The 57,671-nt window shown below is 73.7% G+C and carries 43 protein-coding genes, 1 tRNA gene and 3 pseudogenes (2 of these 47 only partly in view); 23 read left to right on the forward strand and 24 right to left on the reverse strand.

The window, feature by feature from the left end:
- Positions 1-220 carry the 5' portion of a hypothetical protein gene (locus ACZ6EJ_RS06205; RefSeq protein ID WP_469264954.1) on the reverse strand. Its footprint begins 122 nt before the window's first position, so only the first 220 of its 342 coding nucleotides appear in the window; it begins with the start codon at positions 218-220; the stop codon falls past the left edge of the window.
- A 534-nt stretch (positions 221-754) separates the two neighbouring features.
- Between ACZ6EJ_RS06205 and ACZ6EJ_RS06210 the strand changes: the two genes are divergently transcribed.
- Positions 755-1,315 (forward strand): GNAT family N-acetyltransferase, encoded by a 561-nt coding sequence (locus tag ACZ6EJ_RS06210; RefSeq protein WP_469264955.1) that lies wholly within the window; start codon positions 755-757, stop codon positions 1,313-1,315.
- A 72-nt stretch (positions 1,316-1,387) separates the two neighbouring features.
- On the opposite strand, the gene ACZ6EJ_RS06215 is transcribed toward ACZ6EJ_RS06210, so the two are convergent.
- Positions 1,388-2,149: an ankyrin repeat domain-containing protein gene (locus ACZ6EJ_RS06215; protein WP_469264956.1), complete on the reverse strand. Its 762-nt coding sequence runs from the start codon at positions 2,147-2,149 to the stop codon at positions 1,388-1,390.
- A gap of 30 nt (positions 2,150-2,179) precedes the next feature.
- The gene (locus ACZ6EJ_RS06220) at positions 2,180-3,082 is read right to left on the reverse strand and encodes a hypothetical protein (protein WP_469264957.1); all 903 of its coding nucleotides are present in this window, start codon (positions 3,080-3,082) and stop codon (positions 2,180-2,182) included.
- A 286-nt stretch (positions 3,083-3,368) separates the two neighbouring features.
- Here ACZ6EJ_RS06220 and ACZ6EJ_RS06225 point away from each other — a divergent pair, with 286 nt between their 5' ends.
- The 7 genes from ACZ6EJ_RS06225 to pyk all read left to right on the forward strand — a co-directional run bounded on the left by ACZ6EJ_RS06225 (position 3,369) and on the right by pyk (position 13,704).
- Positions 3,369-4,148 carry a serine protease gene (locus tag ACZ6EJ_RS06225; RefSeq protein ID WP_469264958.1) on the forward strand — a complete coding sequence of 260 codons (780 nt, stop codon included), beginning with the start codon at positions 3,369-3,371 and terminating at the stop codon, positions 4,146-4,148.
- A gap of 299 nt (positions 4,149-4,447) precedes the next feature.
- Positions 4,448-4,795 carry a chorismate mutase gene (locus ACZ6EJ_RS06230; RefSeq protein ID WP_469264959.1) on the forward strand — a complete coding sequence of 116 codons (348 nt, stop codon included), beginning with the start codon at positions 4,448-4,450 and terminating at the stop codon, positions 4,793-4,795.
- 154 nt (positions 4,796-4,949) lie between these two features.
- Positions 4,950-7,517: an aminopeptidase N gene (gene pepN / locus ACZ6EJ_RS06235; protein ID WP_469264960.1), complete on the forward strand. Its 2,568-nt coding sequence runs from the start codon at positions 4,950-4,952 to the stop codon at positions 7,515-7,517.
- 953 nt (positions 7,518-8,470) lie between these two features.
- A complete protein-coding gene (locus tag ACZ6EJ_RS06240) occupies positions 8,471-9,940 on the forward strand; it encodes a pyridoxal phosphate-dependent decarboxylase family protein (RefSeq protein ID WP_469264961.1) in 1,470 nt (489 codons plus the stop codon).
- Complete coding sequence (locus ACZ6EJ_RS06245; RefSeq protein ID WP_469264962.1) at positions 9,937-11,364, forward strand: lysine N(6)-hydroxylase/L-ornithine N(5)-oxygenase family protein; 1,428 nt, start codon at positions 9,937-9,939, stop codon at positions 11,362-11,364. Before ACZ6EJ_RS06240 ends, ACZ6EJ_RS06245 begins: the two co-directional genes overlap by 4 nt.
- Positions 11,365-11,440: 76 nt before the next feature.
- Positions 11,441-12,151: an SIMPL domain-containing protein gene (locus ACZ6EJ_RS06250; RefSeq protein ID WP_469264963.1), complete on the forward strand. Its 711-nt coding sequence runs from the start codon at positions 11,441-11,443 to the stop codon at positions 12,149-12,151.
- A gap of 119 nt (positions 12,152-12,270) precedes the next feature.
- A complete protein-coding gene (gene pyk / locus ACZ6EJ_RS06255) occupies positions 12,271-13,704 on the forward strand; it encodes a pyruvate kinase (RefSeq protein ID WP_469264964.1) in 1,434 nt (477 codons plus the stop codon).
- A gap of 276 nt (positions 13,705-13,980) precedes the next feature.
- Here pyk and ACZ6EJ_RS06260 read toward each other — a convergent pair.
- Positions 13,981-14,053 (reverse strand) — tRNA-Leu (locus tag ACZ6EJ_RS06260).
- Between the two features lie 98 nt (positions 14,054-14,151).
- Between ACZ6EJ_RS06260 and ACZ6EJ_RS06265 the strand changes: the two genes are divergently transcribed.
- Positions 14,152-14,808, forward strand: coding sequence for an ANTAR domain-containing response regulator (locus ACZ6EJ_RS06265; protein ID WP_469264965.1), 657 nt, complete (start codon positions 14,152-14,154; stop codon positions 14,806-14,808).
- Positions 14,809-14,888: 80 nt separating this feature from the next.
- Here the strand turns inward: ACZ6EJ_RS06265 and ACZ6EJ_RS06270 are convergent, their stop codons facing one another.
- The 9 genes and pseudogenes from ACZ6EJ_RS06270 to ACZ6EJ_RS06310 form a co-directional block, all read right to left on the reverse strand.
- A complete protein-coding gene (locus ACZ6EJ_RS06270; protein ID WP_469264966.1) occupies positions 14,889-15,605 on the reverse strand; it encodes an ABC transporter ATP-binding protein in 717 nt (238 codons plus the stop codon).
- Positions 15,602-16,471 (reverse strand): ABC transporter ATP-binding protein, encoded by an 870-nt coding sequence (locus ACZ6EJ_RS06275; RefSeq protein WP_469265006.1) that lies wholly within the window; start codon positions 16,469-16,471, stop codon positions 15,602-15,604. The genes ACZ6EJ_RS06270 and ACZ6EJ_RS06275 overlap by 4 nt, the downstream gene beginning before the upstream one ends.
- Before the next feature lie 5 nt (positions 16,472-16,476).
- Positions 16,477-18,264: a branched-chain amino acid ABC transporter permease gene (locus tag ACZ6EJ_RS06280; RefSeq protein WP_469264967.1), complete on the reverse strand. Its 1,788-nt coding sequence runs from the start codon at positions 18,262-18,264 to the stop codon at positions 16,477-16,479.
- A 5-nt stretch (positions 18,265-18,269) separates the two neighbouring features.
- Positions 18,270-19,202 (reverse strand): branched-chain amino acid ABC transporter permease, encoded by a 933-nt coding sequence (locus ACZ6EJ_RS06285; RefSeq protein WP_469264968.1) that lies wholly within the window; start codon positions 19,200-19,202, stop codon positions 18,270-18,272.
- Between the two features lie 105 nt (positions 19,203-19,307).
- Positions 19,308-20,543 carry a branched-chain amino acid ABC transporter substrate-binding protein gene (locus tag ACZ6EJ_RS06290; RefSeq protein ID WP_469264969.1) on the reverse strand — a complete coding sequence of 412 codons (1,236 nt, stop codon included), beginning with the start codon at positions 20,541-20,543 and terminating at the stop codon, positions 19,308-19,310.
- A gap of 596 nt (positions 20,544-21,139) precedes the next feature.
- The gene (locus ACZ6EJ_RS06295; protein ID WP_469264970.1) at positions 21,140-21,610 is read right to left on the reverse strand and encodes a hotdog fold thioesterase; all 471 of its coding nucleotides are present in this window, start codon (positions 21,608-21,610) and stop codon (positions 21,140-21,142) included.
- A 229-nt stretch (positions 21,611-21,839) separates the two neighbouring features.
- Positions 21,840-23,043 (reverse strand): annotated as a pseudogene (locus ACZ6EJ_RS06300) (IS3 family transposase).
- 120 nt (positions 23,044-23,163) lie between these two features.
- Positions 23,164-23,583, reverse strand: a complete 420-nt coding sequence (locus ACZ6EJ_RS06305; protein ID WP_469264971.1) for a hypothetical protein — start codon at positions 23,581-23,583, stop codon at positions 23,164-23,166.
- A 441-nt stretch (positions 23,584-24,024) separates the two neighbouring features.
- A pseudogene (locus ACZ6EJ_RS06310) lies at positions 24,025-24,622 on the reverse strand (transposase family protein); the annotation flags it as partial.
- A 332-nt stretch (positions 24,623-24,954) separates the two neighbouring features.
- Between ACZ6EJ_RS06310 and ACZ6EJ_RS06315 the strand changes: the two are divergent.
- Both ACZ6EJ_RS06315 and ACZ6EJ_RS06320 read left to right on the forward strand, forming a co-directional pair.
- Entirely contained in the window at positions 24,955-25,176 is a 222-nt protein-coding gene (locus ACZ6EJ_RS06315) for a helix-turn-helix domain-containing protein (RefSeq protein WP_469264972.1), read from the forward strand.
- 424 nt (positions 25,177-25,600) lie between these two features.
- Positions 25,601-27,022, forward strand: coding sequence for an NF041680 family putative transposase (locus ACZ6EJ_RS06320; protein ID WP_469265007.1), 1,422 nt, complete (start codon positions 25,601-25,603; stop codon positions 27,020-27,022).
- Between the two features lie 13 nt (positions 27,023-27,035).
- Here the strand turns inward: ACZ6EJ_RS06320 and ACZ6EJ_RS06325 are convergent, their stop codons facing one another.
- A complete protein-coding gene (locus tag ACZ6EJ_RS06325; RefSeq protein ID WP_469264973.1) occupies positions 27,036-29,309 on the reverse strand; it encodes an FdhF/YdeP family oxidoreductase in 2,274 nt (757 codons plus the stop codon).
- A 165-nt stretch (positions 29,310-29,474) separates the two neighbouring features.
- Here ACZ6EJ_RS06325 and polA point away from each other — a divergent pair, with 165 nt between their 5' ends.
- Positions 29,475-32,186, forward strand: coding sequence for a DNA polymerase I (gene polA, locus ACZ6EJ_RS06330; protein WP_469264974.1), 2,712 nt, complete (start codon positions 29,475-29,477; stop codon positions 32,184-32,186).
- Positions 32,187-32,651: 465 nt separating this feature from the next.
- On the opposite strand, the gene ACZ6EJ_RS06335 is transcribed toward polA, so the two are convergent.
- Positions 32,652-33,524: a DUF4184 family protein gene (locus tag ACZ6EJ_RS06335; RefSeq protein WP_469264975.1), complete on the reverse strand. Its 873-nt coding sequence runs from the start codon at positions 33,522-33,524 to the stop codon at positions 32,652-32,654.
- A 198-nt stretch (positions 33,525-33,722) separates the two neighbouring features.
- On the opposite strand from ACZ6EJ_RS06335, the gene ACZ6EJ_RS06340 reads away from it, so the two are divergent.
- Complete coding sequence (locus ACZ6EJ_RS06340; RefSeq protein ID WP_469264976.1) at positions 33,723-35,462, forward strand: lytic transglycosylase domain-containing protein; 1,740 nt, start codon at positions 33,723-33,725, stop codon at positions 35,460-35,462.
- 85 nt (positions 35,463-35,547) lie between these two features.
- On the opposite strand, the gene hrpB is transcribed toward ACZ6EJ_RS06340, so the two are convergent.
- Entirely contained in the window at positions 35,548-38,064 is a 2,517-nt protein-coding gene (hrpB, locus tag ACZ6EJ_RS06345; RefSeq protein WP_469264977.1) for an ATP-dependent helicase HrpB, read from the reverse strand.
- A gap of 49 nt (positions 38,065-38,113) precedes the next feature.
- Positions 38,114-38,965 (reverse strand): class I SAM-dependent methyltransferase, encoded by an 852-nt coding sequence (locus tag ACZ6EJ_RS06350; RefSeq protein WP_469264978.1) that lies wholly within the window; start codon positions 38,963-38,965, stop codon positions 38,114-38,116.
- A gap of 410 nt (positions 38,966-39,375) precedes the next feature.
- On the opposite strand from ACZ6EJ_RS06350, the gene rpsA reads away from it, so the two are divergent.
- Entirely contained in the window at positions 39,376-40,893 is a 1,518-nt protein-coding gene (gene rpsA, locus ACZ6EJ_RS06355) for a 30S ribosomal protein S1 (protein ID WP_003969826.1), read from the forward strand.
- Positions 40,894-40,989: 96 nt separating this feature from the next.
- Here the strand turns inward: rpsA and ACZ6EJ_RS06360 are convergent, their stop codons facing one another.
- A complete protein-coding gene (locus tag ACZ6EJ_RS06360; RefSeq protein WP_469264979.1) occupies positions 40,990-41,952 on the reverse strand; it encodes a right-handed parallel beta-helix repeat-containing protein in 963 nt (320 codons plus the stop codon).
- Between the two features lie 277 nt (positions 41,953-42,229).
- On the opposite strand from ACZ6EJ_RS06360, the gene ACZ6EJ_RS06365 reads away from it, so the two are divergent.
- Complete coding sequence (locus ACZ6EJ_RS06365) at positions 42,230-43,168, forward strand: PAC2 family protein (RefSeq protein ID WP_469264980.1); 939 nt, start codon at positions 42,230-42,232, stop codon at positions 43,166-43,168.
- A gap of 31 nt (positions 43,169-43,199) precedes the next feature.
- Entirely contained in the window at positions 43,200-43,802 is a 603-nt protein-coding gene (gene coaE / locus ACZ6EJ_RS06370; protein WP_469264981.1) for a dephospho-CoA kinase, read from the forward strand.
- Positions 43,803-43,838: 36 nt separating this feature from the next.
- On the opposite strand, the gene ACZ6EJ_RS06375 is transcribed toward coaE, so the two are convergent.
- Positions 43,839-44,171 carry a DUF6343 family protein gene (locus tag ACZ6EJ_RS06375; protein ID WP_469264982.1) on the reverse strand — a complete coding sequence of 111 codons (333 nt, stop codon included), beginning with the start codon at positions 44,169-44,171 and terminating at the stop codon, positions 43,839-43,841.
- Between the two features lie 137 nt (positions 44,172-44,308).
- Here ACZ6EJ_RS06375 and ACZ6EJ_RS06380 point away from each other — a divergent pair, with 137 nt between their 5' ends.
- Positions 44,309-45,010 (forward strand): class I SAM-dependent methyltransferase, encoded by a 702-nt coding sequence (locus tag ACZ6EJ_RS06380; RefSeq protein ID WP_469264983.1) that lies wholly within the window; start codon positions 44,309-44,311, stop codon positions 45,008-45,010.
- Positions 45,011-45,054: 44 nt separating this feature from the next.
- Here ACZ6EJ_RS06380 and ACZ6EJ_RS06385 read toward each other — a convergent pair whose 3' ends face one another.
- On the reverse strand, positions 45,055-45,411 hold the full coding sequence (locus tag ACZ6EJ_RS06385) for a hypothetical protein (RefSeq protein WP_469264984.1): 357 nt from the start codon (positions 45,409-45,411) through the stop codon (positions 45,055-45,057).
- A 236-nt stretch (positions 45,412-45,647) separates the two neighbouring features.
- Here ACZ6EJ_RS06385 and ACZ6EJ_RS06390 point away from each other — a divergent pair, with 236 nt between their 5' ends.
- From ACZ6EJ_RS06390 to ACZ6EJ_RS06400, 3 genes are all read left to right on the forward strand, one after another.
- Entirely contained in the window at positions 45,648-46,538 is an 891-nt protein-coding gene (locus tag ACZ6EJ_RS06390) for a slipin family protein (RefSeq protein WP_469264985.1), read from the forward strand.
- A gap of 167 nt (positions 46,539-46,705) precedes the next feature.
- Complete coding sequence (locus tag ACZ6EJ_RS06395) at positions 46,706-49,846, forward strand: SNF2-related protein (RefSeq protein ID WP_469264986.1); 3,141 nt, start codon at positions 46,706-46,708, stop codon at positions 49,844-49,846.
- A complete protein-coding gene (locus ACZ6EJ_RS06400) occupies positions 49,843-51,180 on the forward strand; it encodes an SWIM zinc finger family protein (RefSeq protein WP_469264987.1) in 1,338 nt (445 codons plus the stop codon). Before ACZ6EJ_RS06395 ends, ACZ6EJ_RS06400 begins: the two co-directional genes overlap by 4 nt.
- A gap of 28 nt (positions 51,181-51,208) precedes the next feature.
- On the opposite strand, the gene ACZ6EJ_RS06405 is transcribed toward ACZ6EJ_RS06400, so the two are convergent.
- Positions 51,209-52,420 carry a pyridoxal phosphate-dependent aminotransferase gene (locus ACZ6EJ_RS06405; protein ID WP_469264988.1) on the reverse strand — a complete coding sequence of 404 codons (1,212 nt, stop codon included), beginning with the start codon at positions 52,418-52,420 and terminating at the stop codon, positions 51,209-51,211.
- 85 nt (positions 52,421-52,505) lie between these two features.
- Between ACZ6EJ_RS06405 and ACZ6EJ_RS06410 the strand changes: the two genes are divergently transcribed.
- Both ACZ6EJ_RS06410 and ACZ6EJ_RS06415 read left to right on the forward strand, forming a co-directional pair.
- Entirely contained in the window at positions 52,506-53,210 is a 705-nt protein-coding gene (locus tag ACZ6EJ_RS06410; protein WP_469264989.1) for a winged helix-turn-helix transcriptional regulator, read from the forward strand.
- Positions 53,211-53,249: 39 nt separating this feature from the next.
- On the forward strand, positions 53,250-53,912 hold the full coding sequence (locus tag ACZ6EJ_RS06415) for a nucleoside/nucleotide kinase family protein (protein ID WP_469264990.1): 663 nt from the start codon (positions 53,250-53,252) through the stop codon (positions 53,910-53,912).
- 97 nt (positions 53,913-54,009) lie between these two features.
- Here ACZ6EJ_RS06415 and ACZ6EJ_RS06420 read toward each other — a convergent pair whose 3' ends face one another.
- The 3 genes and pseudogenes from ACZ6EJ_RS06420 to ACZ6EJ_RS06430 form a co-directional block, all read right to left on the reverse strand.
- Complete coding sequence (locus ACZ6EJ_RS06420) at positions 54,010-55,209, reverse strand: MFS transporter (RefSeq protein WP_469265008.1); 1,200 nt, start codon at positions 55,207-55,209, stop codon at positions 54,010-54,012.
- Positions 55,210-55,593: 384 nt separating this feature from the next.
- Positions 55,594-56,174: pseudogene (locus ACZ6EJ_RS06425) on the reverse strand (methylated-DNA--[protein]-cysteine S-methyltransferase).
- Positions 56,175-56,252: 78 nt separating this feature from the next.
- Positions 56,253-57,128: a glycerophosphodiester phosphodiesterase gene (locus ACZ6EJ_RS06430; protein ID WP_469264991.1), complete on the reverse strand. Its 876-nt coding sequence runs from the start codon at positions 57,126-57,128 to the stop codon at positions 56,253-56,255.
- Between the two features lie 358 nt (positions 57,129-57,486).
- Between ACZ6EJ_RS06430 and uvrB the strand changes: the two genes are divergently transcribed.
- Positions 57,487-57,671, forward strand: the start of a protein-coding gene (uvrB, locus tag ACZ6EJ_RS06435) for an excinuclease ABC subunit UvrB (protein WP_469264992.1). The gene runs 1,945 nt beyond the window's last position; the window shows 185 of its 2,130 coding nt (coding positions 1-185); its start codon is at positions 57,487-57,489; the stop codon falls past the right edge of the window.

A 57,671-nucleotide genomic window follows, 5' to 3' on the forward strand; every position in this document is an offset into this window, starting at 1 on the left:
CGAGGACGGGGCCCGCCGGGCCCGCGGTGCGCAGCCCCGCCTCGGTCCGCGCGTCGTCGGAGAAGCGCAGGACCAGGTCGACGGGGTACGGGTCCGCCGCGAAGGCGCGGGGGTCGGGGAGCCCCTGGACGCGGCAGCGGGCGCCGGGAAAGAGATGGGTGTGGCCGCACACGGCGAGGAAGGCGTCCGCTGCGGCCGGTCCGGTGGGGGAGGGGGACATGGGAGGCTCCGGAGTGCGCGGGGACGACGGGCCCTGGACACTCTGGCGGCCGGAGGCGGCCGGGCGCGGCAGGCGGCGGCGCGGCCGCCGGCGCCGTCACCCGGTCGGAGCCGTCGAAGGCCGGAACGCGGGGGCCCGGCCCCCTTCCGACGGTGACGGCCACCGGCGCCACGGCCCCGTCCGGCCCGGTGGCGACGCGTGGCGCGTGACGCGGCGGCCGGGGGCGGGGAGGCCGGGCCCTGAACCCGTTCGCGTCGGCTCCCGCGACCGGTGCCGCGTCCCCGTCCGGGCTGTGGCAGAGCGTGACGGCGGCCGAAGGCCGCAACGCCGGGCCCCGGTCCCGTTCGCGGCGGTGACCGCGACCGGTCCCGCCTCCCCGCACGGGGTCGTGGCGACGCGTGGCGCGTGACGGCGGCCGGGGGTCGAGGACGCCGGGCCGGGCGCCCCCGACTCGTGAACCCGACCGGTCCCGCACCCCCGCCCCGCTGGAAATGCGGTGGCGGGCGTCGGCGGGCGACGGCGAGGATCACCCGTATGCCAACCTTCCTGGAGACCGACCGGCTCGTGCTGCGCCCGTTCACGGACGCCGACGCCCCCCGTCTGCTCGCCCTCGACGGCGACCCCGGCGTCATGCGCTACATCAACGGCGGCCGGCCCACCAGCGCCGAGGAGATCCGGGACCGGACGCTGCCGCGCCTCCTCCACGACCACCCGTGCACCGGGACGCGCGGCTACTGGGCCGCCGAGCGCAAGGGCGCCCGAGAGTTCCTGGGCTGGTTCGAGCTGCGGCCGCTGGAGGACCACGACCCCGCCGTGGTCGAACTCGGCTACCGGCTGAACCGGTCCGCCTGGGGCCGGGGTTACGCCACCGAGGGCGCGCGGGCCCTGGTGGACAAGGCGTTCACCGACCTCGGCGCCGAGCTGATCACCGCCAACACCATGGCGGTCAACGCGGCGTCCCGACGGGTGATGGAGAAGGCGGGCCTGACCTTCGCGCGGGCGTACACCGATGACTGGCCGGAGGTCATCGAGGGCTCCGAGCACGGCGAGGTCGCCTACGAACTCGCCCGCGCCGCCTGGGAGAAGGGCCGGTAGGGCCCCTCCGACCGCTCCCGCCCGCCGCACGGCGCCCGCACGGGCGCCGACGGGAACGACCGGCCTTCGGCCCTACGGGTGGGCCCGGCCCGCCAGCAGCGCGGCGATCTCCGCGTGCCCGGTGTGCTGGTCCACCCCCGCGGCCGGCGTCCCGTTCCGCAGCAGCTCCACGGTCACGGTCTCCTCGCCGTTCGCCCGCTCGCGCCGGACGGCGGTGTCGAGGCCGGTGCCGTACATCTCCTCCAGCCGCCGCAGCAGCTCGCGTTCGGGGTCGAGCCCGGCCGCCCGCCGCGCCTCGGAGAGCGCCTGGGCCACCACGGGCTCCTGCCCCGGCGCCCCCGCACCGTGCGCGAGCAGCGCCCGTACGGTCCTGGTCGAGCCGCGTCGGGCCGCCAGGACCAGCATCGCCTCCCCGCCGGGTCCGGGCAGCAGGGGGTTCGCGCCCCACGCCAGGAGCAGCTCCACCGTAGGGGCGTGGCCGAGGCCCGCCGCCCAGCGCAGCGCCGTGAAGCCGAACGTCTCGCGCAGGTCGGGCCGGGCGCCGGCGGACAGCAGCGCCTCCACCACCTCGGTGTGCCCGCCGCACGCCGCCCCGCACAGCGGCAGGTCGCCCGCCTCGGGGCCGCTCGCCCGGTCGGGGTCGGCTCCGGCGGCGAGCAGCAGCCGCACCGCTTCCGGGAGGTTCTGGACGGATGCCAGATAGAGCGCCGTGGTGCCCTCCTCGTCGCTCGACTCGGCCGGCGCCCCGGCGCGCAGCGCCCGTACGAGGGCGTTCTCGTTCTCGTGGAGCGCGGCGAACAGGCTCGGCCCGTCCCCGATCGGGTCGTTCGTCATGGTGCGACCCTACGGTGTTCGTACGGATGTTCAGGTGACGCACTCCAGTGCCGTGCGGCACAGCCCGCAACGCGCGGTGAACCGGCCCCGGACGGGGACCCGGAGGCGTCGGCGGCAGACGGGGCAGGCGAAGGAGACGCGCAGCCCCTCGGGGCCGTGGTCGAAGGCGTACGGGGCGTCCGGGGACGGGGCCGCGCCGGGGTTCCGGCGGGCGCGCCGCCGGTCCCCGGCGTACCGCCGACGGCTCGACCGGCCGGCTGCGGCCAGCGGGGGCCTGCGCAGGTCGTCCAGGGCGAGGGCCCGCCCGCGGGCGTACGCGGTGCGGGCCTGCGGGCTGGTGAACCACGGGGAGGGGTCCTCGTCGAAGGCGAACGCCCGCAGGGCCAGGACGTATCCGAACTCCTCCGGGGTCAGGTAGCCGAGCTTCTGGCGGGTGGTGGCGTCCTCCCGGAAGGCGTCCAGCAGCAGCCAGCCCGCGCCGAGGTAGGCGGTGGCCGTGTCGGTCAAAATCTCGTTGGCCCGGGTGCCGGGGAACTCCAGGCCGAGCCGGTGCAGCAGCAGATGGGCGATCTCGTGCGCGAGCGCTGCGCCGACGTCCCTGCGGTGGGTGCGGAAGCGGTCGTTCAGCTCGATGAAGTACGCGGGGCCCGCGGTGAGTTCGACGCTCGCCGCGTGCTCCATGGCGCGGAAGCCGACGGTCACGCGGGCGTCGGGCAGGCGCAGGTGCCGGGCCAGGGAGCGGGCCACCCGCTGGGCGCCGAGGTGCGGGTCGGCCCCGTCCGGGAAGACGGCGTCGGCGGGCGCGAGGCTGGGGGCGTAGGCGCGGACCCCGTCGACGGAGAGCCGCCGGTAGAGGGCGGTGACGGCGGAGCGGACGGTGTCCAGGTGCGGGAAGCCGCGGACGACCGGCGGGACCGGGGGGCGGTCGGCCAACGTCCGCACCCCCTCCGCGACATCCGAGGGAATCCACTGTAGGCCGGGCCGGGGAGTCGGCCGGAAGCGGTGGCCGCCCAGCATGATGATCTTGGCCGGAAAGTGCGCCTTGTGGGGGCGGTGAACGGCTCCCGATAATCGGAGCGTTCTTGTCGGGTGCATGACCAAGCTGGCTGCGGCGCCGGGTGCGCCGCTCCGGCCGGACCCGTGCGTGCCGGACCGCGCGCATCCCACAGGAAGCTCCCACCGCACCCCCACACGTCGTTCCCCCGAAGGAAGGCAGCCCGTGAAGCAGATCCTGCGTGCGCTGAAGAGATGCTCCGTCGCCGTAGCCGCCGTCGCCGTCGCGACCGTGGGGCTCCAGCCCGCCACCGCCACCGCGGCCCCCAACCCCGTCGTCGGCGGGACCCGCGCCGCCCAGGGCGAGTTCCCGTTCATGGTCCGGCTCTCCATGGGCTGCGGCGGCTCCCTCTACGCCAAGGACATCGTCCTCACCGCCGCCCACTGCGTCAGCGGATCGGGCAACAACACCTCGATCACCGCCACCGCCGGCGTCGTCGACCTCCAGTCCTCCAGCGCCATCAAGGTCAGGTCCACCAAGGTCCTCCAGGCCCCCGGCTACAACGGGACCGGCAAGGACTGGGCGCTGATCAAGCTCGCGCAGCCGATCAACCTGCCCACCCTCAAGACCGCCACCACCACCGCGTACAACCAGGGCACCTTCACCGTCGCCGGGTGGGGCGCCAACCGCGAGGGCGGCAGCCAGCAGCGCTACCTCCTCAAGGCCCAGGTGCCCTACGTCTCCGACGCCGACTGCCGGGCCGCCTACGGCAGCGAGCTGGTCGCGGCCGAGGAGCTGTGCGCCGGATACCTGGGCACCGGCGGCGTCGACACCTGCCAGGGCGACTCCGGCGGCCCGATGTTCCGCCGGGACGACGCGGGTGCGTGGGTCCAGGTGGGCATCGTCAGTTGGGGCCAGGGCTGCGCCCGTCCCGACTATCCGGGCGTCTACACCGAGGTGTCGACCTTCGCCTCGGCCATCGCCTCCGCCGCCGCCACGCTCTGACGCCGCCCACCGCCCGGCCCCGGCCGGGTGAGCGCGGCTGAACCACTCGGGGGCGCCCGTCCGGACGGGCGCCCCCTCCCTCCCGCGCGGGCGCGCCCCTCCCGTGCGAACGCGCCCCCTCCGCGCGGGCGCCCGGCCGGCGCGCACCGGGCCCGCCGCGTCCGTGCGGCGCGGCCGTGCCTCCGCCCGCCGACCCCCCGCTCCGGGCCCCGCCGCTCCGCCCGCCGCGAACAGGGGTCCCCTCCCGGAGGACCCGCCGCCGAACGGGACGTGACGGAGTGCGTCTAAGCTCGCTCACCATGAGCACGAGCGAGATCGACGCGTCCGTACAGGCCGAGCTGAACCGGCTGCGCGAGAGCATCGACAACATCGACGCCGCCGTCGTCCACATGCTGGCCGAGCGTTTCAAGGCCACCCAGCAGGTCGGCCGCCTCAAGGCCGACCACCGCCTGCCGCCCGCCGACCCCGCGCGCGAGACCCGCCAGATCGCCCGCCTCCGGCAGTTGGCGCAGAGCGCGAACCTGGACCCGGCGTTCGCGGAGAAGCTGCTGAACTTCATCATCGCCGAGGTCATCCGCCACCACGAGCGCATCGCGGACGAGGCGGGGAACGGCGGCGCCGCGTCCGGGACCGCCGCGGGGGCCTGACCGCCCCCTCCCGCCGGGGCGCGGCGGAGACGGCCGACGACCCGACCGCCCGCACCGCCCGTACGACCGCCCGGCCCGCGACCTCCGTACGCCGCCCGTCCGCCGAGGGAGAACCCCCTGGGCCCCCGCGCACCCCGTACGGCAGCATGGGGCCATGTCCGTACTGACGCGCGACGAAGCGCAGACCCGAGCCCAGATCATCGACGTGGAGCGGTACACGATCGCCCTCGACCTCACCACCGGCGAGGAGACGTTCGACTCCCGGACCACCGTCCGGTTCACCGCCCGCTCGGCCGGAGACACCTTCGTCGAGATCAAGCCCGCCACCCTGCGCTCGGTCAGCCTGGACGGACAGCCCCTGGACCCCGCCCTCCTCGACGGCAACCGCTACCCCCTCACCGGCCTCGCCCCCGGCCCCCACGAGCTGCGCGTGGACGCCGCCATGCGCTACTCGCGCACCGGCGAGGGGATGCACCGCTTCACCGACCCCGCCGACGGCGAGACCTACGTCTACACCCAGCTCTTCCTGGACGACGTGCAACGCGTCTTCGCCGCCTTCGACCAGCCCGACCTCAAGTCCGTCTTCGCCGTCGACGTCACCGCCCCCGAGGGCTGGACCGTCCTCGGCAACGGCATCGCCGAGCGCACGGGGGAGGGCCGCTGGTCCATCGCCCCCACCCCCCTGATCTCCACCTACCTCGTCGCCGTCGCCGCGGGCCCCTGGCACTCCGTCACCACCGAGCACGCCGGGCTTCCCTTCGGCCTCCACTGCCGCCGCTCGCTCGCGCCGTACCTGGACGCCGACGCCGAGGAGATCCTCGACATCACCCGCGCCTGCTACGACCGCTACCACGAGAAGTTCGACGAGCCCTACCCGTTCGACTCCTACGACCAGGCCTTCGTCCCCGAGTTCAACGCGGGCGCCATGGAGAACCCCGGACTCGTCACCTTCCGCGACGCCTACGTCTACCGCTCCGCCGTCACCGACACCGAGCGCCAGACCCGCGCCGTCACCATCGCCCATGAGATGGCCCACATGTGGTTCGGCGACCTCGTGACGCTGACCTGGTGGGACGACATCTGGCTGAACGAGTCCTTCGCCGAGTACATGGGCTACCAGACCCTCGCCGAGGCCGCCTTCCCCCGCGCCCTCAACCCCCGCCGAGCGGGCGAGGCCCGCTTCCCCGACACCTGGGTCGACTTCGGCGTCGACCGCAAGGGATGGGGGTACGACGCCGACCAGCGCCCCTCCACCCACCCCGTGGCCCCGGCGCCCGACGCCGTCCCCGACACCGCGTCCGCCCTCCTCAACTTCGACGGCATCAGCTACGCCAAGGGCGCCTCCGCCCTGCGCCAACTCGTCGCGTGGCTGGGGGAGAAGGACTTCCTCGCCGGCATCAACGCCCACTTCGCCCGGCACCGGTTCGCCAACGCCACCCTGGCCGACTTCATCGACAACCTGGCCTCCGCCACCGACCGCGACGTCCACGCCTGGGCGGAGCGGTGGCTGCGCACCACCGGCGTCGACACCCTCACCGCCGACATCACCGAGAGCGCCGAGCCCGGCGGGACCGGGCAGTCCTGGGCCCTGACCGTCACCCGCGACGGCAGCCGCCCCCACCGCGTCACCGCGGGCGTCTACGACCACGCCCTCAACACCCAGGCGGGCCCCGGCCACCTCGCCCTGCGCGACCGCTTCGAGATCGACGTGCCCGGCGACGACGAGCCCACCGTCCGCCCCGGCCGCCGGCCGGCCCTCGTCGTCCTCAACGACGGCGACCTCACGTACGCCAAGGTCCGCCTCGACGCCGTCTCCTGGGACACCGTCCTGACCGACCTCTCCGGCCTCCCCGACCCCCTCACCCGCGCCGTCGTGTGGAACACCGCCCGCGACATGGTCCGCGACGGCGACCTGGCCCCGGCCGCCTACCTCGCCGCCGCCCGCGCCCACCTCCCGTACGAGAGCGACCTCGCCCTCGTGCAGGGCGTCCTCTCCTTCGCCGCCGGGCAGATCGCCGCCCGCTACACCGCCCCCGCGGACCGCCCGGCCGCGCTCGCCACCCTCACCAGCCTCTGCCGCGACCTCATCCGCCGCACCGAGGACGGCTCCAACCCCGGCCTGCGCCTCACCGCCGTACGCCACTTCATCGACGCCGCCTCCCAGCCCGACACCCTCCGGAGCTGGCTCGACGACGACACCGTCCACGGCGGCCCGGAGCTCGACCCCGAGCTGCGCTGGCGCATCCTCACCCGCCTCGCCGCCCTCGGCGCCACCGACGAGGCCGCCATCGACGCCGCCCTCGCGGCCGACCCCAGCGCCACCGGCCGCGAAGGCGCCGCCCGCTGCCGGGCCGCCCTGCCCACCCCGGAGGCCAAGGCCGCCGCCTGGGACGCCCTCTTCACCGACGACACCCTCTCCAACTACCTCTTCACCGCCACCGCCCAGGGCTTCTGGCAGCCCGGCCAGGAGGAACTGCTCAGCGGTTACGTGCCCCGCTTCTACCGCGAGGCCGCCGCCCTCGCCGCCCGCCGGGGCCCGGCCATCGCGGAGGCCGCAGGACGCCACGCCTTCCCCGCGTACGCCGTCGACGCCGAGAGCCTCGCCACCGGCGCCCGCGCCCTGGAGGACCCGGCCCTCACCCCGGCCCTGCGCCGCAGGCTCGTCGACCAGCTCGACGACCTCCGCCGCGCCCTCGCCGTCCGCACGGCCACCGCCGGCTGACCCGCGCGGACGCTCCGCCCCCCCCGCCCGCCGGTGCTCCCGCGCCTGGCCCGGCGCCTCCGCCGTCACCGGGCCGGCCGCCGTCGGCACGCCGCCTCACCCTCTCCGGGCCGGGGGACGCGCGCGACACGCCCTCGCGCCTCGCCGCCCGCGTCCGGCCCCTCCGGGCCGCTGGTGCGCACGTGGGGGGCCGGGCGGCCGGGCGCGGTCCGGGCGGGGGCCCGCGCCTGTGCCGCGCGTGCCGTGCCGGCTGTACGCGCGCCACCGGCGGTCCTCCGCCTCACTCTCTCCGGGGCGCGGGTGCGCACGCGGGTCGGCCGGGCGGTGTGCGCGGACCGTACCGGGGCCGGGGCCTGTGCCGCGCGTCCCGTGCCGACTGTACGCGTTCGCCACCGGCGGTCCTCCCTCACCCTCTCCGGGCCGGGTCGGCGGGGCGGCACGCCCTCACGTTCCGCCGCCCCGCGTCCGCCGCCGACCGTCCTCCGCCTCGCCTCTCCGGGCCGGGGAGCCGGTAGGCCGGGGTGCTTCCTGCCGATGTGTCGACATGGCACCCCTGCCCGGAGGCGGCGAGCGTCGACCGGGGCGCGGGCGCGCGCCCCTGCGCCCCGCCGTCCCGCGCGGGCCGCCCGCGCCCGCCACCAGCCCGTACGAACGCGGTACCCCGCCCGGCCGCCGGGGCCCGCCGACCGGGCCGGCGCGCCGCCCCGCCCGCGCGCGCCGTGCGAGCCGCCCGCGCCCGCCACCGCCGTACGACCGCCTGTCCCGCCGCGCCCCCACCCCGTACAGCCGTCCACGGGTCGCACAGCCATACCACCTTTGCCCCTCTCGATCGGGTCGCACCGGTCACCAGTACCCCTTTCGAGTTCAGATCGTTGGTCTCTTCGGCCGCGCCACCCGAAACGCGGGACAAGCTGACATGCCCGCCCCCGCGCTCCCGAAGGACCACCCCACCCATGCCCACCCCGCCCCTCGCCGGAGGCGTCGCAGGCCCCGACGCCCTGCGCCCCCTCCTCGACACCGTCCTCACCGCGCTCCGCGACGGCGCTGCCCTCCGCGGCGGCCCGCTCCCGGCCGGCGGACCCGACGCCGTCACCCCCCGTACCCGCAGCGCGGCCCACCCCCTCATCCCCGACCACGGCACCGGCGCCCACCAGGCGCTGCGCAGTCTGGTCACCGCCCTCGCCGAAGGCGCCGCGGACCCCGCCCACCCGCACTGCGCCGCCCACCTCCACACCCCGCCCCTCGCGCTCGCCGCGGCGGCCGACCTCGCCGCCAGCGCCCTCAACCCCTCCATGGACTCCTGGGACCAGGCCCCCGCCGCCTCCGCCCTCGAAGCCGACCTCACCGCCGCGCTCGCCGCCGAGGTCTTCCCCCGCGCCCCCGCGCCCGACGCCGTCGTCACCACCGGCGGCACCGAGGCCAACCAGCTCGCCCTGCTCCTCGCCCGCGAACGCAACGGGCCCGTCCAGACCGTCTGCGCCGCCAGCGCCCACCACAGCGTCGGCCGCGCCGCCTGGCTCCTCGGCCTGCCCGCACCCGTCGTCGTCCCCGCCCCCACCGGCGTCCTGGACCCCGCCGCCCTCGCCCGAACCCTCACCGACCTCCAGCGCCCCCTCCTCGTCGTCGCCACGGCCGGGACCACCGACACCGGCGAGATCGACCCCCTCGACGCCGTCGCCGACCTCTGCGCCGCCCACGGCGCCGAACTCCACGTCGACGCCGCCTACGGCGGGCCCCTCCTCTTCAGCCCCACCCACCGCTCCCGGCTCCACGGCCTCGACCGCGCCGACAGCGTCACCCTCGACCTGCACAAACTCGGCTGGCAGCCCGCGTCCGCCGGCATTCTCGCCGTCCCCGAGCGCCACCACCTCACCCCCCTCCAGCACCGGGCGCCCTACCTCAACGCCGACGACGACACCGAAGCCGGCCTCCCCGACATCCTCGGCCGCTCCCTGCGCACCACCCGGCGACCCGACGCGCTCAAGATCGCCGTCACCCTCCAGGCACTCGGCCGCAGCGGACTCGCCGACCTCGTCGACCGCACCGTCGCCCACGCCCACCGGCTCGCCGACCTCGTCACCAAGACCCCCGGCCTCGACCTCTACGACCGCCCCGCGATCAGCACCGTCCTCTTCCGCCCCACCGGCGCCGACGACCGCACCGTCGCCACCGTCCGCCGCACCCTCCTCCACCGGGGCCACGCCGTCCTCGGCCGCGCCCACGCCCAGGGCCGCCTCTGGCTCAAGGCGACCCTCCTCAACCCCCACACCACCCCCGAGGACCTCCAGAGCCTCATCGACCTCGTCACCCGCACCACCTCCGACCTGCGCCCCCACCCGGCCCCCCGACCGGCCGGCCCGCCGCCCGCCGACCCCGCCGCGGCCGACACCCCTCACCCCACGGAAGGCGACACCCCGCGATGACCGATCGGCCCGACCTCGACCCCGGCCAGCCGCACGACCTCGTCGGCATCGGCATCGGCCCGTTCAACCTCTCCCTCGCCGCCCTCGCCCACGGCGTCCCCGCGGCCCCCGGCGACCCCCGCCCGCTCGACGCCGCCTTCTACGAGCAGCGCCCCGCCTTCCACTGGCACCCCGGCCTCCTCCTCGACGGCGCCAGCCTCCAAGTCCCCTTCCTGGCCGACCTCGTCACCCTCGCGGACCCCGCCAGCCCGTGGAGCTTCCTCAGCTACCTCCGCACCCGCGACCGGCTCTTCCCCTTCTACTTCGCCGAGCGCTTCCACATCCAGCGGGCGGAGTACGACGCCTACTGCCGCTGGGTCAGCGAACAGCTCCCCGGCCTCCACTTCGGCCACCAGGTCGACGCCGTCCGCTGGAACGCCGACCGGGCCCTGTTCGAGGTCGACTTCACCCACCTCGGCCGCGACGGCGAAGCCGAAGCCCTCGGCCGCGCCCACGCCCGCCACATCGCCGTCGGCATCGGCACCGAACCCTTCGTCCCCGAACCGCTCCGGCCCCTCGCCGAAGCCGAGTCGGTCCCGGTGCTGCACTCCGCCGACTACCTCCGCCACCGCGAACGGCTCCTGGCCGCCGAGCACATCACCGTCATCGGCTCCGGCCAGTCCGGCGCGGAGGTCTTCCTCGACCTCCTGCGCGCCCGCCCCGAAGGCGCGGAGCGGATCCACTGGCTGGCCCGCACCCAGGCGTTCGCGCCCATGGAGTACTCCAAGCTCGGCCTGGAGCACTTCACCCCCGACTACAGCCGCTACTTCCACGCCCTCCCCGAATCCGCCCGCGACGAACTCGTCCCCCGCCAGTGGCAGCTCCACAAGGGCATCGACGCCGACACCATCGCCGCCATCCACGACGAGCTCTACCGCCGCACCCTCCACGGCGGCTGGCCCGACGCCGTCCTCACCCCCGGCGTCAGCGTCCGCACCGCCGGACGCGTCACGGGCGGCCGCGTCGAACTCCACCTCGAACACACCCAGCAGGGCACCCGCTCCCGCCTCGCCACCGACGCCGTCGTCCTCGCCACCGGCTACCGCGAACGCCCCCTCGACGCGATCCTCGGCGGCCTCGGCCGCTACCTGAGCCGCGACGCCTCCCGGCGCCCCCGCATCGACGACCGGTACCGCCTCGTCCTGGACCCCGCGGTCACCGGCCACGTCTACGTACAGAACGCCGAACGCCACACCCACGGCGTGGGCGCCCCCGACCTCGGGCTCGCCGCCTGGCGCAGCGCCACCATCCTCAACCACCTCACCGGTGCGGAGCCCTACCCCCTGCCCGAGCGCACCGCGTTCACCACCTTCGGCCTCGCCCCCCACGCGGCCCGCGTCCCCGCCCAGCACTCCGCCCTCGTCCCGCTCGGCCGGGCCACCTGACCCGGACGCCCCGGTGGCCCGGCCCCGACAGGGAAGGACCAGGGCCACCGGCCACCGACCGTGCCACAGTGAACACATGACCGAGACCCCGGACACCGCCCACCGGCCGTACGGCACCCCCGCCGCCCCCCACGTCACCGTGCGCGGCGAGGCCCACCTCGAAGTGGAGCCGGAGATCGCCCGCATCGCCCTCACCCTCACCGCCCGCGGCGCCGACCGCCGCACGACCCTGGACGACCTCACCCGCCGCAACGCCGCCGCCCTCGACCTCCTCAGGAGTCACGGCGACGCCGTCGAGAAGCTGGAGACCGGCGCCCTCGCCATCCGACCCGAACTGGCCCGCCATGGCCGCGCAGAACGCGTCCGCGCCTACCACGGCAGCATCCAACTCACCATCGACATCAGCGACTTCGCGACCCTCGGCGAGCTCGTCGCCCGCCTCGCGGACCAGGAGATGACCCGTGTCGACGGCCCCTGGTGGGCCCTGCGCCCCGACTCGCCGGTCCACGCCGACGCCCGCCACCGAGCCGTCCGGGAAGCACTCCAGCGCGCCCGCGAGTACGCCGAAGCCCTCGGCACCCGCCTCGACGCCCTCCTCGAACTCAGCGACACCGGCGTCCACAGCGGCCCCCGCTTCGCGCGCGCCGCCTTCGGGGAGCAGCCCCGGTTCGCGTCCGCCGGCGCGGAGCCCGCCGGCGCCGCGCCCCTCGACCTCGAACCCGTACGGCAGAGCGTCGACGCCCAGGTCGAGGCGTCCTTCACCCTCGTCCCCCCGACCCTGGGGTGACCACCCGCCCGCACGCCCCGCCGCGCCATCGACACCCGTCAACAAGCTTTCATCCCACGGTTGTTGGGGCGTCATGCGGGGCCCCGTTCCTACCCGTAGGTAAGGATTAGGCTCGCACCATGCGCCGAGCGAAAATCGTTTGCACCCTGGGACCCGCGACCGACACGTACGACCGGATCAAGGCCCTGGTCGAAGCGGGGATGGACATCGCCCGCTTCAACCTGAGCCACGGCACCTACGCCGAACACGAGCAGCGCTACCGCCACGTGCGCAAGGCGTCCGAGGAGACCGGCCGCAGCGTCGGCGTCCTCGCCGACCTCCAAGGCCCCAAGATCCGCCTCGGACGCTTCCGCGAGGGACCCGTGCTCCTCGAACGCGGTGAGAGCTTCACCATCACCGTGGAACCGCTCGAAGGCGACGAACACATCTGCGGCACCACCTACGACGGCCTCGCCGCCGACGTCGCCGAGGGGGAACGCATCCTCGTCGACGACGGCCGCGTCACCCTGGAGGTCACCGGGATCGACGGGCCCCGCGTCCGCACCACCGTCATCGAGGGCGGCATGGTCTCCGACCACAAGGGGCTCAACCTCCCCGGCGTCGCCGTCTCCGTCCCCGCCCTCTCCGAGAAGGACGTCGACGACCTGCGCTGGGCCCTGCGCACCGGCGCGGACGTCATCGCCCTCTCCTTCGTCCGCACCGGGCGCGACATCGACGCCGTCCACCGCGTCATGGCGGAGGAGGGCCGCCGCCTCCCCGTCATCGCCAAGGTGGAGAAGCCCCAGGCCGTCGACCACATCGACGACATCGTGGCCGCCTTCGACGGCATCATGGTCGCCCGCGGCGACCTCGGCGTCGAAATGCCCCTGGAACAGGTCCCGATCGTCCAGAAGCGCGCCATCAAGCTCGCCAAGCGCAACGCCAAGCCGGTCATCGTCGCCACCCAGATGCTCGACTCGATGATCGACAACTCCCGCCCCACCCGCGCCGAGGCCTCCGACGTCGCCAACGCGATCATCGACGGCACCGACGCGGTGATGCTCTCCGGCGAGACCAGCGTCGGCAAGTACCCGATCGAGACCGTGCGCACCATGTCCCGCATCGTCGAGGCCGCCGAGGAGGACCTGCTCGCCAAGGGCCTCCCGCCGCTCACCGAGCGGAACAAGCCCCGCACCCAGGGCGGCGCGGTGGCCCGAGCCGCCGCCGAGATGGGCGACTTCCTCGGGGCGCGGTTCCTCGTCGCCTTCACGCAGAGCGGCGACACCGCGCGGCGGCTCTCCCGCTACCGCTCGCCCATCCCGCTGCTGGCCTTCACCCCCGACGAGGCCACCCGCGCCCAGCTCAACCTCACCTGGGGCGTCGAGACCTTCCTCGGCCCGGAGGTCGACTCCACGGACGCGATGGTCGCCCAGGTCGACGAGGAGCTGCTGCGGATCGGCCGCTGCGCGAAGGGGGACGTCGTGGTCATCACCGCCGGCTCCCCGCCCGGCGTCGCGGGCGCCACCAACCTGGTCCGCGTCCACCACATCGGCGAGGACGACAGCCCGAAGTAGAGGGCCGGCACGGCGCTCCGGCCCGGCGCGCGCGTCCACGGGGCCGCGGGCGCCCGTCGGGCCGCGGAGGCGGTGCGACGTGCTGCGCGGGGCCGTCGGCCGGTGGCCGTGCGAGGACGTCGGCGGACGCCTCCGACGAACAGCGAGCCCGCCGCCCGTGTGTACGGGCAGCGGGCTCGGCGTACGCTCTGCGCCTACGCGCCGGGGGGCGGTGTCCCGGCGACGGACGCGTCACGATCGCCGGATTCCTGCTCGCCCATGGAATCGAAGGAGAAGTGCCCCGAGTCGGATTCGAACCGACGCTGTATGGGTTTTGAATCCATCGCCTCTGCCGCTGGGCTACCGGGGCCCCTTCGAAACGAAGGATACCGAGGACCCTCCGTGCGTCAAACATACCGCAACTAGGTAGGCTCTTGGGAGCTGCACCCCTGTCTGACGAGGAGCCCCGTGACCACCCCCGAGTCGCCCCAGCCCGAAGACGCCGTCGACGACGACACGTCGCACGTCCCGCCGCTGACGACCCGCGTCGTCATCGCCGAGGACGAGGCCCTCATCCGCCTCGACCTCAAGGAGATGCTGGAGGAGGAGGGCTACTCCGTCGTCGGGGAGGCGGGCGACGGGCAGCGGGCCGTCGAGCTGGCCCGTGAGCACCGGCCGGACCTCGTCATCCTCGATGTGAAGATGCCGGTCCTCGACGGGATCTCGGCCGCCGAGAAGATCGCCGAGGAGTCCATCGCGCCGGTCCTGATGCTCACCGCGTTCTCCCAGCGCGACCTGGTCGAACGGGCCCGCGACGCGGGGGCGATGGCGTATCTGGTGAAGCCGTTCAGCAAGAGCGACGTGGTGCCCGCCATCGAGATGGCGGTGTCGCGGTTCGCGGAGCTGAAGGCGCTGGAGAGCGAGATCGCCGACCTCTCGCAGCGGTTGGAGACCCGCAAGCTGGTGGACCGGGCCAAGAGCATCCTCCAGACCGACTACGGGCTCTCCGAGCCGGCCGCCTTCCGGTGGATCCAGAAGACGTCGATGGACCGCCGGATGTCGATGCAGCAGCTCGCCGAGGCGTTGATCGCGGACGCCGAGGAGAAGAAGAAGCCGGCCGAGTAGCCCCGCGGGCGGCCGGAGCGCACGAGAGGCCCGCACCCCGGACGACCGGGGTGCGGGCCTCTGGCGTACGGGCCGGAGGGTCAGTCCTCGCCGAGGTACGCCTTGCGGACCGACTCGTCGTGTAGCAGGTCCTCGCCGCGCCCGGAGAGGACGATCCTGCCGACCTCCATGACGTGGCCCCGGTCCGCGAGGGACAGGGCGGCCTGGGCGTTCTGCTCGACCAGCAGGATCGTGGTGCCCGCCGCCTTCAGCTCGACGATGGTCTCCATGATCTTCTGCATCATGATCGGGGAGAGGCCCATGGAGGGCTCGTCGAGCATGAGCAGCTTCGGCCGGGACATCAGGGCGCGCCCCATGGCGAGCATCTGCTGCTCACCGCCCGACAGGGTGCCCGCCGCCTGCTTCCGGCGCTCCCCGAGGATGGGGAAGAGGTCGTAGGCGCGTTGGACGTCCTGCTCGATGCCCGCCTTGTCGGTGCGGAGGAACGCTCCGAGCTGGAGGTTCTCCGTGATGGTGAGGCGGGGGAAGATGTGGCGGCCCTCGGGGGAGTGGGCGAGTCCCAGCGCCACGATCTTGTGCGCGGGGACGCTGCCCAGGGGCTTCCCGTCGAAGGTGATGCGGCCGCCCGAGGGCTTGAGGAGCCCGGAGAGCGTCCGCAGCGTGGTGGTCTTGCCGGCGCCGTTCGTCCCGATGAGGGTGACGACCTGGCCGGCCTCCACGCTGAAGGAGATGCCCTTGACGGCTTCGATCTTGCCGTAGGCGACACGGAGGTCCTCGACCTCCAGCAGGGCGGTCACTGGGCTTCCCCTTCCGTACGGGTGGTGCTCTGCGCCTCCGCGGCCTCGACCTCGGCGACCTCGTCCCCTCCGGGGGCGCCCTCGAACGGCGTCCCGAGGTAGGCGGCGACGACGCGCTCGTCGGCCTGGACGACGCCCGGCGTGCCCTCGACGAGCTTCTCGCCCTGGACGAGGCAGGCGACGCGGTCGCACAGGTTGAAGATGAAGCGCATGTCGTGCTCGATGACGAGCACGGCGACGCCCATGTCGCGGATGGCGAAGATGAGCTCTTCGGTGACGCGGGTCTCCTGGGGGTTCATGCCCGCGGTGGGCTCGTCCAGGAGGAGGAGGCCGGGATCGCTGGCCAGGGCGCGGGCGATCTCCAGCTTGCGCTGGTCCCCGTAGGGGAGGTTGCGCGCGAGGTGGTCGGCCTTGTCCTGGAGGCCGATGAACTCCAGCAGCTCCATGGCGCGCGCGTGGGACGCCGCCTCGGCCTTCCGGAAGCCGGGCCCGCGCAGGAGGGCGGACCACAGGCCCTCCTTGGTCCGGGTGTGGCGTCCGACGAGGACGTTCTCCAGGACGGTCATGTTGGCGAACAGCCGGATGTTCTGGAAGGTCCGGGCGATGCCCGCCTGGGTGACGAGGTGGGGCTTGGGCGGCAGGACCGTGCCCTTGTAGCGGACCGTGCCCTCGGTGGGGACGTACAGGCCGGTGAGGCAGTTGAAGAAGGTGGTCTTGCCGGCGCCGTTGGGGCCGATGAGTCCGACGATCTCGCCCGCCGAGACGGTGAGGTCGACGCCGCGCACGGCGGTCAGCCCGCCGAACCGCATGGTGACGCCGCTCGCGTCGAGCACCGGGGCGGTGGTCTCGGTCGTGGTGGTGGTCATGGTGGTCACGCCCCCGCCTTCGTGGTGCCGGAGGTGGAGCCGGCCAGGGTCTCCTCCGGCGCGTCGGACCGGTCGTTCTCGTGGAACTCCAGCTTGGCCCGCCGGTTGGCGATGAGGCCCTCGGGACGGAAGCGCATGAGCAGGATGAGCGCGAGGCCGAAGCCGAGGAGCTGGTAGTCCTGGAGGAACTGGAGCTTCGCCGGGATCATGTAGAGGAGCGTGGCGCCGATGAGGGGCCCGCTGATGGTCCCCATCCCGCCGAGGATGACGGCGGCGAGGAGGAAGGCGGAGTTGGGCGGCACGGGCCCGGCGAACACGTACATCTCGGGGACGACGGTGCTCTGGACGTGGGCCTGCACGGTGCCGGCGATCCCGGCGAGCGTGGCGCCGAGGGCGAAGGCGATCAGCTTGACCCGGAAGCCGTTGATGCCCATGGCGGTGGCGGCGGTCTCGTCCTCGCGGATGGCGACCCAGGCGCGGCCGATGCGCGAGCTGCCGGCCCGGCTGAAGACGAGGACCACGAGGACCATCGCGAGCAGCATGAGCAGGTAGTAGTTGGCGTACGAGCCCAGCTCGAAGCCGAGGACCGTGTGCGACTCGCCGAAGTCGTACCCGAAGAAGTCGAGGTCCGGGATGTTCGGCACGCCGTTGGGGCCGTTGGTGATCTGCGGTCCGGAGACGCCGTCGAGGTTGCCGACGGCGATGCGGAAGATCTCGCCGAAGCCGAGGGTCACGATGGCCAGGTAGTCGCCGCGCAGGCGCAGCGTCGGCGCCCCGATGACCACGCCGAAGATCAGCGAGACGGCGGCGCCGGTCAGCACGGAGGCCCAGAAGGGGAACTGGACGTCGAAGGCGGACGCGGTGGTGCCCGAGACGAGGGCGGCCGTGTAGGCGCCGACGCCGAGGAAGGCGACGTAACCGAGGTCCAGGAGGCCCGCCAGGCCGACGACGATGTTCAGCCCGAGCGCCACGGTCGCGAAGATGAGGATGTTGACCGCGATGAGGGTGAACTGGTCGGTGTCCTGGGTGAAGGGGAAGGCCGCCGCGGCGACGAAGGCCGCGGCCACGGCGATGGAGCGGTACTTGGCGGTCAGCGCCGAGAGCCGGGCCGTGAGACCGGCCTGGGCGAGCGCGGTCATCCCGAAGCCGCAGATGATCAGGTAGCCGACGAACAGCTCCGGGTACTCGGTGTCGATGCCGTAGGTGACGACGAGGAGACCGACGCCGAACGCGGCGACGATGATCAGGATCTCGACCCAGGAGGGGAGCGCTATGGGGCGCTCGGTCTTCGCGGGGTCGGAGCTGAGCCGCAGGAGGGCCGGCGGCTTCCACTGGTGCGTCGGGGGTTCGGCGCGCCGGTCCAGCGGCAGCCCCAGGGCCGCGACCACGGTGAGGAGGGAGACGGCCATCGCGGCGAACCCGCCGGGCTCCAGGTTCGCGAAGCCGCGCAGCTCGACGGCGATCGCGACGGTGGTGAACCAGGTGGTGGCGAAGGTGCCCAGGGCGAGCAGGAAGGCCGCGTTGTCGCTCCGGGCCGGGTTGAGCCACCCCAGGCCGCGGACGCCGTAGCCGGCCACGGCGAAGAGGAGGGTCAGCGCCGCGCCGACCAGGGTGAGGACCTGGAGGCCGCCGGGGTAGCCGGTGACGGTCAGGTCGCCGGGGAACGCCGACGTCCAGGTCCAGGCGAGGAAGGTGGAGCCGAGGGTCAGCGCGGCTCCGGCGGCGGTGCCGGCGCGGGCCGCCGCCGAGGGCAGGGCGAGGACGGGCGCCGTCTCGTGGGTGCTGGTGGTCATCGGTATCACGCCCGATCCGTGACGCGCTCGCCGAGCAGGCCCTGCGGCCTGACGAGGAGGACGACGATGAGGAGGGCGAAGGCCCAGACGTTGGCCCAGGCGCCGCCGCCGAGCTGCTGCATTCCGGGGATCTCCTCGATGTACGCGATCGAGAGGGCTTCGGCGAGGCCGAGGGCGACGCCGCCGACCATGGCTCCGTAGATGTTGCCGATGCCGCCGAGGACGGCGGCGGTGAAGGCCTTGAGCCCGAGGACGAAGCCCATCTCGAAGTTGATCTGGCCCTTGTCGACGCCGTACGCGACCGCGGCGACCGCGGCGAACGCCGCCCCGATGGCGAAGGCCATCACGATGATGCGGTCGGTGTTGATGCCCATGAGCTTGGCGGTGTCCGGGTCCTGGGCGGTCGCCTGCATGGCCCGGCCGCTGCGGCTCTTGCTGACGAAGAGGCCGAGCGCGAGCATACAGAGCGGGGCGAGGACGAGGACGAACGCGTCGGCGCGCTGGAGGTAGAGGTTGTCGAGCAGCTTGAACGATTCGCCGGGGAACTCGGGGAAGCTCCGGGGCTTCTTCGCGTCGGGGTAGAAGCCCCAGACGAGCTGCTGGAGCACGATCGAGAGGCCGATCGCGGTGATGAGCGGGGCGAGGCGCGGGGCGCCGCGCAGGGGCCGGTAGGCGAACCGCTCCGCGGCCGTGGCCACGGCGACGGAGGCGATGGCGCCACCGATGATCATCAGCGGGATGGCCAGCAGGAGCGTGGTCCCGCTGGGGAGCATGATGTAGGTGGTCAGGGCGCCGAAGCCCCCGATCATGAAGATCTCGCCGTGGGCGAAGTTGATGAGCTGGACGATGCCGTACACCATGGTGTACCCGATGGCTATGAGGCCATAGAGGGCGCCGAGGGCGAGGCCGTTGGCCAGCTGTTGCGGCAGTTCGTGCACCGCAGAGCCTCCGATGAGCTTGTCGGATATGACTCCGCGCGAGGGCGCTGTTTGCGCCCTCGCGCGGTGTGGGTCAGGTGGGTCCGGGGGCCGTGGGCCGACCGGTCAGTCCTCGAACGTGGCGCTCTTGACGTCCTTCCAGGCGCCCTTCTGGACCTGGTAGACGGTGAGCTGCTTGTTGGTGGTGTCACCGAACTCGTCGAAGGAGACCTTGCCGGTCACCCCGTCGAAGGAGACCTTGGACAGGGCCTCGACGACCTTGGCGCGGGCGTCCGAGGGGAGCTTGCCGTCGTTGTCGGCGACGACGGCCTTGACGGCCTGGACGATGGCCCACCCGGCGTCGAAGGAGTAGCCGCCGTAGGCCGCGTACGGGTCCTTGTAGCCGGCGGCCTTGTAGTCCACGATGAACTTCTTGGCGGTCGGCAGGGCCTCGACCGGGTAGCCGATGGAGGTGGCGAAGTCGCCGTCGTTGGCCTCGCCGGAGGCGCTGATGAAGGCGGGGTCGTAGATGCCGTCGCCGCCCATGGTGGGGATCTTGGCGCCGGTCTTCTTGATCTGGTCGGAGAGCAGGCCGCCCTCGGGGTACTGGCCGCCGTAGTAGACCGAGTCGGCGCCGGAGGCCTTGACCTTGTCGGCGGTGCTGGAGAAGTCGGTCTCCTTCACCGTGACGTGGTCGGTGCCGACGACCTTGCCGCCGAGGCGCTGGAACTCCGCGGAGAAGATCGCGGCGAGGCCGGCGCCGTAGGTCTGCTTGTCGTCGACGACGTAGACCTTCTTCTTCTTGGCGTCGTTGAAGAGGTACTGGGCGGCGAACTTGCCCTGGACCACGTCGGTGGCGCAGGTGCGGAAGTAGGTCGTGAAGGGGCGCTTGGCGTCGCCCTTGGCCCAGTCGTCGCCCTGGCTGAGCGACGGGTTGGTGTTGGCGGGGGAGACCTGGGCGAGGTCGGCCTTCTCGAAGACGCCCTGCATGGACTGGGCGACGCCCGAGTTCAGCGGGCCGACGGCGCCGAGGACGGCCGAGTTGCCGACGAGCTTGGTGGCGTTGGCCTGCCCGGAGGCGGGGACGGCCTGGTCGTCGAGGGCCTCGACCTTGAACTCGATGCCGGGGACCTCGTTGTTCTTGTTCGCGGTCTTGGCCGCGAGGTCCACGGAGTTCTTGATGCCCTGGCCGAGCGCGGAGAGCGATCCGGTCAGGGGCGCGTCGACACCGATGACGACGGTGGTCTTGCCGCCGCTGTCGCCGCCGCCCTTGCTGCCTTCGTCCCGCGATCCGCAGGCGGTGAGCGTCAGCGCTCCGGTGGTGAGCACTGCGGTGAGTATGAGCGAAGAACGGTGTCGCACGAAAGGTCCTTTCCCTGGCGCGGCCTCCTCGGCTTGAGGTGCCGTGTCGCTCGCCGGGCCGTACTGGGTCGTGCAGGGGGCCGTGCAGCAGACGCGCCCGGCGGCGCGGTGACTGGCCGTGACTCTAAGGGCAGCCGACGGAGTCCGGGATGGGTCGGCGGCGGATGTGACTCTCTTGTTATGCCCTTGAGCAGGACTTGAGGTTCCGGTGCGCGCATGTGTGGGTTTGGCCGGGACTGCGTCATGACCACATTGTGAGAACTCGCAGCTCTGCTAAGGGGCTTGAGCGATCATGGTGCTGACGCGAGGGCGCTCCGGCCGGGGGCGCGACGAAGCGCTCCCGTGGCCTGGGGCCGGGGAGCGTGGCCGGATTCCCTACCGTCCGCCTGTTACGCAGCGTGACGACGATGGGAGCCCTCAGGGGGCCGGCGGTGCCGCTGTGGCTGTTGAGTGGCTCACGGAACAAGCCATGCGGTCAAGGGGGTTGACCGAGTGTGTCGGTCAACGGCCGTGCCCTCGGGAGGGAATGGTGCGGCCCGACCGGTACGCGCGGTGCGCGTACCGGTCGGGCCGAGGGGGGCGGGGCCGGGCGGAGGTCAGTCCGCCTCGGGCCGGGGGGCGTTGCGGATCATGCAGGTGAGGCGCGCGGTGCAGACCCGCTTGTCCCGCTCGTCCGTGATGACGATCTCGTACGTGGCGGCGGTGCGGCCCAGGTACACCGGGGTGGCGACGCCGGTCACCAGGCCGCTGCGGACGCCCCGGTGGTGGGTGCAGTTGAGGTCGACGCCCACGGCGAGCCTCGTGGGGCCGCCGTGCAGCATGGAGCCGACCGAGCCCAGGGTCTCGGCGAGAACGGCGGAGGCGCCGCCGTGCAGGAGGCCGTAGGGCTGGGTGTTGCCCTCGACGGGCATGGTGCCGACCACGCGCTCGGCCGAGGCCTCGACGATGGTCACGCCCATGCGCTCTCCGAGGTGGCCGGCGGAGAAGAGGGCTGGGAGGTCGACGCCGAGTGCGGCGTACTCGGCGATGACGTCCTTCGGGAAGGTGGGTGCGGTGGGCTCGCCCATGGGACCGGCTCCGATCGTCTGCGCTGGATCACTGCTGTGTGACCCGTTCCTATCAGACCGCTGAGCGCACGCTTAGGGGATGGCCCGCATCGGCGGCCCGCGCGGGGAGGCGGCCGCGCCGCGTCAGCTTGTTCTTTATCTACCAAGATCTTCCGGGCTTGCCGATGGCCTTGAGGGTCTGGGGGCGTTTGACGGTCTTGGGGCCTTGACCCCGAATCCTGAACACGGGTTATGCGGCTTGTGCCAGCGTAGTTGGTGTGCGGTGGAGGGCGTTCTCGAAGGCGATCGGTGATCGTTGTCCGAGGTGGGAGTGTCGGCGTCGGGTGTTGTAGCGGTGGAGCCATCGGAAGGCGTCGAGTCGGGCCTCGCGCTCGGTCGGCCAGCTCTTTCGTACTTGCAGGGTTTCGCGTTCGAAGGTCGCGTTGAAGGACTCGGCGAGTGCGTTGTCCGCGCTGGACCCGACCGCGCTCATGCTCCGTCGGACCCCTGCTGACCTGCAAGATTCGGCGAAATCCCTGCTCGTGTACTGAGCTCCGTGATCGGTGTGCATGATCGATCCGGCGAGACTGCCGCGGGTTCGGACCGCTGCCGCCAGGACATCGGTAACGAGGTCCGCGCGCATGTGGCCGGCGATCGCCCACCCGGCCAGACGGCGTGATGCGAGGTCGATCACGGTCACGAGGCAGCAGAACTTCCCGCCGCCGATGGTCAGGTAGGTGATGTCGCCGACGTACCTCGTGTTCGGGCGTTCGGCGGTGAAGTCGCGGCCGATCAGGTCCGGTGCCTTGGCCGCGGCCGGGTCGGGGACGGTGGTGCGGTGTCGGCGGCGCAACCGGACCCCTTCGATCCCCGACTCCCGCATGATCCTGGCGACGCGCTTGTGGTTGACCGCGACACCGTTCTCCTCGCGGAGCTCGGCGGTGATCCTCGGGGCTCCGTAGGTGCCGTCCGATTCCTGGTGCACCGCCCGTAGCGGGCGGTCAGACGGGCGTCGGCCACCTGCCGGGCGGCCCGGTCCGCAGCCGTCCGGCGCCAGTAGTAGAAGCTCGAGCGGCTGACGCCGAGGATGCTGCAGAGCCGCTTCACGCCGTGACGGCGCTGGAGGTCGGCGACACACTGGAAGCGGTGCACCAGCGCGTCTCCCCGGCGAAATACTTCGCCGCTTTCCGAAGGATCTCCCGTTCCTCCTCCAGCTCACGGACCTTCTTCCGCAAGGCGGCGTTCTCCGCTTCCAGCGGTGCCGGCGGCAGGGCTGGTTCCTGTGTCCGCCGTCCTCGGGGACGGCACACCCGAGCTGCCCTTACCCAGTTCCGCAGCGTCTCCGGGTTGATCCCCAGATCGGCTGCGACCGACCTGATCGTCGCATCCGGACGCGACTCGTACAGCGCGACCGCGTCCGCCTTGAACTCCGGCGGGTAGTTCTTCATGACCACGAGATATCCGTTCTCAGATCCGCAGGATCCAGTGTCTCGTGTGTCCAACATCCGGGGTCAGGGCCCTTCGAGGTTATCCCTTCACCTGACCAGCTCAGAGTAAAGACGGATAGGACTCTTTTACTCCCAGGCTACGGCCTTGTAGGTGACCTTGCCGTCAGCTCCTTCCTTGACGACGAGGCGCAGGAGGCGGCCGTCGAGGTCAGCGAACTCTGGCGACTGGCTCTCCACGGCCATGTAGCCCTTCCAGACAAGCTCCGTGACGCCTTCCGCTCCGTAGCCGGCTCCGCCGGCGCGCCACGTGGCGGTGCCGGAGCCGTCGATCGAGGTGAAGATCCCGTGCGCGGTTCCGGAAACCGCGTTCGTGCCGATATTCTCCGCCTCGCAGGTGATCAGAACTCGGACTCGGCGGCCTGCAAGGGTGCCAGTTCCTGAGTAGTAGGTTTCGAACCTAGCGTGGCTGCCGTTGGGCGGCAGAACTTTTGTCGCGGTGATCACTCCTGTGCATTTCGCAATTACATTTCCAGATTCGCCGGCCATTTCGTTCCTCTCGGTTTAAGCTCCGGAAATTCGAGAGCTTTGCAGTTGAAGGGCCCATTTCTTGTACCTGCGGGATCCCTTGAGTCGATACCCATAGTAGATATATGATCACCTGGTAACAATATGCCGATTTAGCCAGCGGGTATTCCTCGATGCATTCAAGTCACGGCACTTAAACTCACACCAGCCGCTGTAGAAACTCTCGGCTCGTGTGACTCTCGCACAACCACACCCCTCCCGGAGGTTTACTCCCGCCAGTCGTGCAACGGGGCGTTGGCACTGTAAACGTCCAATTCCCTCCCGTGTATACGATCCCGATTGCTCCACACTCCCCCTCAGTAGCAGAGGAAACGTCTGTTTACTGTTTCGAATGACAGAATTGTCTTGTTTGGCTTCACCTTACTGGTTAAATTGACATTTACCTTCGCGGGCTTGGCTTTCTCATTCTGAGCGCCAGGCGATCTCGATGGTGTGGATGGCGGCGGCGATTCGGCTGATGCGGTTGGTGCTGCAGCGGGCTTTGCGGAGGATCTGCCACCGTTTCAGGCGGGTGAAGGCCCCTCTCGCCCGGTGCCCGGAGCCGGGCGTGGTCCTTGCTGAACTGTTTGTGGCGTTCGGGCAGGTCACGGCCGTAGTAGGGGGTGCGGAAGGTGGCGTTCGCCCCGCGGTAGGCCTTGTCGGCCAGGACCAGGATCTGTTGAGACAGGCAGGCTTGCACGACGCCGTGGGCGCGGGCGGCTGTCAGGTCGTGGGTTCTGCTGGGCAGTGCGCGGGAGAACCGCAGGGGTGTTCCGTTCGCAGTGGCGATGACCTGCACGTTCATGCCGTGGCGCTTGTGCTTGGCCGAGTAGTACGGCTGATCTGCACGGATGCGATCGGTGGGGACGAGGGTCCCGTCCACGACGACGAAGTCGAGCGGATCGACCGCGGCGAGGGCGGTGTGCAGGTCGGGGGCGTGGCCGGCGAGCGCATCGAGGGTCTCGGTGACGTACCGGCCGGCGGTCGCGGTCGAGACCCCGAAGCCGGCACCGAGCTGGGTGCGATCTCTCGAGTTGGTGTCGGTGGTGGTGAGCGTCGGTCGCGCTGGTCCGGGGATGGGCGTTGCGGGGCTGGTCAGTGGGTTTTCACGGGTGGGCAGGCGCTGTCATGGGATGAGAGGATGATGGGTGGGATCGCTGTTGTGGCGCTTCATCTCATGGCAGCTGATGTTGTCTCAGGTTCGAAAGTTCTTATGCGCTGAGGTTGGTCCGGCCGATGTGATCATGGGGTGGATCAAGATGTAAGGGCCGGTCGTGGGTCTGTGCTGCCCAGGGGGTTGGTGGTGCGTCGTCTGCTGGAGCGGCAGCAGGCGGGGAGCTGGCCACGCGGCATGTGCGTGCGGTCGCTGAGACGGTGGGTGTTTCGGAGCGTACGGTGTGGCGCTGGCTGGAGCAGGCGAAGGCGACCGGGCAGATGGAAGCCGGGGTCCGGCAGGGGTATGCGGTGTCGGACGAGGTGTGGGCACTGCTGGGCGAGGCCGGAGGGAACGTCGCTGAGCTGAGACGCCGGCTGGCGGGGCCTCGGTGCCTTCGGCGTCGACGCTGCACCGGGTGATCCGCAGAGACCGGCGGGCAGGGCGGGCTTTGCTGGTTGAGCGGGAACCCGTGGTGGCTGGGCCAAGCGGGCCGGATCCGCTCAGCGAGCTGGGCTTGAACGTCGTGGCCGGCCAAGGCGCCGGCGGGCAGGTCTTCCTGCGGGAGCAGAAACATCTGGCACAGGTCCCGGTCCTGCGTCCCGGGCGCGCAGGTGGTGCATACGCCCGCTGTGCGGTCGGTGTTGCGGACGGTCGCGCACGCGGCCGCGGTGGGGGCGGTGGTGTGCTTGTACGGCGATGCTGGCCAGCTTGTTCTTTTTCTTCCGGCCTCGAACGGTGTCTCGAACTGAGTCGCTCACCTGGAGATTCGTCGGACGTGGGAGCGGGTTTCGTCTGATCATGTGCTCCGCCCAAGGTGCACTGACCAAGACGAAGGCCGTGAGGGTGAGTCTGCTGCTTGATGCCGTACGGAGGGAAGCGTCACGCTTCCGGGGCGAGTTCTATGAGTGTCTGACCGCCCGGCGCGATGAGTTGTTCGAGCTGGCGGACGCGGTGCTGTGTGCCGACGGTGCGGTGAAGTCCCCGGTGGACCTGACGCTGTTGCCCGAACACCGTCGTGGGCACGGAGCGATGTACGGCGGCCTGAACCACGGCCGGATCGACACCGATCGGCTGCGGACGGTGCTGGCCGGGCTGTCGCTGCCGCGTTTCGACGGCGGACGCCTGGTCCTTGCCGTCGATGTCTCACCGTGGCTTCGCTCGGACGCGCCATGCTCGGCGGAACGGCTCTTCTGCCACGTCTACGGCCGGGCGAAGACGGCGTCACAGTTCATCCCGGGCTGGCCGTATTCCTTCGTGGCCGTGCTGGAGCCGGGCGCCACGTCTTGGACCGCGATCCTGGACGCGGTCCGGCTCGGCCCTGTCGACGATGCGACTGCGGTCACCGCCGCCCAACTGCGGGGAGTCGTCGAGCGGCTCATCGCCGCAGGGCAGTGGCAGACCGGGGACCCGCACATCGTGATCGTCAGCGATGCCGGCTACGACGTCACCCGCCTGTCCTGGGTCCTGCGTGACCTGCCCATCGAGCTGGTCGGCCGGATCCGCTCCGACCGTGTCATGCGCCTGCCGAAGCCGCCCCGCCGGCCGGGGATGAACGGCCGGCCACCCAAGCACGGCCCGGAGTTCCGCTTCACCAAGCCGGAGAACTGGCCCGAGCCCGCGATCACCGACACCACCAACTACGGCAAGGCCGAAACACGGGCATGGGACCGGGTCCACCCCCGGCTGACCCACCGCTCCTCATGGCTGGACCACGACGGCGAACTCCCCTTGGTCGAGGGCACGTTGATCCGGTTGAGGGTCGAGTATCTGTCGAGGGACCGGGACGCTCGGCCGGTGTGGTTGTGGTCCTCGAAGACTGGTGCCACTCCGGACGATGTGGACCGTTTCTGGCAGGCGTTTCTCCGCCGCTTCGATCTGGAGCACACCTTCCGCTTCGCGAAGCAGACCCTCGGCTGGACCACCCCGAAACTCCGTACTCCCGAGGCGGCGGACCGCTGGACCTGGATCCTGATCGTCGCTCACACCCAGCTCCGGCTCGCCTGCCCTCTCGCCGTGGACCTCCGCCGACCCTGGGAGAAGCCCACCGCCTCCGGCCGGCTCACCCCCGCCCGGGCCCGCCGGGGGTTCAGGAACATCCGCGCTCACCTCGTCTGCCCGGCCCGTGTTCCCAAACCCTGCGGTGCCGGCCCCGGACGACCACCCGGCGCCAAGAACCGACACCGGGCACCCCGCTACGACGTCGGCAAGATCGCCAAACGCCCCCAGACCCTCAAGGCCATCGGCAAGCCCGGAAGATCTTGGTAGATAAAGAACAAGGTCAGCGGGTGTTCTCGAAGCGCACGATGAGGGACTTGCCGGCGGGGGTGTTGCTGACGTCCGCCGTGGCGTCCAACGGGACCAGGACGTTGGTCTCCGGGTAGTAGGCGGCCGCGCACCCCCTGGCGGTGGGGTAGTGGACGACGCGGAAGCCGTCCGCGCGGCGGTCGACGCCGTCCCTCCACTCGCTGACGAGGTCGGTGTACGCGCCGTCGGCGAGGCCGAGGGCGGCCGCGTCCTCGGGGTTCACCAGGACGACGCGGCGGCCGCCCCTGATCCCCCGGTAGCGGTCGTCCAGGCCGTAGATGGTGGTGTTGTACTGGTCGTGGGAGCGCAGCGTCTGCAACAGGAGCCGGCCCTCGGGCAGTTCGGGGAACTCGACGGGCGCGGCCGTGAAGTTGGCCCGGCCCGTGGCGGTGGGGAAGCGCCGTTCGTCGCGCGGGGCGTGGGGGAGCGCGAAGCCGCCCGGCTCGGCGATGCGGGCGTTGAAGTCCTCGAAGCCGGGGACCACGCGCGCGATGCGGTCGCGGATCGCGGCGTAGTCCCGCTCGAAGGCCTCCCACTCCGTACGGGAGGCGGGGCCGAGGACGGCGCGTGCGAGGCGGGCGACGATGGCCGGCTCGGAGAGCAGATGGGGGCTCGCGGGGGCGAGGTTGCCGCGGGAGGCGTGCACCAGGCCCATGGAGTCCTCGACGGTCACGAACTGCTTGCCGCCCGCCTGGACGTCCTTGTCGGTGCGGCCCAGCGTCGGCAGGATCAGCGCACGGGCCCCGGTGACGGCGTGCGAGCGGTTGAGCTTGGTCGAGACGTGGACGGTCAGGCGGGCGCGGCGCACGGCCGCCTCGGTCACCGCCGTGTCGGGCGTGGCCGCGACGAAGTTGCCGCCCATCGCGAAGAAGACCTTCGCCTCGCCGTCGCGCAGCGCCTGGATGGAGCGCACCACGTCGTAGCCGTGGTGGCGCGGCGAGGCGATGCCGAACTCCCGGTCGAGGGCGTCGAGGAAGGCCGGGGCGGGCCGCTCGAAGATGCCCATGGTGCGGTCGCCCTGGACGTTGGAGTGGCCGCGCACCGGGCAGACCCCGGCGCCGGGCCGGCCGATGTTCCCGCGCAGCAGGAGGAAGTTGACGACCTCGCGGATCGTGGGCACGGCGTGCTTGTGCTGGGTGAGCCCCATGGCCCAGCAGACGATGGTGCGCTCGGAGGCCAGGACCATCGCGAGGGCCTGCTCGATCTCGGCGCGCGTGAGCCCGGTGGCGGCGAGCGTGGTCTCCCAGTCCGCGGCTTCGGCGGCGCGGGCGAACTCCTCGAACCCGTGGGTGTGTTCGGCGACGAAGGCGGTGTCCACCGCGCCCTCGGCGGCCAGGATCAGCTTGTTGAGCAGCCGGAAGAGGGCCTGGTCGCCGCCGAGGCGGATCTGGAGGAAGAGGTCGTTGAGCGCGGTGCCCCTGACCATGCCGTGCGCGGTCTGGGGGTTCTTGAAGCGCTCCAGACCTGCCTCGGGCAACGGGTTCACCGAGATGATCCTCGCCCCGGCCGACTTCGCCCGCTCCAGCGCGGAGAGCATCCGCGGGTGGTTCGTGCCCGGATTCTGCCCGGCGACGATGATCAGGTCGGCCTGGTGGACGTCCTCCAGTGAGACGCTGCCCTTGCCGACGCCGATGGTCTCCACGAGCGCCGAGCCGGACGACTCGTGGCACATGTTGGAGCAGTCCGGCAGGTTGTTGGTGCCGAACTCGCGGGCGAAGAGCTGGAGCAGGAACGCGGCCTCGTTGCTCGTACGGCCGGAGGTGTAGAAGACGGCCTCGTCCGGGGAGGCCAGGGCGGTCAGCTCCTCGGCGATGATCGCGAACGCCCGCTCCCAGCTCACCGCCTCGTACCGGTCGCCCCCCTCGGGGAGGTGCACCGGCTGGGTGATCCGGCCCTGCTGGCCCAGCCAGTACCCGCTGCGCTCCGCGAGGTCGGCCAGCGGGTGCGCGGCGAAGAACGCGGGGGTGACCCGGCGCAGCGTCGCCTCCTCGGCGACGGCCTTCGCCCCGTTCTCGCAGAACTCGGCGATGTGCCGCTTCTCGCCCTCGGGCCAGGCGCAGCCGGGGCAGTCGAACCCGTCCTTCTGGTTGACCTTGAGAAGGGTCCGCGCGGTGCGGCCCACGCCCATCTGCCGCTGGGCGACGCGCAGCGAGTGGACGACGGCGGGCAGCCCCGCGGCGGCGTGCGCGGCCGCCCCGACCCGCGGGGCGTCCTGGACCGGGTCCCCGGTCGGAGGCTTGGTGGCCATGGTCCTGCTCTCCTTCGAGCGCTGCTTCCCCGGTCGCTTCCCTCGGCGCCGATCCTGCCACGCACCGCCGCCGCCGTACCCCGCCGGGACCGCCCCGCACGCGGGGCGCCGCCGCACGGACCGCGCCGGTCCGGATTGTCAGCGGTCCGTGGCAGGATCGGGGACGTGGCTGAGACGGCATCGAAGAAGACGGCAGACAACCGACCGCGCCTGCTCCTCATGGACGGGCACTCCCTGGCGTACCGGGCGTTCTTCGCCCTGCCCGCGGAGAATTTCACGACCGGCGCGGGCCAGCCGACGAACGCCGTGTACGGCTTCATGTCGATGCTGGCGAACACGCTGCGCGACGAGGCGCCCACGCATTTCGCCGTGGCGTTCGACGTGTCCCGCAAGACCTGGCGCGCGCAGGAGTTCCCGGAGTACAAGGCGAACCGCTCCAAGACCCCCGACGAGTTCAAGGGCCAGGTCGAGCTGATCGGCGAGCTGCTGGACGCGATGCACGCGGACCGGTTCGCGGTGGACGGGTTCGAGGCGGACGACGTCATCGCCACGCTGGCGACGCAGGCCGAGGTGGCCGGCTTCGAGGTGCTGATCGTCACGGGCGACCGGGACTCCTTCCAGTTGATCACGGAGAACGTGACCGTCCTCTACCCGACCAAGGGCGTCTCCGAGCTGACCCGGTTCACCCCGGAGAAGGTCGTGGAGAAGTACGGGCTCACGCCCCAGCAGTACCCGGACTTCGCGGCGCTGCGCGGCGACCCGTCGGACAACCTGCCGGGCATCCCCGGAGTCGGCGAGAAGACGGCCGCGAAGTGGATCAACCAGTTCGGCTCGTTCGCCGAGCTGGTCGAGCGGGCCGACGAGGTCAAGGGGAAGGCCGGGCAGAACCTCCGCGATCACCTGGAGTCGGTGAGGATGAACCGCGTGCTGACCGAGATGGTCCGCGACGTGGAGCTGCCGAAGACCCCCGCCGAGCTGGCCCGCGCCCCCTACGACCGGACCGCCGTCACCGGCGTCCTGGACGTCCTGGAGATCCGCAACCCGAGCCTGCGGGAGCGGCTGCTGGCCGTCGATCCGGGGGCGGCGGAGGCCGAGGCGCCCGCGCCCGCGGCCGGCATCGAGCTGGACGGCGTCGTGCTCGGGTCCGGGGAGGTCGCCCCGTGGCTGGCGGAGCACGGCGCGCAGCCGCTCGGCGTCATGACGGTGGACACCTGGTCGCTGGGGAGCGGCACGGTCACCGAGGTCGCGCTCGCCGCCGCCGACGGCGCCGCCGCCTGGCTGGACCCGACCGAGCTGGACGAGGCCGACGAGCAGGCGTTCGCCGCCTGGGCCGCGGACCCGCGGCGGCCGAAGGTCCTGCACAACGCCAAGAACGTGATGCGGGTCTTCCCCGAGATGGGCTGGCGGCTCGCGGGCGTCACGATGGACACCGGGCTCGCCGCGTATCTCGTGAAGCCGGGCCGCCGCTCCTTCGCCCTGGACGCGCTGGCGGTGGAGTACCTGGGCCGGGAGCTGGCCCCGGCCGCCGCCTCGGACGGGCAGTTGGCCTTCGGCGCGGACGACCGCGCCGAGGCGGACGCCCTGATGGCGCAGGCCCGCGCCGTGCTCGACCTGGGCGAGGCGTTCACGGTCCGCCTGAAGGAGGTGGGCGCGGCGGAGCTGCTGCACGACATGGAGCTGCCGACCTCGATCCTCCTGGCCCGCCTGGAGCGGCACGGGATCGCCGCGGACCGGGCCCACCTGGAGGGCATGGAGGAGCAGTTCGCCGGGACCGTCCAGCAGGCGGTCAAGGAGGCGCACGCCGCGGTGGGCCGCGAGTTCAACCTCGGTTCGCCCAAGCAGCTCCAGGAGATCCTCTTCGGCGAGCTGGGCCTGCCGAAGACGAAGAAGACCAAGACGGGCTACACCACGGACGCGGACGCGCTGGCCTGGCTGGCCGCGCAGACCGAGCACGAGCTGCCGGTCCTGATGCTGCGCCACCGGGAGCAGGCCAAGCTGCGGGTCACCGTCGAGGGGCTGATCAAGACGATCGCGGCCGACGGCCGCATCCACACCACGTTCAACCAGACGGTGGCGGCGACCGGCCGGCTCTCCTCCACCGACCCCAACCTGCAGAACATCCCCGTCCGCACCGACGAGGGGCGGGCGATCCGCCGGGGCTTCGTCGTCGGCGAGGGCTTCGAGACGCTGATGACGGCGGACTACAGCCAGATCGAGCTGCGGGTGATGGCGCACCTCTCCGAGGACGCCGGGCTCATCGAGGCGTTCGCCTCCGGCGAGGACCTGCACACCACGGTCGCCTCGCAGGTCTTCGGCGTCGACAAGACGGCCGTGGACGCGGAGATGCGCCGCAAGATCAAGGCCATGTCCTACGGCCTGGCCTACGGCCTGTCGGCGTTCGGCCTCTCCCAGCAGTTGAACATCGACCCCGCCGAGGCGCGGGTGCTGATGGACACCTACTTCGAGCGGTTCGGCGGTGTACGGGACTACCTCCACCGGGTCGTCGAGGAGGCCAGGGCCACCGGGTACACCGAGACGATCCTCGGCCGCCGCCGCTACCTCCCCGACCTCAACAGCGACAACCGCCAGCGCCGCGAGGCCGCCGAGCGGATGGCGCTCAACGCCCCGATCCAGGGCACGGCCGCGGACATCGTGAAGGTGGCGATGCTGCGGGTGGACCGGGCGCTGACGGAGGCGGAGCTGACGTCGCGGATGCTGCTCCAGGTCCACGACGAGATCGTCCTGGAGATCGCGCCGGGCGAGCGCGAGCGGGTGGAGGAGATCGTGCGCCACGAGATGGCCCACGCGGTCGAGCTGCGCGCGCCGCTGGACGTCTCCGTCGGCGTCGGCGCCGACTGGGAGTCGGCCGCACACTGAGCCGCGTGGAGCGCAGGACGGGCCCGGAGCCGCGACCGCGCTTCCGGGCCCGCCGTACGCCGCTCACGCCGGGACCGGGAGCCCGTCGCACGGAGGCGGGCCCGGCCTCGCGCAGCGCCCCGGAGCCGACGGCCCGCGCACCCCCGATGCTCCCCGACTCCCGGAGCCACGGCGTGCGCAGCCGCCCGGCCTCAGGCCCTGGAGCCCGCAGCCCCGCCTTTCCCGCCGCGCCTTGCCTCAGCGCTTGGAGCCCGCAGTCCCATGGCACCCCGACTCCCGGAGCCACGGCGTGCGCAGCCGCCCGGCTGCAGCGCCTGGAGCCCGCAGCCCCGCCTTTCCCGCCGCGCCTTCGCGCTGGAGCCCCGCAGCGCCCGGCCCGCCCGGTCTCCGCAGCACGGATCCCGTAGCCCCGGAGTCCCGCAGCGCCCCGCGCCCCGGTCGCGGTCCGGTTCGTCCCGCTTCCGGTTACTCCCGGCCTGCCGGCGCCTCCGCCCGGACGCCGTCCCGTACGGGCGGCCGCCCCGGACCCGCCCCGCGCCGCCCGCGCGCCAGCCGCATCCACACCCCGTACAGGGCCAGTCCGGCCGCCAACCCGGCGCCCGCGCCGAAGCAGATGGTCGGGATGATGTCGAGCGGGTGGGAGACGCGCCCGAAGTGGGCGTACCACCGGGCGCACCGGTGGACGACGCCGATCAGCACGCACAGCCCGAGCAGGCCGAACGCGCCCCACCGCTCCCCGCGTCCGAGCACCGGGACCGCCTCCGGGAGCGGCGCCGCCCCGATCCGCCGCAGCCCGGTGGCGACGAACCAGCCGATGACGACGAGGGCCAGCGCCGAGCTGCCGTACTGGGCCAACTGGAAGCCCTGGAAGCCGCCCACGCTCCGGCTGAGCGCCGGCACCAGCTCCGTCCCCCACCGGCTGTGGTGGGTGAAGGCGTCCCACACCACGTGCGTGGCCGCGCCGAGCGCGGCCGAGACGGCGAACCACAGCCAGGCGGACGGCCCGAACGAGCCGCGCGTCCACCGCCGGCCCCGTACGAAGGCGTGCACGCGGCCCCGCGCCGCGATCGGCAGCAGCGCCGTCAGCGGCTCGCGCAGCAGCGCCCACACCGCCGTCAGCACCGCCGCGATCAGCACGTCGACGGTGACCACGCCCAGGAAGGTGTGGGTGAAGGAGCCGAACTCCATCGCCCCCGGCACCACCGTGTCCGCGAAATAGGTGATGTCGGGCGCGAACGAACCGGCGACGAGCGCCGAGGGGATCAGCGGCGTGCGCGCGGTCCCGTCCCGGCGGACCGCCGGGAGCACGGCGGCGGCATGACTGAGCGTGAACGGCATGGCGGCAAGTATGCGCGAACGGCTCAGACCGTTCGGGCACTCTTTGGTGGCCGGGCGGACAACAGGCGCACGGGAACGTGAAAAAACAGTAAGAAGCGGTCAAGGCTCGGTGCTCCGGCGTCAGACGGTGCCGTAGGGTCGCTGACGTCGTTGCGCTGGGGAGCGCGATCAGCCTTCGAGGGGGAGGGAACGAACCGTATGGCAGCGCACATTCGCCGACGTCTGCGCAAGGGGGCCACGACCACCGCGGTGGCGGCGGCCGCCGTGGCGGCGCTGGCGGCCTCGCAGGCGCCCGCGGCACCACTGGCCGAGACGTCCGCCGGCGGCGGCGACCAGCAGGCGGCCGGCGAGGACTCCGGCGGCGAGCAGGACGGCGCCGCCACCGGCAACTCGCCGTACTACACCGACCTCCCGCCCCTGGTCACGCCCGGCAAGCCCGGTTCCTCCAGCAACCTGCCGGCGACCGGCGGTTCGCACGAGGGCATTCCGGCCTCGGTCCTCGCCGCGTACCAGCAGGCCGAGCGGACCGTCGCGGGCACCGACCCCGCCTGCCGGCTGCCCTGGCAACTCCTCGCGGCGATCGGCAAGGTGGAGTCCGGCCAGGCCCGCGGCGGACGCGTCGACGCGAAGGGCACCACGTTCTCCCCGATCCTCGGCCCGGCCCTCAACGGCCAGGGCTTCGCCCTGATCAAGGACACCGACGGCGGGGCGTACGACGGGGACGCGGTCCACGACCGCGCGGTCGGCCCGATGCAGTTCATCCCCTCGACCTGGGCCTCCTGGGGCCAGGACGCGAACGGCGACGGCCGCAAGGACCCCAACAACATCCACGACGCCGCGCTCGCCGCGGGCCGCTACCTCTGCGCGAACGACCGCGACCTGGCGGTCGCCGCCGACCTCGACCGGGCCGTGCTGAGCTACAACCGGTCGACGGAGTACCTGCGCACCGTCCGCTCCTGGCTCTCGTTCTACCAGCGCGGGACGCACGCGGTGCCCGACGGCGCCGGAGCCCTGCCGACCGCCCCGAGCACCCCGCTCCCGTCCGGCCCGTCGCCGCGCCCGAACCCTCCCTCGACCTCCGCCCCCGCGGAGCCGAAGCCCAAGCCGTCCCCGTCGCGGCCGGGCGAGAAGCCGTCCCCCGGCCCCTCCCGGCCCGGCGGCTCCCCGAGCCCCACGCCGACGCCCCCCGCCCCGAAGCCGACGCCGCCCGCCCCGAAGCCGGCCGAGACCTTCGGCTCCCTGGAGAACGCGGGCACCGGACCGCTGCGGGCCACCGCGGGCGAGGCGTTCGACGAGCGGATCACCGTCCTCGCCCGCAACGCCCTCGGCGCGCCGCTCGCCAAGGTCGCCGTCACCTTCACGGTCGCCGGCGACACCGGGGCCGGCTTCGCCGGCGGCAGGAAGACCGCCACGGTCACCACCGGGGCGGACGGCACCGCCACCGCGCCCGTGCTCCGGGCGGGCGAGAAGACCGGCCCGTTCACGGTGAACGCCGTCGCGGGCACGGTCAGGCCGCGCACCCTGGTCTACACGGCGACCGTCACCGCCCGCCAGGCCGACACGATCGTCCGGACCGACGCCAAGGCGCTCGTCGCCGCACCCGGCGCGCGGTTCGCCGACCGCGTCGCCGTCCGGGCCGCGTACAAGGGCGCCGCCGCCGGCGGGGTGGCCGTCACCGCCACGATGGTCGCCGACGACGGCACGCCCGTGCGGAGCGACGAGGGCCCGTACTTCAAGGACGCCGCGGGCAAGCCCGTGCGCAGCCTGACGGACCTGGCGACGGACGCCGACGGCCTGCTCCTCCTCCCGGAGATCTACGCCGGCGGGACCGAGGGCGCCTACCGGCTCCTCCTCACCGCCGAGGGCGGGGCCGAGACCGTCATCGAGCTGACGGTCCGGACCCCGGCGCTGGTGGAGATCGAGCTCCCCAAGGTCTGACCCGCCCGCTCACCGACGGCCCCCGCACCCACCCGGTGCGGGGGCCGTCCGCCGTGACCACCCCCACCGGCCGTCCGGACGCGCGCTACGAGCCGTTCCGCTTGAGCCGCGCCGAGGTCAGCCGCGTCGCCGGCACGGTCGCGGGGTCCTCGGGCCACGGATGCTTCGGGTAGCGGCCCCGCAGCTCCGCCCGCACCGCCCGGTAGCCGTCCCGCCAGAACGACGCCAGGTCGGCGGTGACGGCGGCGGGCCGCCCGGCGGGGGAGAGCAGGTGCACCAGGACCGGCGTACCGGCCACCCGCGGCGTCTCGCGCAGCCCGAACACCTCCTGGAGCTTCACCGCCAGCACCGGCTGGTCCCCGCCGTACTCGACCCGTACGCGCGAACCGCTGGGCACCTCGATCCGCTCCGGGGCCAGCTCGTCCAACCGCCCCGCCTCGCCCCCGGCCCACGGCAGCAGCCGCCGCAGCGCCTGGCCCGCGTCGATCCGGCCCAGGTCCGCCCGCCGCCGCGCCCGCGACAGCTCCGGCTCCAACCAGCCCTCCGGCGCGGCCAGCAGCGCCTCGTCCGCCACGTCCGGCCACGGCGGGCCCAGCACCCGGTGCAGGAACGCCAGCCGCAGCCGGAGCTGTTCGCCCTCGCGGCCCCACCGCAGCAGCCCGAGCCCGTCGCGCCGCAGACCGTCCAGCAGGGCCGCGCGCACCAGGTCCGGTTCCGGCTGCCTCAACGGCCGCACCGCCAACTCCACCGCCCCCAGCCGGTCCACCGACCGGGCCGCCACGTCGCCGTCCACCCAGCGGACCTCCTCGCCCCGCACCCGCAGGCGCCCGGCGGCCAGCAGCGCGGTGCCCTCGTCGACCACCGCCGCCAGCCGCACCCGGGCCGAGGCCGCGTGCGCCGGCCGGTCCGCGACCGCGACGGCCAGCCACGGCGCGCTGCGCAGCCGCGACCCCTCCCGCAGCTCCGCCCCCGTCCCCGACGCCATCAGGAACGCCCCGTCGCCCCGCGCCCGCGCCACCCGCTCCGGGAACGCCAGCGCGGCGACCAGGCCCACGGCGGCGTCGTCCGTGCCCGAGCCCTCCTTCCGGGGCGCGGCGACGTCCCCCAGCGCGGACGACAGCCGGCGCACCTCCTGCCGCCAGCGCCCCGCGTAGCCGTCCTGGCCCCGGCGGGCGGTCCGCAGCGCCGCCGCCAGGTCGTCCCCGTACTCCCTCGGCGGCTCCTCGCTCAGCAGCGCCACCGCCTCGGCGGCCCGCCGCGCCCCGACCTCCCCGGCGCCGTCCAGCAGCGCCCGCGCCAATCGGGGGTGCAGCCCGAGCCGCGCCATCCGCTCGCCCCGCCCGGTGACCCGGCCCGCCCCGTCCACCGCGCCGATCGCGGCCAGCACCTCGCGGGCCGCGCCCATCGCCCCGGCGGGCGGCGGGTCCAGCAGGGCGAGCGAGGAGGCGTCCGGATCGCCCCAGCACGCGGCCTGGAGCGCGAAGGCAGCCAGGTCGGCCACCTTGATCTCCGGGGCCGGGAAGCGCGCGAGCCGCCCGTCCTCCGCCTCCTCCCAGCACCGGTAGACGGTCCCCGGCGCCTCCCGGCCCGCCCGCCCGGCGCGCTGGCGCCCCGTCGCGCGCGAGGCCCGCACCGTCGTCAGCGCGCCCAGCCCGCGGGCGTGGTCGGTGCGCGGTTCACGGGCCAGCCCCGCGTCGACCACGGTCCGCACGCCCGGCACGGTCAGCGACGACTCCGCCACCGAGGTCGCCAGCACCACCCGGCGCCCGCCGGACGACCCGGCCAGCACCGCGTCCTGCACGGCGGCCGGGGCCCGGCCGTGCACCTGGAGCACCTCGGCGGCCACCCCGGCGAGCTGCCCGGCCACCCGCGCGATCTCCCCGACGCCGGGCAGGAAGCACAGCACGTCCCCCTCCCGCTCCGCGAGCGCCCGGCGCACGGTCGCCGCCACGTGCGCCAGCAGCGCCGGATCGACGCGCAACCCGTGCGGCGGCGCGACCGGCCGCGCGGGCGGCGCCCAGACCACCTCCACCGGGTGCGAGACGCCCCGCGCCTCCACCACCGGCGCGTCGCCGAGCAACCGCGCCCAGCCCTCCGCGTCCGTCGTGGCCGAGGCCGCCACCAGCCGCAGATCGGGCCGGATCGCCTCCCGTACGTCCAGGAGGAACGCGGCGGCCGTGTCGGCGTCCAGGTGGCGCTCGTGGCACTCGTCGATGATCACGGCGTCCACCCCGGCCAGCTCCTGGTCCCGCTGGAGCCGCTGGAGCAGCACCCCGGTGGTCACGACCTCCACCACCGTCTCCCGCCCCACCACGCGCTCGCCGCGCACGGTGAAGCCGATCCGGCCGCCCGGCCGCTCGCCCAGCAGCCAGGCCATCCGCCGCGCCGCCGCCCGCGCGGCGATCCGGCGCGGCTCGGCGACCACCACCCGCCGCACCGGCCCGCCGCCGGTCAGCCCGGCCAGGACCAGCGGGACGAGGGTCGTCTTGCCGGTGCCGGGCGGGGCGCACAGGACGGCGACGCCCCGCTCGTCGAGGGCGCGCTCCAGGGCGGGCACGGCGGTGCGGACGGGCAGCCGGTCCAGGTCTTCGGTGCGGATCACGCCCCCAGTGTCGTACGGGTCGGAGGCGGCCCCGCCGGGCGGGTGCGGGTCAGTCCCGCTCGCAGACGAAGATCGCCGTGCCGGGGATCAGGTGGCCGCGCAGCGGGGACCAGCCGCCCCACTCCTGGTCGTTCCAGGCGGGCCACTCCGGCTCGACCAGGTCGACCAGGCGGAAGCCGCCCGCCACCACGTCCCGCACCCGGTCCCCGAGGGTGCGGTGGTGCTCGACGTAGACGGCCTCGCCCCGCTCGTCCTGCTCGACGTAGGGGACGCGGTCGAAGTACGAGGCGGCCACCGACAGGCCCTCGGGCCCCGGCTCGTCCGGGAACGCCCACCGGATCGGGTGCGTCACGGAGAAGACCCAGCGCCCGCCCGGCCGCAGCACCCGGCGCACCTCGCGGAAGACCCGTACGGGGTCGGCGACGAAGGGGACCGCGCCGTAGGCGGAGCAGGCGAGGTCGAAGGACCCGTCGCGGAACGGGAGGCGCCCGGCGTCCGCCTCCACCAGCGGGACGCCGCCGCCGATGCGCAGCGCGTGCTGGAGCTGGCGGTGGGAGAGGTCGAGCGCCACCGGGCGGGCCCCCCGGCCGGCCAGCCAGCGCGAGCACTGGGCGGCCCCGGCGCCGATCTCCAGGACGTCGCGGCCGCTGAGCGAGGCGGCCGGCCCCAGCAGGGCGGCGTCCGCCTCGTCCAGCCCCTCCGGGCCCCAGACGAAGCGGTCGTCCCCGAGGAAGCCCCCGTGGTCCCGCTGGTACGCGTCGGCGTTCCGGTCCCACCAGCCGCGGCTGGCCCGGCTGCTCTCCGCCTCGTCCGCCCGGCGGCGGACGGCCTCGGCGTCGGCCTCGGTGTCGGGGGCGGGGTTCGGTGCGAGGGGGCCGGCCCCGTGGATCTCTTGGCTCATCGTGCCCGTCGTTGTAGTTTGCCTTCACCCGCCGCGTGCGGTATGTACCTGGGAGCGCACCCCGGTGGTACGGACGCGTGTCCGTGACACCTTGCCGTAGGGTGTTCGGGCCGACGCGGCCTGGTAGAACATGAGTTGCGCCGGGTCGGGGGCGAAGCGCCCCAGGGTGCGCGCCTTCGCGCATTGACCCTGCCCGGCTGCCCCCGTATGCTACAAGTTGCGCTGCGAGCCTGCGCGCCTCAGACCTAGCAGGCCGCGCTCGCGTCTGTTGCATGTCCCCTCGGTTGTCGAGGCGCCTGCCCGGAGACGGGTAGGGCGTTTTCCAGGCTGTCCGGCTTCTGCAGAGGCGATACGGGCTTTCGGCGTAGCAGTACCTACGACTCTCTGTCCGTACCGGAGCCCTTTCCCACATGACGAGCAGCACCGAGACCACCGCCACCACTCCGCAGGTTGCGGTCAACGACATCGGCGACGCGGACGCGTTCCTCGCGGCGATCGACGAGACGATCAAGTACTTCAACGACGGCGACATCGTTGACGGTGTCATCGTCAAGGTTGACCGGGACGAGGTTCTCCTCGACATCGGTTACAAGACCGAAGGCGTCATCCCGAGCCGCGAGCTCTCGATCAAGCACGACGTCGACCCGAACGAGGTCGTCAAGGTCGGTGACGAGATCGAGGCCCTGGTCCTCCAGAAGGAGGACAAGGAAGGCCGCCTGATCCTCTCGAAGAAGCGCGCTCAGTACGAGCGTGCCTGGGGCACCATCGAGAAGATCAAGGAAGAGGACGGCATCGTCACCGGTACCGTCATCGAGGTCGTCAAGGGTGGTCTCATCCTCGACATCGGCCTCCGCGGCTTCCTCCCGGCGTCGCTCGTCGAGATGCGTCGCGTCCGCGACCTCCAGCCCTACGTGGGCAAGGAGCTCGAGGCGAAGATCATCGAGCTGGACAAGAACCGCAATAACGTGGTCCTGTCCCGCCGTGCCTGGCTCGAGCAGACCCAGTCCGAGGTGCGCCAGACGTTCCTCACCACCCTGCAGAAGGGTCAGGTCCGCTCCGGCGTCGTCTCCTCGATCGTCAACTTCGGCGCCTTCGTGGACCTGGGCGGCGTCGACGGTCTCGTGCACGTCTCCGAGCTGTCCTGGAAGCACATCGACCACCCCTCCGAGGTCGTCGAGGTCGGTCAGGAAGTCACCGTCGAGGTCCTCGACGTCGACATGGACCGCGAGCGCGTCTCCCTGTCGCTCAAGGCGACGCAGGAAGACCCGTGGCAGCAGTTCGCCCGGACGCACCAGATCGGTCAGGTCGTCCCCGGCAAGGTCACCAAGCTCGTCCCGTTCGGCGCGTTCGTCCGCGTCGACGAGGGCATCGAGGGCCTGGTCCACATCTCCGAGCTGGCCGAGCGCCACGTGGAGATCCCGGAGCAGGTCGTCCAGGTCAACGACGAGATCTTCGTCAAGGTCATCGACATCGACCTGGAGCGCCGCCGCATCAGCCTCTCGCTGAAGCAGGCCAACGAGTCCTTCGGCGGCGACCCGGCCTCGGTCGAGTTCGACCCGACGCTCTACGGCATGGCCGCGTCCTACGACGACCAGGGCAACTACATCTACCCCGAGGGCTTCGACCCCGAGACCAACGACTGGCTCGAGGGCTTCGAGGCGCAGCGCGAGGTCTGGGAGACGCAGTACGCCGAGGCGCAGCAGCGCTTCGAGCAGCACCAGGCCCAGGTCATCAAGAGCCGCGAGGCCGACGAGGCCGCTGCGGCCGAGGGCGCCGCGGCTCCGGCCGGCGCTGCTCCGGCCGCCTCCGGCGGCAGCGGTGGCGGCGGCGGTTCGTACTCCTCGGAGTCGGCGGACAACTCCGGCGCCCTGGCGTCGGACGAGGCCCTGGCGGCGCTGCGCGAGAAGCTCGCGGGCGGCCAGAGCTGACGCTCTGACCCCAGCGGCTCATCGGTGCGGTAGCGGAGAGCATGAGTGAGGCCCGTCCCCTTCGGGGGGCGGGCCTCGCTCGCGTCCGCGGGCCGGTCAGGGGGTGACGGGGACGTTGGTCAGCCCCTTGCCGCCGGTGACGGTGTTGCTCGCGTGGACCGTGGTGCGGCAGGAGGAGCTGTTGTTGGTGACGTTGACGGCGAGCTGCTTGCCGCCGGTGGCGCCGGACAGGTTCGAGGCGTTGTCCCGGAAGACGGTCCCGCAGCCCCAGCCGCTCTGCTGGGTGTGGGTCTCGTAGCCGTTGTTGGTGGTGCGGGACCCCTTGTTGCCCTCGACCAGGACGTTGTTGCCCTTCACGTCCACCCAGGAGTCGTCGTAGTGGGCCCCGGTGAGGCCGCTGCCGTCGAAGGTGTTGTCGATGATCCGGGCGCCGGTGGTGCCTTCCTTGATGTCGATGTTCTCGCCGCCGACCCCCGGCCCGATGGTGTTGCCGATGATCTGGACGTCGTCGCTCCGGTCGGACAGGTCGCCGGCCGTGCCGACGTACACGCCCTCGCCCATGCCGCGCCCGTCCTGCCCGGTGTCCTGGATGCGGGAGTTCCGGAGCACGCCGTTGCGGCTGGAGGTGCGGAAGTGGACGCCCTCCATGTCCAGGTCCCGCACGGTCACCGAGTCGATGACGACGTTGTTCGCCGCGTCGGTCATGATCCCCTTCTGGCCGCCCCTGATCGTGACCCCGTGGACCGTCCAGTACGAGGCGCCGTTGAGGTGCAGCCCGTAGCCGCCGCCCGCGCTGAGCACGGCCCTGCTCGATCCCGTCAGGGTGATGCGGGCCCCGGACGTGCCGGGCCGGGTGGCCTTGAAGTTTCCGGTGTACGTCCCGTCGGCGAGGCGGATCGTGTCGCCGGGGGAGGCGGCGGCGAGCGCCGACTTCAACTGGGAGGCGGTGCTCACGTCGATGACGGCCGCCGCGTTGGCGGGTCCGGCCCCGGCGAGGGTCAGCCCACCGGCGGCGAGGGCGGCGGCGAGCAGGGCGGTGAGCGGCGTGCGGGTGCGCATGGGGGTGCCTTCCCGTCGAGGAGTCCAGGTCGTTCTCGTACATGAATGCGAGACGTGCTTCTGAACGTGCTGCCCAGTGACGGTAGGGACGGCCGGGGAGCCCGTCAAGGTCTGGACCACGATGCGCCGGGTAGTCGCGGGAGGGGGAGGCGGGGGAGCGCGACGACGGGGCGAGGAGCTGACGCGGCGTGAGCCCCCGCGCGGAATACGCGGTCGTGGGGAATGCGCGCGCCCTCGGGCGCGTTCTTCCCCAGGAACACGAGGAGGAGCGGTAACCGTGCCTGATCCGCAGAGTTTGTACGAATGGGAGCCCGAGGGCCTGGCCGTCGTCGACATGGCGTTGGCGCAGGAGTCGGCCGGCCTGGTCATGCTCTACCACTTCGACGGATACATCGACGCGGGCGAGACCGGGGAGCAGATCGTCGAGGGCCTGCTCGAAACGCTGCCGCACCAGGTCGTCGCCCGCTTCGACCACGACCGGCTCGTCGACTACCGCGCCCGGCGCCCCCTGCTCACCTTCCGGCGCGACCGCTGGGCGTCCTTCGACGCCCCGACGCTGGAGGTCCGGGTGGTGCAGGACGCCACCGGCGCGCCCTTCCTGCTGCTGTCGGGCCCGGAGCCGGACGTGGAGTGGGAGCGGTTCGCCGCCGCCGTCGAGGCGATCGTCGAGCGCCTCGGCGTCCGCCTCGCGGTCAACTTCCACGGCATCCCGATGGGCGTCCCGCACACCCGCCCCGTCGGCATCACCCCGCACGGCAACCGCACGGACCTGATGCCGGGCCACCGCAGCCCCTTCGACGAGGCCCAGGTGCCCGGTTCGGCCGAGGCGCTCGTCGAGTACCGGCTGATGGAGTCCGGCCACGACGTCCTCGGGGTCGCCGCCCACGTCCCGCACTACGTCGCCCGGTCCGCCTACCCGGACGCGGCGCTGACCGCGCTGGAGGCGATCACCGCCGCGACCGGTCTCGTGCTGCCCGCCCTCGCGCACTCCCTGCGCACCGAGGCGCACCGCACGCAGACCGAGATCGAGCGGCAGGTCGGCCAGGGCGACGAGGAGTTGGTCTCCCTCGTCGAGGGCCTTGAGCACCAGTACGACGCGGTCGCCGGCTCCGAGACGCGTGGCAACCTGGTCGCCGAGCCCGTCGACCTGCCGTCCGCCGACGAGATCGGCCGCGAGTTCGAGCGGTTCCTGGCCGAGCGGGAGGGCGACGCCTGAGCGCCCCGACCGGGCCCGTAGGCTGCGGCCCATGCTGAAAGTGGGCCTGACCGGCGGGATCGGCGCCGGCAAGAGCGAAGTGTCGCGCCTCCTCGTCGGACACGGGGCGGTGCTGATCGACTCCGACCGGATCGCCCGCGAGGTCGTCGAGCCCGGCACCCCCGGACTGGCCGCCGTCGTCGAGGAGTTCGGGCCGGGCGTCCTGACCCCCGAGGGGACTCTGGACCGCCCGGCGCTCGGCGCGCTGGTCTTCGGCGACGCCGACCGCCTGGCCGCGCTGAACGCGATCGTCCACCCCCTGGTCAGGGCCCGCGCCGCCGAACGCGAGCGGGCGGCGCCGCCGGACGCCGTCGTCGTCCACGACGTCCCGCTCCTCACCGAGAACGGGCTCGCCCCGCTCTACGACCTGGTCGTGGTGGTCGACGCCTCCCCGCGGACCCAGCTCGACCGGCTCGTAGGGCTGCGCGGGATGACCGAGTCCGACGCCCGCGCCAGGATGGCGGCCCAGGCGACCCGCGAGCAGCGGCGGGCCGTCGCCGACCTGGTCGTGGACAACGACGGGCCGCTGGAGGCGCTGGAGCCCCAGGTCCGCGCGGTCTGGGCCGAACTGCTCCGCAGGGCCGCCGCCGACTGACCCCGCCGCCGCGCCGGGCCGCCCGCCCGGACCGGCTCAGGGCCGCGCCGCCGAGGGTCCCGCGGGCCCGCCGCGCCTGCCCCCGCCCGGACCCGGCGGGGGCAGGCGGCCTACGCCGCGGTCGGGCTCGTACGGAGGCACGTCCCGGCCCGGCTGGAAGTGCGGCCCCTGGCGCATCCGGTACGCGATCACGCCCAGGTCCAGCGCCGCGACGGCCAGCACCACCGCGCAGGCCGCCGCCCAGCCCGGCCGCCCGGCGAAGGAGAACGCCACCGTGCCGGAGAGCGCCCAGAGCAGCCCCCACACGCTCAGCCAGAGCCGCATCCGCAGCGCGCTGCGGGCGGTCGCGGGTTCGTTGCCGGTTCGCATGGTGATCGCCTCACTCCCAGCATGGACCCGAGCGGCGGCGGGCGGAACGGGACGACGCGTCCTCACGGCGGGGGCGCCGCCGCTGACGCTGCGTGACGCGGCGGGAACCCCCGCCCGTACCGGCTCGTTCGCCCTTCATGGGTGAATCACTGGTACGCGAGGGATACGCGGGGACGGGCCCCGGAGCCATCACTCCGGACGGGTGCGCCGTCGAGCTCTACCGCCGGCTGTCCGTCAGGGAGGAGCCGGACGTGATCGCGTCGGTGGCTCCCGCCGGGGCGAGCGTGCTCGAACTGGGCTGCGGGGCGGGCCGGGTGACGCACCCCCTCGTGCGGCGCGGCTTCACCGTGACGGCGGTGGACGAGTCGGCGGAGATGCTGGAGCGGATCACCGGGGCGCGCACGGTGCGCAGCCCCATCGAAACGCTGGATCTGGGCGGGGAGCGGTTCGACGTGGTGCTGCTCGCCTCGTTCCTGGTGCACGCGGGCGAGCACCGGGTGCGGGACGGGATGCTGCGCGCGTGCCGCGCGCACGTGCGGGACGACGGGATCGTCCTGATCCAGCGCGAGGGCGCGGCGCACCGTGCCGGTCTGCCGAGGGAGTGGACCGACCCCTCCGGCTGCCTCGTCCGCATCGTCTCCGCGGACCCGGTGGGCGACGGGGTGCGCTCGGTGCGCGCCGAGTACCACTTCGACGACGCGCGGTGGACGCAGACCTTCCTGTCGCGGGAGCTGTCCGAGGAGGAGCTGGCCGGTCACCTGCGGGCGGCCGGACTGGCGGTGGACCGCGTCCTCACCGACGACGGCGCCTGGGTGCTGGCCCGCCCGACGTCCTCCTGACGGGCCGGCGCAGGGCGGACGGGCCGCCGTCCCCCGGGCCGCGCTCAGTGCACGAAGCGGTAGCTGCGCCACGGCTCGCCCCCCGGCGGCGCCGTGTCGCTCAGCTTGGTCCCCACGTACGCGGTGCCGCCGCCGGTGCAGTCGCGCGAGGGGTAGAGGACGATGTCGACGAGCGTCCCGTTCTCCACCTCGTGGCTGCCGCCCGGCTCCAACCGGTGGCAGCCGCGTACCGACGGGCTGTCCACCATGACCTCGGCCTCCCGCTCGGTCGTGTACGTCACCGGGCCGACGGCCGTGCGGCCGAGCCCGGAGCAGCCCGAGGCGGCGAGGGCCAGGAGCGAGGCTCCGGCGGCGACGGCGAAACGGCGTCGGCGGCGGTGCGGGGGCGCGATCACGGACATGGCGGGTCCTCGTCTGCTGGTCCGGCTCATGGGTACGTCGGGGAGACGTGCTGGCGCTGGCCACCCTGCCCGCCCGGCCCGGCGCCGGCACCCCGTGCGCCGCCGGCCGGGGGAGCCGCGGGGCCGTCGGAGGTTCCCATGCACCCAAATGGGGCATAACGGTCATAGGGCATCGGGGTGGACGGTGCCTGTCCGACGGACCCACGTGTTCGCTCCCACTCCGTCAGGGGGCTGAGATGGCTCAGGAGCTCGTGATCGCGGCGGTGGCGGTGCTCTGCCTCGCCGGGGTGTGCCTCGCGGCGGCGGCCCGCGTGATCCGGCAGTACGAGCGGGGCGTCGTCCTGCGGCTGGGCAGGCTCCGCGAGGGCGTGCGCCGGCCCGGCCTCACGCTGGTCATGCCGGTCGTGGACCGCCTGCGCAAGGTCAACCTGCAGATCGTCACCATGCCGGTGCCCGCCCAGGACGGCATCACGCGGGACAACGTCACCGTCAGGGTGGACGCCGTCATCTACTTCAAGGTGGTCGACCCGGCCGCCGCCGTCATCGCGGTGGAGGACTACCGGTTCGCCGTCTCGCAGATGGCGCAGACCTCGCTCCGGTCGATCATCGGCAAGAGCGACCTCGACGATCTGCTCTCCAACCGCGAGAAGCTGAACGAGGGGCTGGAGGTGATGATCGACAGCCCGGCGGTCGGTTGGGGCGTGCAGATCGACCGGGTGGAGATCAAGGACGTGTCGCTGCCGGAGACCATGAAACGCTCCATGGCCCGCCAGGCCGAGGCGGACCGGGAGCGGCGCGCCAGGGTGATCAACGCCGACGCCGAGCTGCAGGCGTCCAGGAAGCTGGCCCAGGCGGCGGGCGAGATGTCCGATCAGCCCTCGGCGCTCCAGTTGCGGCTCCTGCAGACCGTGGTGGCCGTCGCGGCGGAGAAGAACTCCACGCTGGTGCTGCCCTTCCCCGTCGAACTGCTCCGGTTCCTGGAGCGGGCGCAGCAGCCCGCGCCGCCGGAGGCGGCGACGGCCCCGGCCGCCCGCCCGTCCGCGCCGGACGGCGCCGCCGGACCGCGGCTCCCCGACGACCGGGAGCCCGCGGGTTCGAACGTCTCGCAGCCGTCCGCCCCCCGCTGAGCGCGGCGGCACCGTGGCCGGCCCCTGCGCCGGTCCGGCCACGCCCCCGCCGAACCGCGCCGACACGGGCGGCGCGGGCGTTGTCAGACCCCCCGCCTAGACTCGCCGAAGTCAGCACGATCCGTGCGGGAAGCGACATCGGAGCGGTGGAAGGGGGGGCGAGGGGCATGACAGCGGAGAACCACCGGGGCGAGAGCGGCCCCGCGCGCGTCGAGCGCCCTGGAGCCCTCCCGCGGAGCGCGGACGCCGGCACCGCGTCGGACCCGGACGCAGGCGTGGGCGGAGCACCGGGGGTCACCCCGGATGCCGCGGCACGCGGCGCGGACGTCGGCCGCCTGCTGCGCTGCGCCGCCGTCTTCCTGCCCGGCGCGCTGCCCAGGGAAGGCCGCATCGCCTTCTGGGACCCCGACGCGGCGGACCCGCCCGGCGCGGGCGGCGTCCTGGACCCGGCCGGCGACCCCGTCCGCGACGACGCGCCGGGCCGGACCGCGTCCCCCTTCGCCTACGCGGACGGCTCCGGCGACGGGTCCGACACCGTGCCCTACACCCCCGCCCTGCTCACCGTCGTCCGGCCCGGCGGTGCGGCGGGCGCCACCGCCTGCGAGGTGCCGGCCGCGCTGCTGCCCGTGGCCGACGCGCTGCCCGTGCTCGTCCGCGCCCGGCACCGGCCGTCCGCCCACCCCGCCGCCCGCTGCTGGGGCGCGGCCGCGCTGCACGCCCTCCAGCTCGTCGCGCGCGGCAGGCTCCTGCCCGGCCTCACCCCGAGCGGCCACGACGCCTGGCGGGCGGGCCCCAGGGACGCCGAGGACGTCGCCCATCTGCGGGCCGTCGCCGCCGCCCTGCCGCCCGAGGGCCACGCCGTGCCGGTCGCCGCCTCCGATCCGCCCCGGCTGCCCGACCCCGAGGTGCTGATCGGTTCCTTCCTGGACGCCGTCGCCGACACGCTGCCGCGCACCCCGGCCGCCGCCTTCGCCATGGGCGCGCCCTTCGCCGCCCGCGAAGCCCAGCACCTGCCGCACGCCGGAGCGTGGGCCGTCGAGGTGGCCTCGGGGCTGGACGCGGGGGTGCGCGTCTCGCTGCGCCTGGACCTCTCCGCGTACGAGCTGTTCGACACCGCCGACACCTACGCGCCCGCGGCGGACCGCGAGGACGAGGACGCCGCCGGGCCCGCGCTCCGCCCGGACGACCCCGCGCTCCGCCACGCCGCCGCGGCCGTCGTGCAGGTGCACAGCCTCGCCGACCCGACGTACGTGGTGGACGCCGCCGCCCTGTGGGACGGCGGGGCGGGCGAGCCGTTCGGCCCGCGCGCCCGGGTCGACGCGGTGCTGGCGCTGCGCCGGGCCGCCCGCGTCTGGGACCCGCTCGGACGGCTGCTGGAGCAGGCCGTCCCCGACGTGCTCGCCCTCACCGAGGACGAGCTGTACGCGCTGCTGGGCGACGCGGGGGCCCGGCTGGCCGACGCCGGGGTCGACGTGCACTGGCCGCGCGAGCTGGCCCGCTCCCTCACCGCCACCGCCGTCGTGCGGCCCGCGCCCGGATCGGCCACCGACGGCACCTCGTTCTTCGACGCGCAGCGGCTCTTCGCCTTCGACTGGCAGCTCTCCCTGGGCGACGAGCGGCTGACCGAGGCCGAGATGGACGCCCTCGCCGAGGCTCACCGCCCGGTGGTCCGGCTGCGCGACCAGTGGGTGATCGTCGACCCCGCGCTCGTCCGCAAGGCGCGCAAGCGGGAGCTGGGGCTGCTGGACCCGGTGGACGCCCTGGCCGTCGCCCTCACCGGGAGCGCCGAGGTGGACGGGGAGCGGGTCGACGCCGTCCCGACCGGGGCCCTCGCCGCTCTCCGCTCCCGCCTCCTCTCCGACGACACGGCGATCGAGCCGCCGCCCGGCCTGGACGCGACCCTGCGCGACTACCAACTGCGCGGCCTCGCCTGGCTGGACCGGATGACCTCGCTCGGACTGGGCGGCTGCCTCGCCGACGACATGGGCCTCGGCAAGACGATCACCCTCATCGCCCTCCACCTGCGCCGCGCCCACCCCGCGCCCACCCTGGTGGTCTGCCCCGCCTCCCTCCTCGGCAACTGGCACCGAGAGATCAACCGCTTCGCCCCCGGCGTCCCGGTGCGCCGCTTCCACGGCACGGACCGCACCCTGGGCGACCCCGACGGCGGCTTCGTCCTCACCACGTACGGCACGATGCGCTCCAGCGCCGCCCAGCTCGCCGAGCAGAGCTGGGGCCTGGTCGTCGCCGACGAGGCGCAGCACGTCAAGAACCCGCACTCCTCCACGGCCAAGGCGCTGCGCACGATCCCCTCACCGGCCCGCGTCGCCCTCACCGGCACCCCCGTCGAGAACAACCTCTCCGAGCTGTGGGCCCTGCTCGACTGGACCACGCCCGGACTCCTCGGCCCGCTCAAGGCGTTCCGGGCCCGGCACGCCCGGATCGTGGAGAACACCGGCACGGCCGCCGGCCTCGGGAACGACGAGGCCGCTCAGCGGCTGGCCCGGCTGGTGCGCCCCTTCCTCCTGCGCCGCCGGAAGTCCGACCCCGGCATCGCCCCCGAGCTGCCGCCCAAGACGGAGAGCGACCACCCCGTCTCCCTCACCCGCGAACAGGCCACGCTGTACGAGGCGGCCGTCCGCGAGACGATGGCGCGGATCGAGGCGGCGGAGGGGATCGCGCGCCGGGGGCTGATCATGAAGCTGCTGTCGTCGCTCAAGCAGATCTGCAACCACCCCGCCCAGTATCTGAAGGAGGAGCCCACCCGCCTCGCGGGCCGCTCCGGCAAGCTCGACCTGCTGGACGAGCTCCTGGCCACGATCCTCGCGGAGGACGGCTCGGTCCTGGTCTTCACCCAGTACGTGACGATGGCGAGACTCCTCTCCGCCCATCTCGCCTCCCGCGGCATCCCCTCCCAACTCCTGTACGGCGGCACGCCGGTGCCCGAGCGGGAGCGGATGGTCGACCGCTTCCAGTCCGCCGAGGTCCCCGTCTTCCTCCTCTCCCTCAAGGCGGCCGGCACCGGGCTGAACCTGACCCGTGCCGCCCACGTCATCCACTACGACCGCTGGTGGAACCCGGCCGTGGAGGAGCAGGCCACCGACCGGGCCTACCGGATCGGCCAGACCCAGCCCGTGCAGGTCCACCGGATCGTCGCGGAGGGCACGGTGGAGGACCGGATCGCCGAGCTGCTGGAGTCCAAGCGGGCCCTGGCGGACGCGGTGCTGGGCGGCGGCGGGGAGGCCGCCCTGACCGAGCTGAGCGACCGCGACCTCGCCGACCTCGTATCGCTGCGGAGGCCCGCGTGAGCCCGCGTACGGCGTCCCGTTCGGCCCCGCGCCCGCGCCCCGGCCCCGACGACCTGCGGCGCACCTTCGACGCGGTGCCCGCCCGCGCCTGCGCCGAGGGGGAGCCCTTCGCCGACAGTTGGTGGGGCCGCGCCTGGATGGAGGCCCTGGAGTCGCTGTCGATGGACCGGGCGCGGCTCGACCGGGGCCGCGCGTACGCGGACGGCGGCCATGTCGCCGCGGTCACCGTCACCCCCGGCAAGGCGGTCGCCTACGTCCACGGCAGCCGCGCCCGCCCCTACCGCTCCGAGCTGCGCCTGCGCACGTTCACCGACGCCGACTGGGACGCCCTGCTCGACGCCGTCGCCGCCCGGCCCGGCCACCTCTCCGCGCTGCTCGCCAAGGAGATGCCGCACGCGCTGGCCGCCACCGCGGAGGACGCCGGCGTCCGGCTGCTGCCCGCCGCCGGCGATCTCGACCCGGTCTGCTCCTGCCCGGACCACGGCAGACCCTGCAAGCACGTCGCCGCCCTCTGCTACCAGGCCGCCCGCCTGCTCGACAGCGACCCGTTCGTCCTGCTGCTCATGCGGGGCCGGGGCGAGCGCGAACTGCTCGACGAGCTGGAACGGCGCAACGCCGAGCACTCCGCGCGCGAGCGCCCCGCCGCTCCCGCGGCCCCCTCCGTCGCCGCGGGGGAGGCCTACGCCGGCCGCTTCCGGCCCCCGCTGCCGCCGCCGCTCCCCGTCCCGCCCCACCCCGGACGGCCGCCGTCGTACCCGGAGCTGCCCGGCGCCCGCGACCCGCTCGGCCTGGACCACCTCGCCGCCGAGGCGGCCGCCCGCGCCCACGCGCTCCTGGCCACCGGGCGCGACCCGCTGGCCGGGCTCTCCGTCTGGCAGGACGCGGTCCGGCTCGCCGCCTCCCACCCGACCGCCGGGCTCACCGCCACCACCCGCGCGCTCTACCGGGAGCTGGCCCACGCCACCGGCCGCACCACCACCGACCTCGCCCGCGCCGTCGCCGCCTGGCGCCAGGGCGGAGCAGAGGGCCTCGCGGTGCTGGAGACGCCCTGGGACCCCCCGGCCGGCCCCTTCGACCGGGCCCGGCCCGCGCTGGCCGCCGCCGCGTTCCCCCGCTTCACGCCGTGGCGCAACCGCCTCACGCACCCGGCCGACGCGCTCCAGCTCCGCTTCGGCCACGACGGCCGCTGGTACGGCTACGAATCCGACCCCGGCGCCGACGACTGGTGGCCGCGCGCCGCCCCGGACCCCGACCCGGTGGCCGTCCTGGAAGCCCTGCTGGCCGGTGACTCCGCCCCGGCGGACTCCCTCTCCGACCCTCCGTACGTCCGGTGAGGAGCCTCGGCCGCGGGGCGGGCCCGGCTCACTGCCGGTAGCCGCTCAGGAAGCGTCCGATGCGGCTGATCGCCGCGTCCAGGTCGTCGGCGTACGGAAGGGTCAGGATGCGGAAGTGGTCGGGGCGCGGCCAACTGAAGCCGGTGCCCTGCACCACCTGGATCTTCTCCCGCAGGAGCAGGTCCAGGACGAACTTCTCGTCGTCGACGATGGGGTGCGCCTTCGGGTCGATGCGCGGGAACGCGTACAGCGCGCCCTTCGGCTTCACGCACGAGACTCCGGGGATCTCGTTCAGCCGCTCCCAGGCCCGGTCGCGCTGCTCGTGCAGCCGACCGCCCGGCGCGACCAGCTCCCGGATGCTCTGCCGCCCGCCGAGCGCGGCCTGGATGGCGTACTGGGCCGGGGCGTTGGGGCACAGCCGCATCGAGGCCAGCATGGTCAGCCCCTCCAGATAGCTGCGCGCGTGCTGCCGCGGGCCGGACACCACCATCCAGCCGGACCGGAACCCGGCCACCCGGTACGTCTTGGACAGCCCGCTGAAGGTCAGGCAGACCAGATCCGGCGCGAGGACGGCCGCGCTGTGGTGCTCGGCCCCGTCGTAGAGGATCTGGTCGTAGATCTCGTCGGCGAACACCATCAGCCCGTGCCTGCGGGCCAGGTCGAGGATGGCTTCGAGGACCTCGCGCGGGTAGACCGCGCCGGTGGGGTTGTTGGGGTTGATGATCACGACGGCCTTGGTCCGGTCGGTGATCTTCGACGCCATGTCGGCGACGTCCGGGTTCCAGTCGGCGGCCTCGTCGCAGAGGTAGTGCACGGCCCGGCCGCCCGCGAGGGTGGTCACCGCCGTCCACAGCGGGAAGTCCGGGGCGGGGATCAGCACCTCGTCGCCGTCCTCCAGCAGGGCCTGCACGGCCATGGAGATCAGCTCGGACACGCCGTTGCCGAGGAAGACGTCGTCCACGCCCACCTCCGCCAGCCCCATGGCCTGGTAGCGCTGGGCCACCGCCCTGCGGGCCGAGAGGACGCCGCGCGAATCGGTGTAGCCGTGCGCCTGCGGCAGCATCCGGATCATGTCCTGGACGATCTCCTCCGGGGCCTCGAAACCGAAGAGCGCCGGATTGCCGGTGTTGAGCCGGAGCACGCTGTGGCCCGCCTCCTCCAGGGCGTTGGCGTGCTCGATGACCGGGCCCCGGATCTCGTAACAGACCTCGTTGAGCTTGCTGGACTGGCGGAACTCCATGCGGTGCCTCCCGAGCCGAAGTGCGATACTTGGTTTTACCAAGCTGGCACTTGGAAAGTCCAACGACATGTCTAGACTGCGTCCCATGCCACGTCAGCAGTCAGCAGCACGCCCAGCCCGCCGCCGGAGCTACGACCAGTTCTGCGCCACCGCCCGCGCCCTCGACTCCGTCGGCGACCGGTGGACGCTGCTGATCGTCCGCGAACTGCTCGGCGGGCCGCGCCGGTACACGGACCTGCACGCCGACCTGCCCGGCGTCAGCACCGACGTGCTGGCCTCCCGGCTCAAGGACATGGAGCAGACCGGTCTGGCCGTACGCCGCAGGCTGCCGCCCCCGGCGGCGGCGTCCGTGTACGAGCTGACCGAACGCGGACACGGCCTGCTGCCCGTGCTGACCGCCCTCGCCGCGTGGGGCGCCCCCGCCCTCGCCGAGCGCCGCCCCACCGACGCGGTGCGGGCCCACTGGTTCGCCCTGCCGCTGCTGCGGGCGCTCGCCGCGCTCACGGAGGAGGGCGTTCTCGACGTCGAGCTCGACGCGGGCGCGTTCCACGTCCGCACCGGCCCGGCGGCGGCACGGGCCGCGACCGCCGGCGCCTCGCCCGCCGGCGAACTGCCCGGCGAGGTCTACGGGTTCGGCCCCGCCCCGAACCCCGACGCCCGCCTCGTCCTGGACGGCGAGCTGTGCCTGGAACTGGCGCGGGGCACGGTGGCGCTCGCGGACGCGGTGCGGGACGGCCGGGTCGAGGTGGTCGGCGAGGGCCCGCTCGCCGCCGAACTCCGCGGCGGCTGAGGCGGTGGGAGCCGCCGCGTGTCGGGGATGATGGGGGGCGTGCGACTCGAAGCGATCACCTGGGAACGGCTGGCCGGCGAGTTGGCCCGGTACGGCGACGGGCTGCCCGCCCCCGGCGGCGGAGCCCGGATCGCCCTCGGCGTCGACGGCGCTCCGGCCGCCCGCACCGGCGAACTGGCCGAGCGCGTGGCCCAGGAGCTGAGGCTGCGCGGCCGGGCGGTGCTGGTGGTGCCCACCGAGGGCTTCCTGCGCCCGGCGAGCCTGCGGTTCGAGTACGGGAAGCGGGACCCGGAGGCGTACGCCGAGAGCTGGTTCGACACCGGGGCGCTGTGGCGCGAGGTGTTCGGGCCGCTGGAGGCGGGCGGCACGGGCCGGGTGCTGCCCGACCTGTGGGACCCCGCGACCGACCGGGCGACCCGCGCCCCGTACCACCCCGTGCCGGAGGGCGGGCTCGTCATCGTGCACGGGCCGCTGCTGCTGGGGCACTGGTTCCCGTTCGCGCTCAGCGTCCATCTGCGGCTGTCGCCGGGGGCGTTGCGGCGGCGTACGGAGGAGTCGGAGCGCTGGACGCTGCCCGCGTTCGCCCGGTACGAGGACGAAGTGGCGCCCGCCGAGCGGGCGGACGTGGTCGTCCGGGCGGACGACCCGGCGCACCCCGCCTGGTCGGGGCTGCCGCAGGCGGACGGGCCCGGCGCGGGGTGACGGCGGGGCGTCCGCGGGCGGGCGGCCGTACGGGCGCCCGCCGTATCGCGCCGACGGCCGAGCGCGGCCGCCCCGGTCCCCGCTCGGCCGGGACCGGTCAGCCGGGGGCGACTTCCGTGCGCAGGCTCCGGCGCAGCGCCAGCGCGGCGACCGGGAGCAGCAGCGCGGCGCCGAGGGCGTTCAGCGGGCCGTACCCCCACTGGGCGACGATCACCCCGGCGGCCGCTCCGCCGACGCCCGCTGCGGTGTTCATGGTCAGGTCCGACAGCCCCTGCACGGCCGCACGCGCGGCCTGCGGGACCGCGTCGGTGAGCAGTGCGGAACCGGCGATCATGCCCGCCGACCAGCCCAGACCGAGCACGAACAGGCCCGCGGCGGTCTGTCCGTGCCGAGGGCCCGCGGTGCCCGCGAGCAGCGCGGCGCAGCTCAGCAGCCCGACCGCCAGCCCGATCACGGTGAGCCGGCCGAACCGGTCCGCCAGCTTGCCCATCACCGGCGAGAACGCGTACATGCCCGCGATGTGACCGCTGATGACGAGCCCGATCAACTGGAGGCCGGCGCCGTGGCGGCTCAGGTCCACCGGGGTCATGACCATGATCGACACCATGGCGGTGTGCGACACGGCGACCGTGACCAGGGCCAGTCGCGCCATCGGCGACTCCCGGACGGCCGCGACCCCGGCGCGCAGCGACCGCTTCCCCGGTGCGGAGGACTCCTCGGGGACCAGGGCGCGGGCCGTGAGCAGCGGGTCCGGGCGCAGCGCGAGGGCCACGACCGTCGCCGCGAGCAGGAAGACGACCGCCGAGCAGAGGAAGGGCCCCGCCGCCTCCGGGACCGGCGTGCCGCGGAACGACCGGCCCGCCGGGGCCGCGATGTTGGGGCCGAGCACCGAGCCGATCGTGGTGGCCCAGACGACGGTGGAGATCGCCCGGCCCCGGCGCTCGGGCCCCACGAGGTCGGCCGCCGCGAACCGGGCCTGGAGACCGGCCGAGGACCCCGCGCCGAACGCGGCCATCCCGACCAGCAGCAGCGGGAAGCTGGGCAGTACCGTGGCGAGCACCACCAGCCCCCCGCCCAGCGCGCCGATCAGATAGGCGAGCACCAGGCCCGGACGGCGGCCGCGGGAGGCCATCAGCGCCGCCAGCGGCAGCGACAGCAGCGCCGTGCCGGCGACGGACGCGGTCGGCGCCAGCCCGGAGAGCGCCTCGGAGCCGCTGACCTCGACGGCCAGCATCGGCGCGAGGGCGATGCCGACGGCCACGCCGAGGCCGCCGAGTATCTGGCTGACGATGAGCACGGCGGACGTGCGGCGCTGGAGGGCGGGCAGCCCGTCGGCCGTGACCGGGGGCGGCGCAGGAGAAGGAGTCACCGGCGCAGTGTGCCACCGGAGACGCCCCGCGATGCACCCGGACGGGTGAACCGCCCGCCGCCTCGGGCCGGGGAAGGCGCGCCCGTCCGGGACACCGGCCGAGCGATGTCGCCGCGGGTGGTAGTGGGGGCGGGCCCGTCCTGCGGACGGCCGCCGGCGCGCGCCCGCGTCGGCGGTCGGCGCACCCGTCCGAACCGGCGAACGTACGCCTGCCCGCATCGGGACACCGTGTACCGCCTCGGCCGGCGCACCGGGCACCCGCCCGCACGCCCGCCCCGCGCGGCGGCCGCCCGGTGCGAGCCGCGGCTCCGCCTAGAACAGCGGCTGCGGCAGCACCCCCTCCAGCGCCAGCAACCGCCGCTTGGTCTCCAGGCCGCCCCCGAACCCGCCGAGCCCGCCACGGCTCTCGACCACCCGATGGCAGGGCACCACCACCGGCAGCGGGTTGGCGCCCATGGCGGCCCCCACCGCCTGGGCCCCGTCCGGCCGTCCCGTCCGCGCCGCCAGCTCCCCGTAACCGACGACCGTGCCGTACGGCACCCCGGACGCCAGCTCGCGCAGCACCTCGCGCTGGAACCCCGACGTCAACGACCAGTCCAGAGGCGCGGTGAACGCCCGTCGCCCGCCCGCGAAATACGCCGTCAGCTCGCGCACGGCCCGGTCAGCCGGGCGGAGCCGGGCGCCTCGACCGGCTCCGCGCCGAGCCGGGCCCGCAGCCCGGCGAGCGTCGCGTCCCGCACGGCGGGCCGGGCGTGGAAGGCCACGGTCACCAGCCCGGCGGAGGTCGCGGCGAGCAGCAGCGGCCCGATGGCGCTGGGCACGACGCACCACTCCACGGTCGGCCTCCCCGGCCGCCCGTCGCCGTCCGCACCGTCCACGTCCACGTCGTCCATGCCGCCCACCGTACGACCCGCCACTGACAGCGCCGGGCCGCCCACCGCCCCCTCCGGGTCGCGGACGGGCGCGCCCGTTCAGCTCGTCGCGTCGCGCACCACGTCGGGGTAGTTGGTGATGATGCCGTCGACCCCGTACGCACGGGCCTGCGCGGCCTTCGCGGCGTCGTCGACCGTCCACGTGTTGACCCGCAGGGGCTTGCCGTGCGCGCCCTTGAGCCGTTGCACGGCCGCCACGTAGTCGGCGCCGATCGTCGCGTACGAGGGGTTGATCTGGTCGGTGAACGCCGCGTACGAGGGCAGGTCGGCCACCGCCGGGGCGCCCAGGAAGCCGGTCGTGACGTCGGGGCGCAGGGCGTGGACCTTCTTCACGCTGTCGGCGCCGAAGCTCTGGACGACCAGCCGCCCGCGGACGTGGGAGCGGTCCAGCCACCCCTCCTCGCCCAGCACGCGCAGGACGTCCCGCTCGATGCCCGGATAGAGCTGCGGCTTCTTGATCTCCAGGAGCAGCTTCTGCCGGTGGCGCTCCAGCCGGTGGAGGAACTGGGCGAGCGTCGGCACCCGCGCACCGGTGAACCGCGTGCCGAACCACCTGCCCGCGTCGAGTCGCGCCAGCTCCGCGGCGGTGAAGTCCTTGACCGCCCACGGCGCCCGGTCGGGGAAGACCTGCTCGACGTCCGTGGTCCGCTTCAGGCTCTCGTCGTGCAGGACGACGAGCACGCCGTCGCGGGTGCGCTGGACGTCGTTCTCCACCCAGTCCACGCCGAGCGCCTCCGCCGCGTCGACGGCGGCGAGGGTGTTCTCCGGCGCGTAGCCGGAGGCCCCTCGGTGGGCCACGACGATCGGGTCCGCCCGCTGCCCGGTGGCGCGGGTCTCGGCGGCCGGCAGCAGCAGGGCGCCGGCCCCCAGCACGACGGCGGCGGTGGCGGAGGCGGTTGCGGTGCGTACGGACACGGGGACTCCTCGCATCGGCGTGGCGGACAGGCCGAGACTGGCAGCGGCGCGCCAACGCCGGACGGGGAGGCGGTGGCCATGACATGAACGCAACCCTCGCGCCGGGGCCGGGCGGGACCCGCCGACGCCGCCCGACCGCCGGTGACCGGCGTCCTCGGTCCGGACGCCGTGGCGCGGCCCGCACGGGGACGGCCGCCCTGATCCCTTCCCCGCCCGACCGGGAGGGGAGCGGGGAGGCCGGGGAACCAGCCGAACGGGGTGGGCCGGACGGGCCAGGGCGCGCGGCCGCCGGGCGCCGGGGGGTCCCGGAGCCCGGCGATCCGAGGCCGTTGTCAGTGCGGAGCCGTACGGTGGTTCCATGCGGCCCGTTTCCAAGATCGAACGTTCGGTGGCGCCCTTCGAGGTCGTCAGTCCCTACCAGCCCAGCGGCGACCAGCCGGCGGCCATCGCCGAGCTGGAGCGGCGCATCCGCGCCGGCGAGAAGGACGTCGTCCTGCTCGGCGCGACCGGCACCGGCAAGTCCGCGACCACCGCCTGGATGAT

The organism is Streptomyces sp. NPDC041970 (assembly GCF_055588985.1).

Excerpts from the sequence above, each read along its gene's own strand:
- pyk (WP_469264964.1), top strand. The coding sequence starts at position 12,271 with ATGCGCCGAGCGAAAATCGTTTGCACCCTGGGACCCGCGACCGACACG.
- ACZ6EJ_RS06250 (WP_469264963.1), top strand. The coding sequence starts at position 11,441 with ATGACCGAGACCCCGGACACCGCCCACCGGCCGTACGGCACCCCCGCC.
- ACZ6EJ_RS06305 (WP_469264971.1), bottom strand. The coding sequence starts at position 23,583 with ATGGCCGGCGAATCTGGAAATGTAATTGCGAAATGCACAGGAGTGATC.
- ACZ6EJ_RS06210 (WP_469264955.1), top strand. The coding sequence starts at position 755 with ATGCCAACCTTCCTGGAGACCGACCGGCTCGTGCTGCGCCCGTTCACG.
- ACZ6EJ_RS06350 (WP_469264978.1), bottom strand. The coding sequence starts at position 38,965 with ATGAGCCAAGAGATCCACGGGGCCGGCCCCCTCGCACCGAACCCCGCC.
- ACZ6EJ_RS06385 (WP_469264984.1), bottom strand. The coding sequence starts at position 45,411 with ATGTCCGTGATCGCGCCCCCGCACCGCCGCCGACGCCGTTTCGCCGTC.
- ACZ6EJ_RS06380 (WP_469264983.1), top strand. The coding sequence starts at position 44,309 with ATGGGTGAATCACTGGTACGCGAGGGATACGCGGGGACGGGCCCCGGA.
- ACZ6EJ_RS06230 (WP_469264959.1), top strand. The coding sequence starts at position 4,448 with ATGAGCACGAGCGAGATCGACGCGTCCGTACAGGCCGAGCTGAACCGG.
- ACZ6EJ_RS06275 (WP_469265006.1), bottom strand. The coding sequence starts at position 16,471 with ATGACCACCACCACGACCGAGACCACCGCCCCGGTGCTCGACGCGAGC.
- ACZ6EJ_RS06325 (WP_469264973.1), bottom strand. The coding sequence starts at position 29,309 with ATGGCCACCAAGCCTCCGACCGGGGACCCGGTCCAGGACGCCCCGCGG.
- rpsA (WP_003969826.1), top strand. The coding sequence starts at position 39,376 with ATGACGAGCAGCACCGAGACCACCGCCACCACTCCGCAGGTTGCGGTC.
- ACZ6EJ_RS06245 (WP_469264962.1), top strand. The coding sequence starts at position 9,937 with ATGACCGATCGGCCCGACCTCGACCCCGGCCAGCCGCACGACCTCGTC.
- coaE (WP_469264981.1), top strand. The coding sequence starts at position 43,200 with ATGCTGAAAGTGGGCCTGACCGGCGGGATCGGCGCCGGCAAGAGCGAA.
- ACZ6EJ_RS06405 (WP_469264988.1), bottom strand. The coding sequence starts at position 52,420 with ATGGAGTTCCGCCAGTCCAGCAAGCTCAACGAGGTCTGTTACGAGATC.
- ACZ6EJ_RS06340 (WP_469264976.1), top strand. The coding sequence starts at position 33,723 with ATGGCAGCGCACATTCGCCGACGTCTGCGCAAGGGGGCCACGACCACC.
- ACZ6EJ_RS06395 (WP_469264986.1), top strand. The coding sequence starts at position 46,706 with ATGACAGCGGAGAACCACCGGGGCGAGAGCGGCCCCGCGCGCGTCGAG.
- ACZ6EJ_RS06360 (WP_469264979.1), bottom strand. The coding sequence starts at position 41,952 with ATGCGCACCCGCACGCCGCTCACCGCCCTGCTCGCCGCCGCCCTCGCC.
- ACZ6EJ_RS06375 (WP_469264982.1), bottom strand. The coding sequence starts at position 44,171 with ATGCGAACCGGCAACGAACCCGCGACCGCCCGCAGCGCGCTGCGGATG.
- ACZ6EJ_RS06240 (WP_469264961.1), top strand. The coding sequence starts at position 8,471 with ATGCCCACCCCGCCCCTCGCCGGAGGCGTCGCAGGCCCCGACGCCCTG.
- ACZ6EJ_RS06410 (WP_469264989.1), top strand. The coding sequence starts at position 52,506 with ATGCCACGTCAGCAGTCAGCAGCACGCCCAGCCCGCCGCCGGAGCTAC.
- ACZ6EJ_RS06215 (WP_469264956.1), bottom strand. The coding sequence starts at position 2,149 with ATGACGAACGACCCGATCGGGGACGGGCCGAGCCTGTTCGCCGCGCTC.
- ACZ6EJ_RS06295 (WP_469264970.1), bottom strand. The coding sequence starts at position 21,610 with ATGGGCGAGCCCACCGCACCCACCTTCCCGAAGGACGTCATCGCCGAG.
- ACZ6EJ_RS06335 (WP_469264975.1), bottom strand. The coding sequence starts at position 33,524 with ATGCCGTTCACGCTCAGTCATGCCGCCGCCGTGCTCCCGGCGGTCCGC.
- ACZ6EJ_RS06390 (WP_469264985.1), top strand. The coding sequence starts at position 45,648 with ATGGCTCAGGAGCTCGTGATCGCGGCGGTGGCGGTGCTCTGCCTCGCC.
- pepN (WP_469264960.1), top strand. The coding sequence starts at position 4,950 with ATGTCCGTACTGACGCGCGACGAAGCGCAGACCCGAGCCCAGATCATC.
- ACZ6EJ_RS06280 (WP_469264967.1), bottom strand. The coding sequence starts at position 18,264 with ATGACCACCAGCACCCACGAGACGGCGCCCGTCCTCGCCCTGCCCTCG.